Raw genomic sequence first — 49,442 nt, 5'->3', positions numbered from 1 at the left:
CGCGATCGGCTTCGATTCCTGTCGGGGCTACAACCAAATAAGCTAAATTATTGTTTATCAATTATTTAGTATAGGAATTTTGTTAATGGTAACAGTAAGTGTAACAGTGAATATAATTTCTTAAATTTTGGAGTCAACCGAACTGTCAATTTAAGAAAACTACAGCCTCTACCCTAAGTAGAAATTAATTTAAGGCTCAACTGTTTTAGTTGCGGCTTGATAAAAGTGAAATGAAATTTAAATCTGTGGTATTACCTTGGGTACTACCATTGGAACTACAGCTGTAATTTATCAACTTCTTAAGCCGCATGAGGCATAATAGCTTCCGGTACATTGGTGTCCACCCTATTGCTCATAATTCCATCAAGAGCTCTGTATGCGATCAGGCTTTCGTCATCCGGGTAACTGTCCATCAATCTTGCCATTTCGTCTTGGGTGAGGTCATCATGTAGCCAAATGTCTCTGATATCCGGGTCATCAATGATTAATGGCATCCGTTTGCCATCGTTGTGAATTTCAGATAATAGTGGACTTGCATCTGTTGTTAAAATTGAAACAGTTCCATTGCAATAGATTCCGCCCAATGTTAATAGTGGTTCTATTTTGCTTTTGATATACCAGCTTTCCGTCTTTTGTACTTTACTCGCTGGACCTTCTAAACCTGCAACTCCACGATCTCTTGGCTCAAAGAAACCAGATACAATAACCAAACATCTGTTTTTCCAATAAGACCGGTATGAGGGTTTCCCAAACAGCTCATCATTTCTTGCATTGAGTGTGTTTGCTTTCCACGTCTTCGGGTCTTTTACCCAATGTGGCATTAACCCCCATTTGTACATGTCAATGACTGACTCTCCCTCTTCTGGCCTAATAACCGGAATATGAGGCTTAGTAAAACCATTCAGATGATAAGATACTTTGTAAAGGTCATTATTGTAGTCCCTGTTATATCCCGGAATGTCAAAGTAATCTACAAAATCATCAAACAAAGGAGTGGTTTCAGAGATATGGTAACACATGAGCTATTATGTTATGTTTTCAAATTGAAATTAAGGCATTGATCAGTAATTTTCAAATAGTCTTGGTAGTCAAGCCTTTACTCGGATAACATCACTGAGCCTTGTGGTGTAGTACGGGGATAGCTTCTCCTGTCTCATTTTGAAGGTTCGCCCTTGGTTTTGACTGGCCAGTTTGACCTTTTTCATGCCTAGTCTTGCATTCAGTCCGTCAATTACTTGCATAGCTGGTTGATGAATCGGATTTGTGTTGCCGAAGAGGCAAACCTGTTTGTTTTGTTCAGGAGTCAGATTCATAACCATTACCCCGGCCTTTTTGTACTCATATCCTTCTCTGTAGATTTTTCTTAGACCCATTTCAGCGAACTCAGCTAGTTCAATACTTGAGTTTGAAGGAAAGGGCAATTGCATGGTCAGGTTGTTTCTGTACTGTGGTAAATCCCTCCTGAACGGATTTGTCAATACAAAAACCATCATCGTATTACAGCATGAGTTTTGATTTCTTAGTTTCTCAGCACAGGTTACGGCAAATGTTGAAACCCTTTCTCGGATAAGTCCGAAGTCCTTGATGTTCTTTTCAAAACTACGGGTGACTGCAATGTTTTGCTTTGGCTGAATTTCTTCCATGGATAAACATGGGATTCCTTGAAGCTCCTTTTGAAGCCTTAACCCAACAATACTCATTGTATTCTTCACCCATGATGAGTTCATTTCGCTGAAGTCATAAGCTGTATGAATCGCTAGATTTTTGAGCCTCTTTTCGTGTTGAGCCCCAATCCCCCAAACATCACCAACCTTGAGCCATTTTAAGGCTTTTATCCTCTTCTCTTCCGAGTCAATACAGTACACATTTCCAGACAGACCCGGATACTTTTTTGCGACTTTATTAGCAACTTTTGCAAGGGCTTTTGTAGGAGCGAAACCTATGCTAATGGGTATGCCTGTGCCTTTGGTAACCTTCTCTCTGATTTCACTACCATAGGTAGAAAGGTCATATTTCTCAAAACCTTTGAAGTGCAGAAAAGCCTCGTCAATACTGTATATTTCAATTTCAGGAGCAAACTCTCCAAGCATGGACATTACCCTATTGCTCATGTCACCATACAAGGCATAATTACTGGAAAACACATGAACCTTATTTTGAAGAAAGGTCTGTTCAAACTCAAAAGCAGGTGCTCCCATTGGAATTCCAATGGCCTTTGCCTCATCACTTCTGGCGATCACACATCCGTCGTTATTGCTGAGTACTACAATCGGTTTTCCATTTAGTTCGGGCCTGAATAACCGTTCACAGCTGGCATAGAAGTTATTGCAATCAATAAGTGCGTACATGTTTTTGAATCGAGTAGGTGAGAATGCCCCAGATTTGGAAATCATTTTCTTTAGTGACCTTGATGGGTTTGAACAATGGGTTTTGGGGCATCAACCAAATTACGTCTTTCTCTATCTTTAGTTTCTTCAGTGTAAACTCTCCATCCAAAAAGCAGACAGCGATATTCCCATCCTTGGCAGGCAGAGATTTATCAATGATCAGAATGTCCTTATCAGAGATACCAGCACCAATCATTGACTCTCCGTTTGTTATTGCTACAAATGTTGTTGAAGGATTCTTTATCAACTCAGCATTGAGATCAATCTTGTTTTCCAGAAAGTCTGTAGCCGGGGAAGGGAATCCGGCATTGACAGGACTACCAACCAGTGGTAAAAGCAAAGCTTCACTTTCATCCAGGGCATAGATACAGACCTCCCGCCCTTGTATTATATTATTCATAAATTCACTCTTTTGCTCAAAAGTATTGAGCGGCGTTGAGTCTCTCCAAGGATGATTTTCAATTGCTAATACCTTCCGCAGAAATGGCACTGCTGAGGAGATCACTTTTATAGCCCTTTTGGTTAATCACGATAAAGGTTAACCAAACAACAATTCCATAAGTGTTTCATTATCTAATATTTGATATAGAAAATAACGCAATTTGGCCAAGGGGTGTTGACAGCTGGATTTTGATTTCAGAGCTTTGTGATCATAAATGTTTCGCCTCAACTATGATTACACATGACAAGCAAAGCCATCCCCTTTTCACCCTTTCAATAGGGCAATTTGAATCTTTGATGAAGGATTTAATCGATGAATCAGCTTCACGATCCAAGAAGTTTGATTCCGACCCTAAAAACGAAGAAGCGGAATATATGAATGGCAGGAAAGCTGCGGTATATCTGAATATATCAGTTCCAACTTTAACGAAGCTTAGTAGGGAAAAGAAGATACCCGTATACCGTATTTCAGAGAGTCGGGTTCTATATGCCAAAAGTGACCTGGATGCTTTTGTAAGGTCGTCGAAAGAGCTTTAAAACTATTTTAAATAACTTCTAAGTGCTTATAAGCACTTAATCTACTTTTAAATATCCACAGAAATATGAGACGACATCAAAACTGCCTGGTTTGTAAAAAGGAACTAACCGGACGAAGTGATCAAAAGTATTGTTCCAAAAAGTGTAGGGATACAAAGAACAATGAAAACTACCTAAATCGTAATACCGTACTACGCAAACGTATTACCGAGATCAAGCAAAACAAGAAATTACTCGATGAAATGTACCGTTTGATTGGAGAAAAACCTGTACCCGCAAACCTTTTCCCTGATCATCTATTTAAAGAGAGCTACACAGGAACAACGAAAGATGGAAACATTCATATTGCAGAATTTGAAATTCGAGCTTTAAACAATGGCATGTTACAAATCCATAAACATAAACTACAATGAAAAGAATGAGTATTACAGAATGGTATGACGCTAAAATACCTCAAGCCATACAGGTTAGAAAAACGTACTACCCGAACTACGACTACCGGCAATATGTCCAAAAGAAGTCACGTACGAATTGCTTTTGGATGTTATCAACTTTTGCGTTGCTGGGTATATTAATCATAGTACTTTGGGATAAGGTGGAATCGCTTATTCGGAAGGTGGTAGTACGCTGGTATGACCCTGGTACTACCGAAAATAAAACAACTTTGAAAAAGGATGGCTTGGGCAACAATCACATAACCAATAGAAAACCGACACTTTAGATTCGCATCTTCAAAAAATGACTCTCTGGAATCAATCCATGTACTACCATCGGCATTACGGCAGTCATCAACTGTACTACCGTCTGGGATGATTCTATACAGCTTTCATTCTTATGCCTAAATCGATCTTTGTTGAGATGAGAACCTTGCAACCAGAATTGGCTACCTTACTGGAATACTTTGGTTATACAACGGTAATATCATAAGAATTTCTAGAAATCTACATCAATTTTTGCAGAGAAAGCTTTATTAGAAAATACTATGTTGACTTCTGAAGTCACTAAATTTCGAAAGGAGACTACTCCTAGTCAAACAAGATAAAGCCTTGATTCAGGATGGCAAATCAAAACTTCACGTCAAAATATATTACAAAAATATTGAGAATTCAACATTTATTCTTCTGTATTTTTGCTTTAAAGTCACTTGAATGAAAAGAAAATACCGAATCGTAAAATATATCATCTACAAGGAAACTCTGATAAATCATAGAGAGCATCTATGGACTTTCTTAGGAGGTTTCATTGGTATTGGCCTGGTGGGATTACTAAGCGATTTACTTTTTTTAAATCAAGACACTCTCTTTCTAATTGGTTCTTTCGGAGCAACAGCTGTGCTTCTTTACGGACTAATAAACAGCCCCCTCGCTCAGCCTCGGAATCTGGTAGGCGGCCACTTGTTAAGTGCTTTTGTGGGTGTTACAATACAGAAAATAATCCCGGGAGAGATAATTTGGCTGGAAGCCGCAATTGCCGTATCCACAGCCATTGTTATAATGCAGATAACAAAAACTCTTCATCCACCAGGCGGTGCTACTGCACTGATAGCCATTATAGGCTCTGAAAAAATCAAATCGTTAGGTTATTGGTACGTCCTTAATCCCGTGTTTTCAGGCGTTATGATTCTATTGGGCGTTGCTCTTCTGTTTAATAACATAACAACACATCGCAGCTACCCCGTAAACCAGAATTGGTTCAAAGTATGGAAAAGGAAATATTACTAAATCACAATTTTGAAAGTTAACATTCTATACTTTAATCTCTTTTTAGGTTCAAGATAAATATCCAAGTGCCGTAAAAGAAATACCTTTCCAACAGCGGAGAACGGGCGATCGCGATCTTTTAAAATGCTTTAAAACACGTGCATACTTCCAAATTCTTCAACTCCCGCCATACTGAGCTAGAAGTAACCTTAAAACGTTTTAGACGAACTGTGCCTCTATTAGGGTAGTTGTATTTTGCTGGTTATTAATACTTTAGGATTCACGAAAATGAAATTATGAGCATAAAAGGTTGGTCCGAAGCTACACTTCCTTAATTCATGTACGTTAGAAAAACGTACTAAGCAAACTATGACTACCTTACAATATGTCCAAAAGAAGTCCCGTACGAATAGCTTCTGGATGTTTACAACTGTTGCGTTGTTGAGCGTTTTAATCGTAGTACTTTGGGATATGGTAGAAGCATTTATTCAGAAGATGGTAGTACGCTCGCTTGACTCAGGTACTACCGAAAATGAGACAACTTTAAAAGATGAAGGTTTGGACGAGATGGGCATAACTAATAGGTAACCAACTCTTTATAACCATTCCTCCATAGAGCAACCCTAGGTAATACCATGAGGTACTACGGTAGTCATGAACGGTATTACGCTCTTGGCTTACTTTAAATCGACTTCTTCTTTATTCAATTGGCCTTTATTGAGTTGGAATCAGCGTAGTCAAATTTGACTACAGTTTTGTACTACAGCGGTAGGACCGCTGGTAATACCTTGAAAATTGTTAAGAATATAATCCCCCTTAGCGGAGAAAAATAAAGTTGATTCTTAAAACTAGTTCTGATAATGATGAGAGTGTAATCCTTGATCTGACCTTGACCCTAATTTGACAAATTTGAAGGAGTTAATGATATTATCTTCACCAATGAGGGGAACTAGTATCTTCCAAAATATAAACTTATAAGCATTTGATTAAATGATACTTAAGAGCTAACATAAAAGGTTTAGACGAGTATTTTTCGGAAAATTATTTTGCCTTATGTGTTAAAGATTTCCAAAAAATTGTAACACAGCAATTTCTAAGATAACATGGTCAGATTGACGTTAAAAGATTTTTAGCAATTATCCTTGATAATTTAGTTTCCCTATAAACTTTGGAGGTACTCATCTAAGTCCCTCTGGGAGTAAACTTTTCTTCCTTCTGAAACCTGATAAGCATTAAATCGACTTCTGATTTTTCTAAAAGTGGGAGGAGTGATTTTTAGATACTTACAAGCTTCAGTCTGATTCAGGTATTTGGATTTCTCTTTGTTCTTGGATGGGGATGAACTTTGCACTTCTCTTACCGATATTTGAATTAACTCTTTTAATTCACTAAGCTCAATATTCAACAAATGTATCTCTTTCATGGCACTTTCTATTTGCCATAAAACAAGAGAATTGATATTGTAAGGGAGTCCGTTTTGTACTTTTTTGTACTTTTTTTCACCTTTTTTATACCCTTACTCCATTTGGCAATGATCTATCATTTATGAAAATCCTCCGAAAAACAAGATTGAAAAAAGTACCTTTGACCCTTGTTTCAATACGGTTGTGATAGTAACCCAACTATAAGCTGATTTAATCAGAAAACCCTTATTTATGATAATACCTATTAAATAACTCCATATTACAAGAGTCATTTTAACTTTCATCTTACGAATTGCTTTCAAATGAAAAGAAGGAGTACTACCGACCGGTGCTAGTGTTTATTCTGTTGGCTATCCGATTTCAAGTACAAACGACTGAATTGATGTACCTTGTCAATTAATTCCCTTACTGTTTTAACCGGTAAGTAACTCTTTCTCTATACAGAATTTAGAAAGCTTAAACGTGAAGGGATAATCTTCCTGATTTTTATAAGCTTTTACATGCCTGCCGTAACAAAAGACCGGGCCGCAGGCGAGATCGCTTAACCTACCGAATTTACCATACCTAATTATAATTGACGGTTTAAACTTTTTTGTGAATCATAACAGGCTTATGGGTTACCACAGGCTTGATGTTTACCTGATCAACACTTCTGGCCGGTAAATCCACTAAATACCGATACATATTCATACAAGTCGTACTTTGATCCCCAAAGGCTTACCTTTGAATCACAAAACAGAGCGAGGAGGAGACTTCTTCTTTCCTTACTTTTTTACAGGGCTCCATCTACGGCAACAGCCCAGAAGAAAAACGGCGTCATGGGTGTGCTTAAAGGCTCTCTCACCACCGAGCCTCTGGCCTATGCTACCCTACTTCTGTAAAAGCAAAATTCTGCCAATATGTGACGGGAGAAGTTTCTGATGATAAAGGAATTTTCAGCTTTGAGGGCCTCAATCAGGACAAATACTTCATAGCTTTTAGAGGAGGTAGGTTATAAAACCAAATACATCTAGGTTTCTTGCCAGAATCTGGCAGAGGGACTTGATCTAGCGGCTATCAGTCTGGTAGCTGCTGGAGTCTGTCACCATCACCGGTCTTAAACCGAATGTGATAGCAACACTGGAAATGCAGTAGGCGAAATTACCGTGTGGGGCTCCAAAGGTTTTTTGATACTCGTAAATGACAAACCCACCCAGATAGATGCCGCCACCATCCTGAGCCAGATACCAGTCAATACCATCGAAAAAATTGAGATGATCACCGCCCCTTCTGACCGTTACGATGCCGATGGCAAAGCGGGAATCATCAATATTGTCACTAAAAAAGGAAGCATAGACGGGATTTCACTCAGCACCAACCTGCAGTATGGCCTCCCTCGCATCAAAGAGTATTTTAACGCCGAAGAGCCTCAACGCTACGGTGCCGATGTTTCTTTAAACTACCGGAAAAACAAGCTGGATCTGGGTCTGGCACTCAACTATCTCCGAAACGATATTGCTGGTCGAAGAGTGGGCGATGTCAATACCACCATTGGTGATATTTTTACAAGTTTCCCCAGCGAGGGCGAACGCAGCCTTAAACGGGAAAACTACGGTTTCAGGGCTCCGGCTACCTATTACCTCAACGATAAAAATGAGCTGAACGCCGGAGCCTATCTGGGCCACCGCGACCAGTACCGCCTCGCAGATATTTATTACAACAACACCAAAACCGATCTGAACAATAATACGGTAATTGGTCAAAGTCAGTATTTTAACTCCAATCTGGTATTAAAAAGCGGCACATTTAAGGTGTTTAACCTGGACTACCTACATCGTTTTGACGAAACCTCCAGCCTGAGTCTCTCTGCTCTCTACGAAAACGCCCTGATAGAAGGCTGGACCAAAAACCGAAATCTGACTATTGACAATTTCAATGATACGCTGCAATACACGCTCAATAACGGATACAACCCCTTAAAGGCCTTTCGGGCAAAAATCGATTACGAAAAAACGGTAGTGCATGGTAAGCTGTCTGTCGGTTATCAGTTAAGAAATCAGCTGCAGGATAGGGCGTTTGATTACTTGGAAAAAGAGGAAAATGACGAGGCTTTTGTTGTGTATCCAGAGTTTACAGGGTCAATTTCAGTGCTTAACCGCATTCATGGACTATATCCCCAATATGCCGGGCAGGTAAATAAACTGAAGTTTTCAGGTAGGCTACGTTTCGAAAATGCCTATCGTAGGTTTAGTGATGACCGGGGTGGCGAGCCTTTTGAACTGCCGCTTTCAAACCTGTTTCCCTCCGCAAGTTTACGTTACAACTTTAGCGACACCTGGGCTTTAAAAGCAGCATACAGTAGACGGGTGCAGCGGTCAACCAATAACGAATTAAACCCCTACCCGGAGCGTGAACATAGCGAAACGCTGGAACAGGGTGATCCCCGCATTCGCCCCGAGTTTATCGGTCTGTATGAGGTGGGTTTAAGTAAAGATTTCAAAAAGGCAACCTTTTACTGGAACATCTACCACCAGAACATCCAGGATATTGTAAACCGGGTAAACAGTGTGTACAATGACACCATCCTGAACCGCATTTATACCAATGCGGGCAGGGCCAAACTGACTGGATCAGACCTTGGAGCTACCCTTTCCCCGATCAAAAACCTGAAGGCGTTTCTTGGAGGAAACATCTACAATCTGGAGATACGAGGATTTTTGTTTGAAAATGCGTTGGAAGTGAGTAGTAGGGGCTGGGTGTACGCGGTCTACTCCAACATCAGCTATCAGATCACAACAAAAGCCAGTTTAACCTGAGTTATCTGTCAAAAAGAAATAAGGCACAGGGAGAAGTCTCTCGGTTTTACCAGCCCAATATTTCCATTAAAAAGGGCTTTCTTGATAACCGCCTGAGTGCTTCACTGCTTTGGCAGAATATATCTTTTTGACTGAAGGGTGTAAACGAAAAACGAGTTACCACTGAGGCAGGGATTTTTACACCACCACCAATTACATACAGGAAACCAATATTTTACTACTAAACCTAAGCTACAATTTCAATAAACGTGACAAAGCGACCAGGCTGCCCGCCAGTGAGTTTGGGGAGAAGGAGTTTTAGGAATTGCTTTTTTCTTCTGAAACATAGGTATGAAATATGAGGGAGAGACCAAACTAAACCCCCAGGGTAAGCTGTCAGACCTCAAACTCCCAGCCCTTCAAAAAGTAACACTGCAAAACATACCCATCACCGAAGGACCGTTTAAAAGGTACTAAATTGATTGATTATTCCTGTGCAGAGCCTTTTTATTCCTGCTTGGTTAATATAAAATAAAACCACTCATCACTGAATACCCAATCTCACCTTAAACCCCCCAAAACGCTAAAAGCTCCAGCTCAAAGTCAGATCAAATGACCTTCCTGGTGCGTAAAGCTGACCTGTTCCCAGGGCACGGCTCAGATGCTCGTAATAGGTTGTATTCAGGAGATTATTTGCCGCTGCCCTTACCCGTACATTTTTGAGAATGTGGTAACCCGCAGATATGCTGAAAAGATCGAATCTGGGAGTAACCATCTCGCCATAATTGACATCAATACGGTCTTGCTTCCAAACATGGCGGTAATGAGTGGCTACCTGTAGTTTATTTTCAATCAAGCTGAGCCTAAGCGAGTACCGCAGGTCTGCCGGGGCGGTTTCCGGCAGGGGAACGTCTTCTGTAACGTTTTGAGCATTGGTGTAGGCAAAAGCCAGTTCATGGCTAAGCCAGGCAGTAAGAGAATGCTCTATACGGGTTTCAATTCCTTTTTTCACGGCTTTGTTAATATTCACAAACCGACGAACTCCAGGACTGTTTGCAATTCTTGGGGTGAGCTCAGGGTCGATACGGGAATTGATATAGTTCTGGATGTAAGAGTAAAAAACATCTGCACTTACCGTGATTCTTTTGCTTTTGTATTCCAGTGTCAGATCCGCCTGATTATTCGTTTCTGGTTTCAGTCCGGGGTCTCCCACCAGTTCGTAAGAATCTCTGCCGATGGCAAAAAAGTTTATATACCGTTCAGAAAGCCCCGGTGCCCGCAGTGCCCGGGCAGCCCACAGACCAATCGTAAATCCCTTAGGCAGATTATACAATCCACCGGCAGACAGGCTGGCAATGGGTTTAAAGCCCGATTGACTAACTGTGACATTGGCAAATTCAGGACTGGTATTCCGGATGGCCCCTTCGTTAAGCTCCATTCTTCCAGAGAACACCAATCGCAGGAAATCGCGATTAATCTGGTATTCTGAAAAGAGACTATAACGACGAATACTGCTATTTTGCCAGGGGTCATCCGTCATTGACCTACCCATATTGGGACCCATCAGAAAAGTACGTGTTCGCAGGCCTCTGGCATATTCAGTACGGTGATCAACACCTGTAAAAAGAGCATTTTTCCCAAAGAGCATTTTAGCCTCTGATCTAAACCCGTAATTCTGTGTGAAGGCATCGGTGCTGGCATCCATCATTCGGGGAGTCAGGTTTTTCAGCAGATTATCCATCAGGTGGTTTACCTCAGAGTAGTAGGCAGTGGTTTGCACAGACTTCAGAGCAGAGCCCTTGAACAGAATACGGTGCTCGGCATTATACATGCGGGTGTCGTCATTGCGGAGGTCCATCATCAAAGCCGCAAAATCTGTGTTTTTGGCCAGGTTTCGTAAAGCAGAAAGTTTGAGTGTCTGGGTCTTCCCTAATTTCAGTCCCAGATTACCTCCATAGCTGGCCCGGTTAAAATCTGCCTGAATTACGTTTCCATTTCCAGCTTTGTAATCATTTCCTTTTGACCAGGAACCAAACAACTCCAGAAGATGATTTTTCCCGCTGTTTCCTATCATGGCTTCAGAGCGAGCGGCGTTCAGGTTGGTTTCATACGAAAGCGATGCCCGGCCATAGATTTCATTTTCAGTATGGAATGCAAGCGGAGCAGAAACGAAATTGATAGTTGCTCCCAGGCCATTGCCATATCTCAACGCATATGGCCCTTTAATGATCTCAATTTTATCGGTCATATTCGGGGCCACCTGTGAGGTAGGCGGATCCATGCGGTTTGGGCAGGCGGCAGTGGCTCCCTGAGCTCCATTCATGACCACATTAATCTGGTCATATTTAAAGCCTCGGAGAACTGGGTCAAAGCCATAGCCCCCACTTTTCCGGATTCCGGCAATGGCCGGATCAGCACTAAGCAGAGAGCCGGCATCATGAGCCAGTTTATCCTGGTGTTCCAGTTTGTGGCTTTGAACCTCGTCCTTTTTGGGCCGTAAAGCTATGACAGAAGAAGGGAAAAGCTCGCGGGTTTGACTGGGCCTGTAAAACGTGCCACCCTTTTGAATTTCATCGGTTTGCAGGCACCATTGACCGTAGTTAAGGTGGCTCAGGCATAGGTTTTGCCCTGGTTGCCCCGTGAGGTTAATCCGGCCCTCGGCATCAGCATGACCTTGCCTGCCGGCGTATTGATAGGTGGCAAAGGCAATAGGCTCTCCGGTTTCGGTATCTTTTAGTTGAATTTGCTGTGAAAAGGCCACAGCACTGCTAAACAGAAGGGCAAATAATAGCCCTGCCGTTATCTGGGTATGATTTTTCATTTTGAGAAGGAATTTGAATGACTAAAAAAAAGATGTTTTTTAGCCAAAGGCAGGTGGATGAAAATACTCACCATAAACCTCAAAATGATAGGTAGAATGAAAAGCCGGAAACTGCACCTGTTTACGAAAAACCGGCCAGAGTGTAAACTCAAAAAAGGTCTCCTTTTGAATACTTTCTACCGTCAGGAGTGAATTCAAAAGCCTGAGCGACTCTTTTTCGCTTTCTTTTTCCTGACTTTCCTTTATCTTTTGTGCCAGGTAGCATTTACCATCGCAGTGAAGGGCCGGTTTGTCTTTATTGACACAGTATTTCTCAATTATAAACTCTTTTCTAAACTCATATTTGAGATAAAGCAAAGGAGTGAAAAGTACTTTCATTGAAAATACAATCAGTGATATTATTGAAAATAACCTTTTCACTCCCGTGTTTTTTAGCGAATAATTATTGCGGAATAATGACTTTATCTACCACATGAACCCAGCCATTTGAGGCTTTTACCGAGCCCAGTATTTTGGCTCCGTCTACCAGAACCTCGTCACCATTTACTGTGAAAGTGACGTTAGTACCATCCACCATCCCCATGGTCTGTCCATCCTGGAAAAAGTCTGCGGATAATGCAGAGGTCATGACATGGTGCTGAAGGATATTTTCAAGCTGAGACTTATTCTCCGGTTGCAGCAGGCTTTCCACAGTTCCATGTGGGAGTGCATCAAAGGCCGCATTGGTAGGAGCAAAAACAGTAAATGGCCCCGCATTTGCCAGAGATGTAGTGAGGTCTGCAGCTTTAATGGCCGTAACAAGCGTGGTATGGTCTGGTGAACCAACAGCGACTTTAACCACATCGGGGTCAGAGACATCATCCTGAACCGCCTCCTGACCACCCACCTGGGTAGTAGAAGCAGCCGAGGTAGAGCTTTCAGAAGAGCCGGAGTTTTGGCAGGAATAAAAACCGACCGCAAGTGCAAGGGTAATAACTAAGGTTTTCATTTTATATCAGGTTTTGTTTACAAATCTTTTCGGATAAAAATCTTTAGAGCTGCCAGAACCGGCCATATAAACCAGAGTAGCAGGGCCACCAGGGCGAAGAATAAGCCATAAGTAGAGCCAAAGAAATCTTTAAATAGAGCCCCTGTAAGACCTAGAATGGCAGAGACATCCATTTCTACCAACACCAGAATTCGGGCTAGGTCAATCGGGTTTAAAAAGGCAAAGCCCATGGTGGCAAAATCCAGAGGGTAATCGCTGAATATCAGATAAATGAGCAACACCAGACCGTCATAAAGCAGAGCAAAGAAAAACCACAATGCCAGGGTAATGCCAATACCTTTGGCTTTATCTGCTGTTAGCATCACCGCCAGAAATGAAAGGGAAACAAATACCAGACTGAGCAGGGTGCCGGTCAAAATAAGTCGTAAACCTGCCTCACCACCCCCATAAGCCATTACCGGTAGTCCCACACCTATCAAAAAGGCCAGAATCATCGATAGAGCAATACCGAGATATTGACTCAGAAAAATACTTCTTCTGCCAATGGGCTGGGTAGCCAGCAATTCAGTAAACTCAGTGGCATTGTATAGGTAAATGGTAGGAAACACCAGACATACCAGAGGTACCACAATAAGATTAAGACTAAGCAGGCTCAGAACAGCCTTTTCAGGATTAATTTCAAAGCCGAAAAATGCCCAGCTGAGAATTGCCAGCAGTACCGTATAGCCGATGACAAAGCGGTTTTTAAGGATATCAATCAGAATATATTTAAGAATCTTTATCATGATACAAGGGTTTTTTGAACACGGAAATTGAACCGGAGACGAAGCATCAAAACGGCCATGACAAGTACAAAGCCCAGGAAGGCAAGCCCGCTGAAAAGGCCCGACCATTTTCTGACCACAGGTATTTGATACATATCAGCCATAATTCGGCACAGATTTGAAAGGTTTAAGAGAACCAGAGCCACATACATAGCATTGTGAAAGGGCTTGCCCTGAACACCAAGAATCGCCGGGAAAATGATAGGGCCATGAGCCAGAATCATGTTTAGAATAAACCCGGCAAAAAAGCTGTGCACTACCGCATCATAATGCCAGGGGCTTTTTGAGGGGAGAGCACTTAACAGTGCAAAAAGTAAGAGCCAAACGTATCCGGCCGTAAGACTTACTCCCAGATATTTATAAAAGCCACGTTTTGGGTAAACAACTTTGATAAGATCATTTTTCAATAGCCAAAGGGCCACAGCAGCAAAGCCCAAAGAAGCGGGTAAGGCAGAAAAAAAGTGATATAATGCCGTGCCGACCACGGCTACGCCGGCGGCAATATAAAGTATCCAAAACTGACGTCTGCTCACCGGCAAAAAGCTGCTGAGATGTAGACGCTCACCAATAATGGTAAAAAGGAAAGATAAGAACCAGGCAGCCATGGCCATTGGGTAAGAGTATAACCAGTAAAAAACACCGAGGGCCAGCAGCTGAAACAGAGCCCCAATTACCAGAAAGAGGTTTCCTTTATGATTGTGATTCAGGTAGATACTGATAGAAATGAGCAGATACCCCAATGCTCCTGTCAACAGTAAAATCAGGGCTGCTGAGGGTTCACCCAGAAGGAAAGTCGGCAGTGAGAGACCCATAAGAAGTGGAGCCGCCCAGGCAATTTTTTTCTTAAATGCGACCACACGTTCCAGGCTGATGAGTGTACCCAGAAAACCGCCGGTCATAAAGATACCGTGATACATTGCCAGATGTGAGACCGCGAGCGGACCATTCCACCCGATTCTGAAGAGGCCGGCCAGAATTCCCAAAACAGCAGTCAGCAGGGCTAAAGGCAATATGATAAAAACAAGGTTTTTCATGCCACTTGCAGTATATCAGAGGAGGTCATTTCTTTTTTTTTCATCAAAATAGCTATCACCCGACTGAGGTTATTCTGACCGTAGTCAGCTTTCAAATCAGTGATTGAACGATCTACATGAACGCGACCATCCTGCAGATACACCAGTCGCTCTGTGAGTTCTTCCAGATCAGAAAGAATGTGCGAGGTGATGAGCAATAGTTTTCCTTTGGTGTTTTCCAGCCTGATTTTATTTTTCAGTATCTCGCAGGCCAGAGGATCCAGACCGGCCGTGGGTTCATCCAGCACCAGCACCGGCGGGTTAAAGTAAAAGGCCAGAGCTGCCGCCACTTTTTGTTTGGTACCACCACTCAGGCTTGACAGGTACTTATCCTTGATGGTTTCGAGTTCAAATGCCTCGTATAGATCCAGATCGTACTGACCGTTTGCCTGACGAATCTCCTTCATCATGTCAAAAAGCTGGGAAATCCGCAGGTTTGAAGGAAACTTACTGATCTGCGGCATATATCCGATTTGTGAACGGTAATCAGAGGTTTTTGACACATCTTCATCATTCATCAGCAGACGGCCTTCATCCGGTAGAACCATGCCTAGAAGAATCTTCAGCAAGGTGGTTTTACCACTACCATTTGGTCCTACTATAGCCACTGCTTCTCCCCGGTTAAACCTCAGGTTTATGCCGTTTAGCACTTGTAATTTTCCGAAAGCCTTCGATATATTTTCAAAAGTGATCATACAATATTTGGGGTCATTTGTGGTGTTAAATCCTTGACATTTTCCGGGGTGAACGTGGGGAAAACCTTCTCAATTCTATCGAGTAGCGTGGCGGTCAAACTTCTGAAAAGCATCATCGCCTCGGGAATTCTTCCCACCAGTCTTGAAAAGAGGCTTACCGGCCGGAAGGCGTAATCTCCGAAACCGTCCTTATCAAGGTCGTAGCCGTCGTATTTGTCCCAGAAATTACTGTTAAACGCATAGTTAACGGCGTTGCCATTGGTCTCAATGTCAAAGCTATTGTTAAGAAAATCATTGTATTGGCAGATTACGTTTTCGCAGTTTGCTTGAATACGAATGGCTGTGCCGTTATTGCCGAAAACATTCTTTTCAAACCCGATGCGGTTGCAGCCTTCCATCACCACGCCTATGGTATTGTAGTCAAAGGTGTTCTGGCTGATGTGGCTGTCTGTGATATCTTTGAGAAGGATGCCGTAGGCGGCCCCTCCCCAGTTCCTGATAAATTTATTTCGGGTCATTTCTACGTTTCTGGAGTACATGACAGCTACTCCGGCTCCGTTATGTTCAAAAACGTTATCCCGATAGGCGTTTTGATGTGAAAACATGAAATGAAGCCCGTATCTCATATTGGCAAAGCTATTATTATGCTCTACCTGACTATTGGTGACAAACTCAAAATAGTATCCGTCACGATGGCCACTCACCCGGTTTTCGGTAATGAATAAGCTGTCACATTTCCAGGCATGAATTCCGTTTCCGGTATTCTGTTCATTCAAGGGGCTGCCTTCAATGATATTTCCGGTAGCCAGACATTGATTACTAGCCGAAAAGTAAATACCGAAAAATCCTTGTTTGATGATATTTTCAATGATCTGCACATTGCGGGCTTCCAGCACTTTTATAGCTGCCCAGTCAATGGTGCTGCTTGATCCTACATTTTGAACTGTAAGCCCTTTAATCAGTACATTATTGGCTTTTACGGTGATTATCTCACCTTTGTTTTGTCCGTCAAGAATAGCTCCCGGTTCTCCTATCAGTTCTATTGACGAAGTAATCTCGAGATGATTTATCAGATAAACACCCTTTTTGACTTTGATAATATCTCCATCCTTCGCCTCTTCGACTGCCTGCCTGAGTGCGGTAACATCCGTTACCGTCAGCTCTTTGGCCTGTACCACCATAACGGGCAGCAGAATGAAGAAGACGAGGTATTTCAAAACATTTCCCATAGCTCATTCCAGTTTAGTTCGGGCTCCTGAGCCCATTCTTCCGGGATTTTACTTTTAAAAGCTGCGGTATTGCCCTGCATAGGACTTCTTAGGTTTTCATGGTGTATGTAGCGGGCATTTGCAGCGTCAATCCACTGGTCGGTAGCATATTCATTAACCAGTACAAAGGCGTAGTCTTCCACCTGCTGCTCTTCCATTTTCATGTACTTTATCATACACGAGATATCGTCAAATTTGTAGGATCGCCCTTTGGTGTTGACCAGTTCAGCAGCAAAGCCGGGCTCCATGATGGTCATTTTACAAAATTGGCAGGGGTCTTTTGCATATTCCACTTGCTCAGGCGATACGGAACATTGCGTTAATACCACCCCCAGAAAAATCAAGCATATTCTTTTCATGACTTTCTGTATTTAAATTCATAAATCACGGTACCAATAAGAATGAGGCCTAATGCCACCACAATCCATCCGCCACTGGCAGGTACCGAGTAGGCTCCAAAATTCAGCAGCTCTTTGTAACCAATTACAGGTGGTTGATATGACATTCCGGGTACTTTAATGGCCGCGTCATCAGCCAGGTTATGGCCGTATTCGTATCCCCATTTATAGAAGTCTACCAAAGCTGCAATACCAAACGCAATAAGAAGAATGAGATAACTAAGCAGCCATTTACGGGTTCTGAAGAAGCTCACCAGAAGACCATAAGCAATGATACCACTCATGATCCAGGGCAGGATATCAAACTCGGGGAACATCTCTTCCTTAATATGAGCCATGCCTATGTAATGGTTGAGTCCGTTGATGATCTCTACCTGACCGCTCAGCTTGTCAAGCCAAATAAACATAGACAGGCCTTCAGGGTACTGTGGTGCCCATAGGTCAATTCTCCAGATAGGAAGAATATAGGTAAGAAGAAGTGCGAGGGTTCCGAGCAGTACCAGTAAGCCTGATATTTTACTTATCTTTTTCATGTGTTTGTTTCTTAATTATTTCAATGGTCACATGCGACCGTTACGGAGTAAGAGAATCACTTTGGAATCTGGATACTCCCCAGCGGCTTCATTGGAATAAGTATTTTTGGGGATAAAGGCGACGGCCTGTACACCGCCGCCTTTTTTAGAATTATTTGGCTTTGTTTTCGACCTGCGTCATGGCAGATTTACCTACATGCCAGGCCAGAGGCACATTGCTACCTGCTGGAGATACTCGGATATAACCTTGCATTTCCTGGTGGAGGGCAGAGCAGAAATCAGTACAATAGAACGGTACAATTCCCACTTTCTCAGGCACCCACTTCAGGGTGGCGGTTTCACCCGGCATTACCAGAATTTCAGCGTTATTAGCTTTTCTTATTGCAAAACCATGGGGTACGTCCCAGTCTTGCTCCAGGTTAGTAACATGGAAATACACCACATCACCCAGTTTTACCCCTTCAATATTATCCGGAGCAAAGTGCGAACGGCTTGATGTCATGTAAACGTGTACCTCTTTACCTTTACGCTCCACACGCGTTTCTTTCTCGCCTTTTGCTGCATACGGGTGTCCATTTTTCTCCAATTCATAGATTTTCTTAATGTTATCTTTAATCAGAGCTGCCGGAATAGCCTCTGCATAGTGCGGCTCACCGATGGTAGGGAAATCAAGCAGAAGTTTCATTTTATCACCGGAAATGTCATACAACTGAGCGGAGTGTGTAAGCTCAGGGCCTGTAGGCAGATACCTGTCTTTGGTGATTTTGTTATATGCGATCACATATTTACCATGAGGCTTGGTGGTCGGGCCTCCGGGTACGGAAAGGTGACCGATTGAATAGTATGTTGGCACGCGATCAAGCACTTCCAGATTTTCAATGTTCCACTTCACTATTTCGGATGATACAAACATGGAGGTGTACGCATTTCCATTGGCGTCAAACTCGGTATGAAGAGGTCCGAGACCTGGCTTCTGAAGTTCTCCGTATAGAGCGGCATCGTAGTTTACTACCGGAATACCTTCAAACTCACCGTCAAAATTTTTGTCTTTGATAGCTTTCTGCAATTTCTCAAAACTAAATACCGGAACCACCGCTGCCAGCTTACCAGAGCCGATGATATACTTTCCTGTTGGGTCCACATCACAGCCATGCGGCGATTTAGGACAAGGAATAAAGTACAACATATCCGGGCAGTCGGCCGGGTCAAGCGTCATTACCTCATTGATTATCTCTGAAGTAGCTGAGTGTGTTTCTTCATTCCAGTAATTATGAGCGTGCTTTCCGGGAGCCATTTTGCCCTTTCCGGCAGCAAGGTACTCTTCAGCTTTTTTCCAGTTAATGGCCAGAATAAAGTCTTTATCTTTTTGGCTGGCGTTTACCTCCAGCAGGGTATTGGCTTGCTCTGTATTGTATGAAGAGAAGAAAATCCAGTCTTTTGAAGGACCTTTTCCACCACGGGCCAGGTCATAGTCAATCCCAGGAGTTTTTAACTGAAACTTGATAGCCATTTTACCGGTCTCTTTGTCAATACTTACAAAAGAGAGGTACCCTTTAAAATTCTGTTTGTAGCTGTCAATAGGCACGTCACCTACGTTATCCGGCGGTACGGCAAAGCGGGTACCGGCTACGGCATATTCAGTATTAAACGTAATAAAAGGCGAACTGTGATTCCCGGCGGAATTAGGAAGCTCTATAATCTCCTCAGTTTTAAAGGTTGACAGGCTGATACGGGCTATCCGTGGTGTGTTATTACCATTGATAAAAGCCCATCGGCCATCGTGTTCTCCATTTGTAATAGACAGAGCCGGGTGGTGGGCATCATCCCAGGGTATAAAACCATTTGAGGTATTGAGCATTGGTTTTGTTTCTTCGCTATAGCCCCAGCCATTTTCACCGTTTTGAGAAAAAACAGGGATAATTTTCAGGGTTCTGCCAGATGGAAGACCTACAATTGAGACCTGGCCGTTAAAACCACCGGAAACAATATTATAGAACTCGTCATGCGTTCCCGGTGCTACATATACCTTCTGTGCGGCGTCACCGGCAATCAGATTGCCTCCAGCGGCTCCCTGACCAGAGGGCTTACAGCTAAATACACTGGCGGCGATTGCCAGCCCTAGTGTCCCTTCTAGAATATATTTGAATTTCATGATTTATTTTGTTTGAGTTAATAGTCTATTCTTCACCGTCATTTTTACGCATGAATTCCAGAATACTGCGGGCATCATCTGAAGTCACATTCTGGTTTGGCATACGTACGAGACATTCCTCCAGCATTTTCTGAGCTTCGGGGTCGCTTTCCAGCATCATGTCCACGTTGGTTATCATATTAATGATCCATTCAGGCTCTCTTTTTTGTGTTACACCGGCCCAGCCCGGGCCCACCAGCCGCTCTTCTGTGAGCCTGTGGCAGGAGGAACACTTCATATCGTAAATCCCTTCACCCGTTTCGACCATTGCGGCATCCAGCGGATTTGTCAATTCCACTGCACTTACTTCAGTGCCGTGTACTTCTTCCTGTTTTAATAGAACCGAATCGTCAGTTTCAGGGCTTTCTGCCCGCTGCTGAGCACCCCCACAGGCCATCAGTAGCATCGAAATTGGAATAATTAATTTTCTCATGATTGTCTATCTGTTTTATAGATTGTGGAAACAAATGTCGGTTTCAGCCTTTCCCGAATTCATGACTAGCCCAGTTTAGTGATATGAGAGATATCATAATAAAGAATAAAAGACCCTTTTATCTTTAATTAAAATTTAAATCAATAAAAATGAACATAGAAGAAACATTAGTAGGTGACTGGGTAAAGGAGCGACCTCTCAGCTCACAGATTTTCCAAAAACTCAATATAGATTACTGCTGCGGTGGTAAGCGTACTATAAAAGAAGCCTGCGAAACCTCAGGTATTGATAGCCATATGTTGGTAAATCAGCTGGCAGGCCTCGAAAGAAAGTCGGCCACAGTGCCGGGACTTGACTTTAACGCCATGAGCCTGTCATTTCTTTCAGACTATATATATGAAGTACATCACAAGTATTTGTATGAAAAGTTACCGGAAATTGATGGCCTTGTAAACAAGGTTACTGCTAAACATGGCGAAAAGTACAGCTGGCTGGCGGAGTTGTCACAGCTTTTCGCTGCCTTAAAAAATGATTTGGAAGGCCACCTGCCGAAAGAAGAAGAGATACTGTTTCCATATATTAAGGAAATGGAACAGAATAGTCTGAGTCACAGACCTCCTTTTCAGACCATACAAAACCCACTGGCAGTAATGAATGCAGAGCACGATGAGGCCGGCGAAATTCTGCACCGCCTGAGAGTGATTACCTCTGATTATACACCACCAGAGGATGCCTGCAACTCGCATCTGGCTATGCTTGCGATGCTTAAGGACCTGGATGATAACCTTATTCAGCACATTCATCTGGAAAACAATATCCTTTTTCCAAAGGCTGAAAAAATGGAAAGTGAGCAAATAGCTTTAATTTAAGGTCGAAATAGAAAGAAAGTAGAATGATTTCCAAAACCTGCGGATATGCCATACGGGCCATTGTTTTGCTCAACGAGCATCCCGGAGAGAAGCTGGGGGTAGTCCAGATTGCAGAGCAGCTGGGCATCCCCCAGCATTTTCTAAGTAAAGTTCTTAAGGATTTGGCAAAACATCAGCTCATTAGCTCAGTGAAAGGCCCTCATGGCGGGTATTTCAGTAACCAAACCACACCTAATGCCTCGCTTATTGATATTATTCATGTCATAGATGGACTGGGAGTGCTAAACAAATGCTTTCTGGGAAAAGACAGGTGTAGCCAAACTAACCCCTGCCCTTTGCACAATGAATTTGAAAAAAGTAGACAATACCTTTTTGAGGTCTTCAGAAATCGAACTATTAGCCAGCTGAATTTAAGCGATGCACATAATCTGATCTGAATTCCTGATTACTCAAGTTTCCCCGCGGACATCCGCAACGCTATCACCAAAGCCGAAAGTGCTGTAAGTGCACCTATACCAACTAGAGAGCTGTCAAGACCAAAGAAATCTGCCAAAAAACCGGTGAGAATAGCACCTACAGCATAACCTATATCACGCCAGAGTCTAAAAACACCCAGACTCTCTGCCCGTTGCTCAGGATGGGTGTAGTCTGCAATGGCGGCAAGGAATGTAGGATAGACCACTGCTGTACCAAGCCCTAATAGAATACTCAAAAGTGCGAATTGTACAAATGAGGCGGCAAATATCATTGTGATAATGGCAAAACCTTGAACCAGCATACCCCAAAAAAGCATTGATTTTTTTACCCAAATATCTGCGAGCTTACCTGTTATCAATTGGCCCAAGCCCCATACTATAGGATATATAGCTACTATGGTTCCAATCTCGGAAAGAGTAAATTTTTTGCTGGCTAAAAGAATTGGAAACAGTCCCCAAATCATCCCATCATTCAGATTATTGACCAACCCTGCCTGAGTAATAGAACCAAGGTTTGGGTTTGTCCAAGTGGTCTCACGAAATACATTTTTTAGTTTCTTGATTTGGCTTGCATTGATTTCAGAGTTGACATGATGAACGGTATCTTTTACAAGAAAATAGCTTGATAGGAGACCCAATACTACAAACCCGATTCCTAAATAAAACGGATATGGACGAAGCCCATATTCTGATGCCATCCAGCCGGTAAGAAAGGCCACGATACCAACGGCTAAATACCCGGCTGATTCATTGATACCCATCGCAAGACCTCTATTTTTATCGCCCACCAAATCAATCTTCATTACTACTGTACTGGACCATGTGAGTCCTTGATTGATTCCCAATAAAATATTAGCTGCAATTATCCAATTCCAATTTGTAGCATAGATTAGGATAAGTGGAACAGGAAGCCCGACTAACCAACCAATAACTAATAAGTTCTTTCGCCCAATCCTATTGGCAAAAGCACCAGTGTAATAGTTGGTAATGGCTTTGGATATTCCGAATACCACAATAAAGGAAAGGATAGCAGATTTGGCAGCTATGCCAAAATCGGCTTCTGCAATCTGTGGCAGAATGGTTCGTTCCAAGCCTATCATGCCGCCAACAAAGCCATTGATAATGACTAGTAATGTGAATTGCTTCCAATTTTCTCTCAAACCTAATTCAACCATAAAGACCTTTTGTCAATAAGGCAAAGTACAGGTTTTCATTAGGCGATTCCTTTTACAAATGTTAAATAATCAGGGCGTTGCAGCTCGGATTCTACTGAGGCTGACTTGTGTTATGCCAAGAAATGAGGCGATGTATTTAAGGGGGATTTTTCTGACAACTTCGGGAGAATGTTGTAACAACAAATTATATCTTTCTACAGCTGAATTGAATTGCAGGCTTTCCAATCTGTTGACAGTGTCCACATAAGAACGTTCCACAATTTTTCTAAAAAGCCGCTCGATATCATGAAAGCGGTCAAAAAGAAGGAAAAGTTGCTCAGCCGGAATAGCAATGAAAATCGTATCATTAATTGCTTGTATGGCCTTATGACTTGGCATTGAAGCAAAGAGACTTTCAGCTCTGATTATCAAGTCGTTTTCAAAGGCAAAGAACTCGGTCACCTCTTTACCATCTTTGTAATAATAGATTCTTGCAGTCCCCTCTTTAACGAAATAAATGGTTTTGCACGTTTGGCCAATTGATTGAAGGTCTTTATTCTTGTTTATTCGAACGGTAGTACAAAGGCCAGCTATTGCGTTTTTTGCCTCTAAGCCAAGCGGCTGAATACCATTTAAGTGTTCAAGAAACTGATATACAGATTCGTTGTTTCTCATGATAAAAGGATTTTTTAACAACAGTGATCAGTACAACTTAAGGATTTTGTCCTCACCTTTTCAAAAGCTTCTTTGCCTTCTTTGAAAGCATATCAGGCAATGCCAAGGCTTCCTAATGCATCTACATAAGGAATCTTGAATAAAGCGTACAGAGCACTGGAGCCAAGTAAAATGAAGGATAAGTAAAAACACGTTTTGGTACAATTGGCGTCAGAGATGATTGGTTCGCTATTTAAGGCTTGACCTACTTTTAATTTTTGTCTGTACAAAATGTACATGGTTAGAATTGAAATCAATGAAATAATGATACCTACAAGGGTAGATTCAGGTTTGGCCTGATACATGACAGATAGTATTGCACCCAAAATGAGCCCTGCCACTAAAAGATAAAAAGCTGAGCCGGTTATTTTCAAAGCTGTAATCTCAAACTGATCCCGGTTTTCCACCGGATGTTTTTTCATCCTGAAAATCATATGAGCAATGCCAATACCGGAAAGTACTTCCACAAAACTATCTACTCCAAATCCAAATAGAGCTAAGGTTTCATCGGAGGCACCATAAAAAGTAGAAATTACGCCTTCAGCGAGATTATAAATGATGGTTATTGCTGCTAAAAAAAGAGCTATATTTTGATTTTTTAAGGTATTATTTGTCACAATGGAACTCAATTTTTGATAAATCAAAGTTCTTAAATTTTGGTGCCATTTGTAAGCGGATATAGTTTTATAGTTAGGCTATGTAATTTTCAAATAACCTATTTGTTATCTCGATTATGATTCTTAAATTTAGTCAAAGTTGTGTGGATTTAGTAGCGGGAAAGGCTCTGGCGTATTGAACCGAGCCTTTCTTTTTATAAGAACCACAAATTACTCTTCCCAAATTCGGGTATTTCTGAGCCTTCGAAATTGGAGAATATTTCAACAACCATTTCAGGGTACTTGATATTAACTGATAGATTCTGTTGATCGACGAATTGGCAGTTTCACAAGTAAAAGATAGCTATTGTGTGTATGTGTTGTGTGTTCCATTTACATTAGGTGTATTATTAAAAAGCAGAAACTTCCCATAACCTAAGGAGTAGATGTGCCGCTCCTATACTTTAATTCCGACTATTTTATTCAACTTCACACCTTGCATAGTGTTTGTTATTTCTCGTTTTCTTTTAAAAATAAATCTAGGTCATTCTTCAGATATACCTTCCGCCCCTCTGAAACCTGATAAGCTTTAAACCGGCTTCTGATTTTTCTAAACGTTGGAGGAGAGATTTTTAAATACTCACAAGCTTCTTTTTGGTTCAGGATTTTCGATTTTCCGGCATCCTCAGAAGAAGTGGAACTCAACACTTCTCGTACTGATGATTGAATTAATTCTTTAAGTTCACTAAGCTCTATATTCAATAACTGTATCTCTTTCATGGCATTCTAATTTGCCATAAAACAAGTTGATTGACTTTTTAAGCGTGTCCAAATTGAGCCTTTTTGTCCTATTTAGGCTTTTTTGTCCTCTTTACGTCACCATTTGGCCATTGCGAGTTTTCGATCTCTATCGGCAATTTTGATGTATCGCTGAAAACTCGCAAGGTCTTTATGACCCGTCATGGATTGTATAACCGGAATAGGAACTCCCTTTTGAATCATGATAGTCACAAAACTTCTTCTGCCCACGTGAGACGCTAGAAGAGAATACCTTTTAGCTGTTTCTTCATACCTTTTCCCTCCTTGAAAAGTAACTACAATTTCATCTTCATCAAGACCAGCCAATTCTCCAACTTCTTTGATATACTGATTTAGTTTTTGTTGCGAAATTTTAGGCAACTTATAATCATACTTTTCAAGAATAGCTTTCGAGTATTTGTTCAACGGAATTTCAAGATCAGTACTGGTTTTAATAGCATTAAAGTAGATGGTTTCATCTTTGATATTCGCCTTCTTTAGATTTTGGATATCCGATTCGCGTAAGCCAGTAGCACATCCAAAAACAAACAAATCCCTGACTTTTTCCAAACGTTCGTTTTTAGAGAAGTCATATTCCCATAATTGAGCTACCTCATCCTCATTTAAAGCTATTTTGGTAGAGGGCTTACTCTCTAACATTTTCATTTTAGCCAAGTCGGCCACATCGAAAAGATCAAAATTGGCACAATACCTCATAAAGGTTTTAAGCGTTTTCAATCTCTTATTTACAGTATCATTCTTTTGACCCTTTTCTCTTAGGAGCCAGTTTTTGAACCCGTCGTAAAAATTGTAGTCCAACTTTGAAATGTCAAAATCCCTTCCTTTTCTAAACTCAAGAATTTGATTCTTTAAGACACGATAACTCTTTGTTGTACCATTACCATACTCCATGGACTTAGAGGCGTAAAACTTATCAAATAAACCTGTAAAATTGCTTGGTACTTTTTCCTCAGGTTTCAGTTCATCTGTTATTGAATCAAAACTTACCTCCTCTCCGTTTACCTCTTTCTGAAAGATAATTTCCTTAATCTCCTGATGCTTTTTTTCGAGGATGAGGTTAATCTGTTTGTGATCATGACTACCCGTAAGACGCTTAACCTTTTGCCCTTTCGCATCCCAATTTTCCTTTTCTATTCTTTGACCTGTCGAGAATAATTTCACGTCACTTTTAATACATACCTGTACATAAATTCCAAGCTTCCCTCCCCTATTCTTGCTGTCTGGTCGCAGCCTTAATTTTGTAGTCGCCATCTCCTTTCAATTAACTGTTACAAATATAAAGTGTAACAGTAAGTGTAACAGCAAAATGAGAGAAAATAGTGAAAAATGGTATACTACCTATTCATAAAACAGCCCCGAAATGACATATAGGGCGATATAGATGAAAATACATAAAAAAGGTTCGATTCCTGTCGGGGCTACTCCTAAACTCTTGATTCAGGCGGGCGGCGTTCCGCTTCGATTCCTGGTGGGATCACAAATAAAAACCCGGCAGGCAGGGAATAGAATTTTCCTAAACTTTAGAACAGGCGGGCCGCGATCGGCTTCGATTCCTGTCAGGGCTACTACTAGACTGTCGGACGGTGTTTCACTTCGATTTTTTTGCTGAGGCAACCCTCAAACGAAACTCCTACTTTACTATCCAATCAATCGGTTTTCCAATCTCATGCCCGTTTTGATAGTCCTGCCCAAGTAGTTTCGCAACTGTAGCTGAAATTTCATTCTGGTAATTTTGATGATTTTGACTAAGCTCGCCAATGGCCGGTGTGTCTGGCCCAATGGCCGCAAACCAAATGGAACGGCAATCCTCTACTTTTTCGCCATGGCTGGTCCACTGGCTTTTGATTTTATCACCACGACCATGATCTGTGACCATTATGATCGTTGTTTTGTCTTTAAATTCAGGGGTTGACTGACAGTACTCCCAAAGCTGCGAAATGTAATTATCAATGGTATTAATGGCATAAAGGTATTCCCGATACTTGGCCTCATGAGCAAATTCATCCGTTTCATCAAAGGCCAAATAGAGCATTTTGGGAGCCTTATTTTTCAGATAATCAAATGCCCGATAAAAGGTAAGGAAATCAAACCGTCCGCTCGCCAGGCTCGGCACTGAGTGCTCTATCTGATCCAGTAAATGCTCTTCCGGCGAATTGGTTACCGGATTAAACGTACCTGCCGCACTCACATAAACTCCACTCCTTTTATCATTAATGATGTAGGGGAATACATCCCAGGTACAAAACGCAGCTACTTTGCCTGCCGCTTCAGCCTGTTGGTTCAGGAACTCCAATACCGTTGTATTATGGTTATAGTTCTTGTCGTTTGAGTTTACTTTGGGATCTGGATAACCTGTTAAAATTTCGTTATATCCCGGATAGGAAAAGCCATAAGGGTTTTTGATGTCAACCTTGCTTCCAAGAACCCGGTTGCCCGCTATGACTCCCTGATTTTGAACTGTTCCCCACAGAAAAGGCATTAGCTTCTCTCTTCTTTCCACAGGTGAAGCATCCCAAAATCGCTCATTCGTTCGATCGATCGTTTCTGTATACTCAGGATTATTCAGGATAGACGAATCTGCACCACTGAAAACCTCCTGCCAACGGACACCATCCAGGGTTATTAAGATGACGTTCTCAGTTTTCTGAGCAAAAGCAATTCCTGAAAGCAAGAAAAACAGGATAGATAATTTTAATTTCATTGTATTCAATTGATACTCCAATTTCTACAATTTTTTAATGTAAGCTACCTCATACCAGGATTAAGTTTGGGTTAAATCCGTAAAATCAGACGGTCCGATATTCCTTTTTCCTTACATTTAGTAGGTCTAAATTCAAAGTATTATGTCAAGTCAAAACAGAAGGTCTTTTATCAAAAATGCAACAGCCCTTACCATGTTGGGTGTACTTCCCGGCAAAGGCCTTTTCGATTTTGCACAATGGTCAGCACAAAAGGGGCTTTTGAGAATTATTATCGGTTCAGACTCCCATTACGGTCAGCCCAATACAGCTTTTGAGGAGATGACAAGCACCTTTGTCAATAAGGCAAACCGTTTCGCCCAATCTCACCCTTGCGATTTCTGTGTGATTAATGGCGACCTGATCCATGACGACCCCAAATGGATGCCTGAGGTCAAGAGTGTGTATGACGGCCTGGACATCCCCTATTATGTCACCAAAGGAAATCATGACAGAGTAAGTGATCGCCGCTGGGAAGAAATCTGGCAAATGCCGACCAATCTGAGTTTTGTCAAAAAGAAAACCGGGTTCATTCTGGCCAATACTTCAAATGAAAAAGGTGAATACCTGATGCCTGATCTTGCCTGGTTGAAAAAACAGCTCGATCAATTCTCAAATCTCAAAACCGTGGTGCTGATTATTCATATACCACAGGCCAGCTGGACCGCAAACGGGATTGACTCACCTGAATTTTTCAACCTATTGGGGCAATACAATAATATCAAAGCTGTTTTTCATGGTCACGAGCATGATCAGGACGGTGTGCGGGTACATCAAGACATCCCATATATTTTCGATTCGCATATCGGCGGCAGCTGGGGGACTGATTACTGTGGCTTCAGAGTCCTTGAAATTTCAAAAAAAGGTGAGCTCCTGACCTATTTAATGAACCCGGATGAGGAGAAGGGGAGGGAGGAATTGTAAATGAAAATCATCAGCAAACTTCACTGAATAATCCCAGATGCCCCTTAATTAAAGCATCTTCCGCTGAAAGAAAACCGAATTGATTGGTCTTTAGAAGCAATTTTGCGGCACTGAAATAGGCCTGCTTAAGGGCAGAACCAGAAATAAACAAAACTTCGTCAGTTGATTGTTGCAACTCCTTTAACTCAGAACCAATGAGTAAACCACTGAGGTACTCAAAATTATCTTTCGTAGGTTTACCATGTAAAACTGAAGCTGTTCTTGCGTGGAATGCCGAATTGAGAAGATTTTCCTGAGCTCCTTTTAAAACGCCCTCTTTAAATGCCTCCGTTTCTGAATTTGAGGAGTTTTCAACAGTGTTTTGCAAGACACTCTTAGATGAAAGCAACTCAAAAAACTCGCCGGTCATGTAGGTTTTAAAATTTCTCACCTTCCCGTTTTTAATAGTTACATGTTTTGAGTGAGTCCCTGGTAATACAAGAGTCTTATCGGAAGAATCCAACGCATAAGCCCCCAGAATCAGGGTTTCTTCACCCCGCATGATATCGTTCTCTGTTTGAAGCCCTGAGAAAAGCCAGACTTCTCGAGAGGTACCGGGCAGCAAGTCCTTCTCAAAAATCAATTGAGGACGCCTTAAATCAAAGGGCGTTTGTCCATAAGGCAATTCCTTATAACCAATCGAAGAAGAAGCCATGCCACTAATCAGCACCGGTGCATTTTCCGGAAAAGACGAATTGAGTTTTGAAATTTTATCGGATAAGATATTGAGATAAAAAGGCTTTCGATCAATCTTCATTGCCCTTCTTTGCCATTCGTCATATGTTTCTCTGATACCAATATTCTCTTCAAAGGTTTCCAGAACCTCCCCGGTTTTGGTTTCCACCACCCTTAATCGAAAATTGCTGGTTCCCCAATCGCAACTGATAAAATGACTCATAGATGCTTCAAATAAGTTCGAAATTTAAAGGTTCTCTCTGAGTAAAACGATTTTTATGATTCAAAGGAATTAATACTTTTGATCTGTAAACCTTCACCATAACATGAAATACCTAACTCTACTCTTTCTTATGGCTTCTACTTTGACTTCGGCCTTAGGCCAGAATATACCTGATGTTCCTGAATTGGAATACATCTGTGAATTGCGTGTCAAACTTGACCCGCCCATCACTGTTGGTCAGACTCCACGCGGACTTCGTAGAATAATCCCAATTATCGGAGGAACTGTAGAAGGGCCGAACATTAAAGGAACAATCATCAGCGGTGGTGCCGACTGGCAGTTCATCCGTGAAGATGGTGTAGCTGAGCTTGAAGCCCATTATCAATTCACCACAGATGACGGTGTTACCATTTACATCAAAAACGACGCTATGCGAGTGGCAAGTCCGGAGGTGGCGGCTAAAATCGCTAAAGGCATTCCGGTGGAACCTTCTGAATACTATTTCAAAGGCCGTCCCAAAATGGAAGCTCCTGAAGGAAAATATCATTGGATGAACAATACCATGTTCATTTGCCAGGGCGTGAAAAACCCTCTTGACGTATCCATTTTTGTATGGAGAGTGAAATAAAATCACGGATTCCCAATCTCAGGCCTTCTGACTTTGACCAATATATCTTTGGCAATTGGAAGCCTGAGACGGGCTCTTTCTACGAGAAATTTCATATTGAGCGAATCGAACGGTATAAGGAACATCTCAATCTGCCCGTTCTTCCGCACCGACGGTCAGTCTATTTCTTTCTTTTTGTAAGCTGCGGTTGGTCTGTACGAAGTAAAGGTCTCACCGAATATACCATTCCAGAGAATCATTTTTTCTGCCTTCCCCCAGATCAGATCACGGCCCTTACAAGCATAAGTGAAGACATTGAAGGATTCTACTGTCATTTCCGTGCTGATATTTTTAATCATCCGCTATTGCAAAAAGACTTATGTCGCCAATTTAATTTCTGGAGAATCTCCGGAAATCCTCTCGTAAAGATTCATTCGCCAGAAAACTTTAAAGATCAGCTGCTTCGCCTTGAAACAGAATACCGTAAAGCTGAAGGCAATCGTTTTGAGTTGATCCCCTTGTATCTGGCAAGTCTTTTCAAAGAAATGGAGTTAGAGAACCCCGGACAGGTAGAGAATCAGCCATCGGCTGCCTCTCAATTAACAGGTGCATATAAAGACCTCCTTTCTGAACAAATTCACATGATCCATTCCGTTCAGATGGCTGCCGAGCTATTGCATATCTCTCCAAATCACCTCAATAAATCAGTTAAAAAAGTGACGGGTAAAACCGCACAAAATCTACTGGATGAAATGAAAGTGCTCGAAGCCAGGGTTCTTTTACGACAAACCGCCATACCCGTTCAGGAAATTGCCGCTTATTTAGGAAAATTAGACCTCAGTTCTTTTTCAAGGCATTTCAAAAAATGGACAGGAATGAGTCCAAAAGAGTATAGAAAATCATCTTTTTGATTGATTTTGCATACAATAACTTTTGTTTAGACAATTCGATTCGGTATTTTTTATGGTATTTTGTGCAATAAAATCACCCTATAATACCAATAGGTCTATTGAATATGTCAGAATCAATTCTTGTCACCGAAAGGACAGGTACAACTCTCCTTCTGAAGCTGAACAGGCCTCAAAAAAGAAATGCCGTCAATGACGATCTCATACTCGCTATTGAAAAGGCTATTGATGCATTTAAAGCCGAAACTAAAGTCATCATTATCCATGCCGAAGGTGAGCATTTCTCAGCCGGGCTTGACCTATCTGAGCTTAAAGAAAGAAACTCGAAAGAAGGTCTTGAACATTCGAGAATGTGGCACAGGGTAATGGATAAAATACAGTTTGGAGCCATTCCAGTTATTGCGGTATTGAAAGGAGCCTGCGTAGGCGGCGGTCTTGAAATAGCCACAGCTTCCCATATTCGGATTGCTGAAGAATCTGCTTTTTATGCTCTTCCGGAAGGAATGCGGGGAATCTTCGTCGGTGGAGGAGGCTCACTCCGGATTCCGAAACTTATTGGTACAGCGGCTATGACCGATATGATGCTGACTGGTCGGGTGCTGAATGCGGATGAAGGCTATGAAAAAGGCCTTACACAATACCTTGTTGAAAATGGGAAAGGACTTAAAAAAGCCATGGAAATGGCAGAAAGAATGGCTCAGAACGCCGAAATGACCACTTATGCCGTGCTTCAGGTTCTACCAAAAATTCAGGAAGCATCACATCAGGAGGCCTCTATGATGGAATCACTGACTGCAGCCCTTGCACAGGACAGCCCTGAGGCCAAAAAACGATTACGTGATTTTCTGGAAGGCAAAGCGAAGAAAGTAGGAGAGTGATAATTGGAGAATTGGAAATTCTGAAAAACGACCAATTCACCAATCGTCCAATTCTGAAGTCAACTAATTCTCCGGTTATCCAATTCCCAATTAACCAATCACTAAAAATGTACAAAAAGGTAAATTTCGGGCCAACAAAGACTTCCGTTGAAAAACGGAAAGACGGTTCTATTCTTTATCGTAATCTTCAGCCACTCCGTGCCTACCCAAATGAAGTCACCTTTTTTCTGGATCAATGGTCAACCGAAAAGCCGGATCATGTTTTTCTGGCTCAGCGAGATTCCGACGGAGAATGGGAAAAACTAACCTACAGCGAGGCTAATCTTAAGGCAACGGCTATTGCTCAGTACTTTCTTCAGAAAGGTTTTGGAGACGAAAGTACTGTGATGCTGCTGTCTGAAAATTCAATTTCAAACGCTTTGGTGGTTCTTGGTGCGTTAAAAGCTGGTTTAACCTATGCACATATTTCTCCTGCATATTCCTTAAAATCTGATTCTCTTGAAAAGCTTGACTATTGTGTGGAGCAGCTCAAACCGGACTTCGTTTTTGCCGAAGACGCCGAAAAATATAGTAACGCCTTGAAGAGCATTCAGAAACAACTTCCTGAGGTCTCGGTCATTTGCCAGAGAAATAGTCCGGGAGTCAATTTGTCAGAGCTTTTGAAAATCTCAAACCGTCAAAATCTGCCTAAAAAAGATAACCCAATTGCTAAAATATTATTCACCTCCGGCTCCACAGGCTCTCCGAAAGGGGTGATCATTCATCACAGCATGTGGTCAGCCAGTTTAACTCAAATTACCCAATGCCTTCCTTTTATGGCAGACAATCCACCCGTATTTGTGGACTGGCTTCCCTGGCACCATACTTTTGGGGGGAATCATAATTTCGGATTGACTTTGATGCATGGAGGCACTCTTTATATCGATGAGGGCATTCCAAGTCCATCTGGCATTGAAACAACTGTAAAAAACCTAAAGGGTATTTCTCCGACAGCCTATTTCAATGTACCCAAAGGATTTGAAATGTTATTGGATTACCTCGAGGAAGATACTGAATTGTCGAAAACCTTTTTCAAAAACCTGGAGATGCTGTTTTACGCCGGTGCCGGTCTCGCTCAACCCATTTGGGATCGGTGGGAGGCCCTGGCCATTAAAACTATTGAAATGAAAATCCCGATCATTTCAGGACTTGGCTGTACCGAAGCAGGGCCATCAGCCATGTTTGCCAATTGGCCGGGAGCATTTTCCGGCTGTTTGGGTGTACCTGTGGCCGGCCTTGACGTCAAACTCACACCGGTTAATGATAAACTGGAAGCTCGTTATAAGGGGCCGAATATAACCGCAGGTTACTGGAAAGCACCAGAAGTGAATAAAGACAGTTTTGATGAGGAAGGCTATTATAAGACCGGTGATGCTGTTCGATTTCTTGACGAAGAAAATCCAGACTTGGGTCTCCTCTTTGATGGGCGAATCAAAGAAGATTTTAAGCTGTCCAGCGGAACCTGGGTAAGCGTTGGTGTTATCCGTCAGAAGCTAATGTCCATGGGTGACCCTATCATTCATGATATTGTCTTAACCGGTTTGAATGAAAACTTCATTGGAGCATTAGTATTTGTTAATCATTCGGCCTGCGAAAAGTTGGAAGGCAGGAAACTGGCCTATGAAGAACTGCTGTCCGCCGAAAAAGTCAATGCTTTTATTGATCAAACAATGGAACTCTTCAATGGTCAATCCAAAGGCTCTTCCACGAAAATTGTTAAGTATAGCATCGCCCCGGAGGCCCCTGATGCATTGGCCGGCGAAATCACCGACAAGGGGTCAATCAACCAAAACAAGATCCTCAAAAAACATGATACCTTTATTGCTGAAACTTTTTATTCCTAAGCTATGAAGATTGAAAATAGAGTATTCATCATCACCGGAGGTGCCTCAGGGCTGGGTCGGGCAACGGCCGAAGCCATCCTTGAAAAAGGTGGGAACGTTTGCCTCATTGACATCAAAACCGAAGAAGGTGAGGCCTTTGCTTCTGAAAATGCTGAGCATATTTTGTTTCAAAAAGCAGATGTCAGAAGTGAGGAAGAGGTGCAAAAAGCCGTTGATGAAACCCTCAAAAAGTTCGGTCGTATTGACGGCCTCGTGAATTGTGCCGGTATTGGCCCACCTAAAAGAGTAGTGGGCAAAGAGGGTCCGCATCCTCTCGATTTCTTTAAAAATGTCGTGGACATTAACCTCGTCGGCACTTTCAATTGTATCCGTCTGGTGGTGAACGAGATTCAGCATAATGAACCGGGCGAAAGCGGAGAACGGGGAGTTATCATTAATACAGCCTCAGTAGCAGCCTTTGACGGGCAGATCGGTCAGGCTGCCTATTCGGCCTCCAAGGGTGGTATTGTGGCCATGACCCTGCCGATAGCCCGCGAATTTGCCCGAATGGGAGTTCGTGTGAACACCATAGCACCGGGAATTTTTGAAACCCCATTGCTGGCAGGCCTTTCTCCGGAAGTTCAGGAATCCCTTGGACAGCAGGTGCCGTTTCCACAGCGATTGGGCAAACCTTCTGAATATGCACAATTGGCCATTCAGATCATTGAGAACCAAATGCTGAATGCAGAAACCATTCGTTTAGACGGAGCCATTCGAATGGCTGCCAAATAATGTTAATTTACTTAACCTATGAAAAAAATAATACTCTTTTTACTGCTGGCCGCCCTAAGTGGCTTTGCCCAAAACAGTGCTAAAATTGACACTGGTCAAATCAACGGGGCTGACTTTAAAATCCTTTTTCCAGAAAACTGGAAAGGCAAGTTATTAATGTATGCCCATGGCTATGAGTTTATGGGAACCCAGCCACGCCAAAGCAAAAGTCCTGACTGGCCACAACGTATGAAGCCCTTTCTGGATCGTGGATTTGCAGTGGCTGCCTCAGACTATGCTCATCAAGGTCTTGCTCTGGCCCAGGGGGTTGATGATACTGAAGTTTTGAGACAATATTTTGTGGCTAAGTATGGTCAGCCTGACAGTACTTTGATCGCCGGACATTCCATGGGTGGCGGAATCACCATTGCTACGCTTGAAAACTTCGGACAGTTTTATCAGGGAGGTATGCCTATGTGCCCGCTTGCAGGAAGAATGTACTTACAAACCCGAAAAGAGTTTGATCTGATCGCTACTTTCAATGTCCTTTTCCCAGGTCATATGCCTTCGTTAAAAGAAATCCTGACCTTTAAACCGGACGCAAAACCAGCTGATATGCGAACTGCTTTCGGAAAAGCTATGAGTATTCAGAAAGCAATTTTTGAGAAAGATTCGTTAGCCGTGGTCGCCTTTGCAAAGCATTTTGATCTGAAATCAACGGACGTACCTTTTGCCTTAGCTTTCGGGGAAAACGTATTGAGAGATGTGGTTCAAAAATCAGGGGGAAACCCATATGACAATACCAATACCCTGTATGGTCGATTTGAGGACAATATGATGATGAATCAAAAAGTGGAACGAATAGCAGCTACAGTTGGTCAGGCTGCAAAATTCTCAAAGTACGATCGTACCGGTGATATTGATAAGCCAGCTCTGGTTTTGCACACTATGTACGACCAACTCATACCAGCTGACTATGCCATAATACCATATGAAAATCTCATTCAGCAAAACGGTCGGCAGGAACATTATGTCGTCAAATATACCAATGGACAAGGTCATTGTAATTTTACTGAAACTCAAACAGGCAAGGCCTTTGATGAGCTGAGAAACTGGGTACATACCGGAAAAAGAGCAACACCGGGGTATATAGAATAAGGCTGATGAAACATACTTTTGATATCTCTGATAAACCCATGTCAGCTTACCAATGGCTGATGGTCGCGATTTGTTTTATTCTCAATTTCAATGATGGGATTGATGTTCTTCTGGTCTCATTTTCGAGCACTGAGATCATAGAACAATGGAACCTTAGTAAGACAGAAATGGGCTATATTTTTAGTGCCGGACTTGCAGGAATGACACTAGGAGCTTTTTTGATCGCACCATTAGCCGATCGTTTCGGTCGCCGAAGGGTTTTTCTGTTTTCAGTTGCCATGATTGCCGCAGGAATGTTAGGTGTAGGCCTCATCAACGATTATAAAGTCATGCTACTTTTAAGAATTCTGACCGGATTGGGCATTGGGGGAATTTTACCTACCATGGCGGCAACGGCAGCAGAATTTTCGAACCAAAAATTTCGGGATTTCAATGTTGGACTGGTACAGGCCGGCTGGCCCGTGGGTGCTATTCTGACGGGCCTTTTGAGTGCACGGTATATTCCTGAATATGGCTGGCAAATGGCCTTTCTGGTATCGGGTATTATTGCTTGTCTGATGTGGTTACTGGTTTTCTTTTTCATGTCTGACTCTCCAGAGTTTTTGCTCAATAACCGGGATGAAAACACACTGACAAAACTCAATGTTTTGATGAAACGTATGCAGCAACCCAACCTTCAAACCCTTCCTGAAGTTAACCTCGAACGTGAAAAAGTAAGTGTCAAAACCCTTTTCTCAAACGTTTACCGAAGCAATACCTTAAAAGTATGGCTTGGTGCTTTCTTTGGTTTCATGACGCTTTACACCCTGATGAGCTGGGTGCCTACCATCGCTAATGACTCAGGAATGCCTTTCAAACTGGCCACTTATGTTGGAATCATGCTGAATATTGGTGCGGCACTGGGCTCGTCTTCCATTGGAGCTTTTGGAAGTAAAGTCGGTATGCGGCAGGCAATGCTTTCATTCCTGGTAGTTGCCTTTTTTATCATGCAGATTTACGCCTTTTCTTCTCCTGGTCCCATGCTCATTTTTATTCTTGTTCTGTTCATTGGTTTCTTTGTACAGGGTGGATTTAATGGCATCTGGCCTACTTTAGCCCGTATATATGACGCCAATATCAGAACCACCGGAGTAGGTTATACTGTAGGAATCGGTCGCTTTGGTGCTATTCTGGGCCCATGGCTTTTTGGCTTTCTTTCTGACTCTGGTCTGGGTATTGAAATGCTTTTTATTCTCTTTTCTATTCCGCTATTGCTGATGGGCCTTTGCATTTGGTCTTTAAAATCTGAGAAACTATGAAAGCAGCCCTCATCACTGCCCCCGGCCAAATGGAAATTCGGGAAACCGAAAAGCCATCACCAAAGTCGGACGAAATTTTGATCAGACTCAGTCAGGTTAGTATCTGTGGTTCTGATCTCTCTGTTTTTCATGGGCATCGGCCCATAGACTACCCTCATATTGCCGGACACGAGGCGGTGGGTTTTGTTGAAGCCATTGGCTCAATGGTTCAAAATCACAAGATCGGTGATCGGGTAGTTGTGGAACCAAACATCCCCTGCGGTCAATGCCGTCCCTGCCGAAAAGGCAAAGCCATTCATTGCGACCAAAAAAGAGTCATAGGGCTCAATCAACCCGGTTGTTTTGCTGAATATGTCTGTGTACCGGCGGAGTTCTGCTGGAAAATTCCGGAAAACATTTCTGAAACCAATGCGGCCTTGATCGAGCCTGTATCCGTGGCCTATCATGCCTTGGCTGTAGCCAAAACAAACCCGGAGCAGAAAATTGCTATCCTTGGACTTGGAGGTATAGGCCTTTTGCTTTGCTATCTGGCTCGAAAAATGGGCTATGAGGTTTGGGTTAACGACCTGATGGACTTCAAAAAAGAACTTGCCAGGCAAATGGGGGCTCACATTATTGAGGCCTCCGGCTCCACAGAAGAGCAGATTACAGCCTTACAAAAAGCATGGAATGAAGCTGATATTGACGTGGTTTTTGAATGTGCCGGCTCTGCGGTAACACCAACTATTGCTATTGCAGCAGCTCCAAAAGGTTCTCAGGTCGTTCTCCTTGGTCTTTCTGATAAGCCCTCAGAATTTCAGGCTCTGCATGTTGTCAGAAATGGCATTCAGATTACTCCGTCGCTTATTTATGATCATCCGGATGATTTCAAAGCCGTTCTACAACTAATGGCCGATGAGAAAATTGACCCGTCATACCTTGCATCTAAAATGACTACCTTAGATGAGCTTCCAATGGTAATGAAAAACTTTAACGAAGAAAAACACTGCAAAATAGCTGTTAAGATATGATTGATATCGACAAAATTACTGCCATTGATGTGCATACTCATGCTGAAGTGAGTTGCTGTCAGCCGCATGACGATTTCAGGCCTGAGTTGGATGAGGCTTTCGCCAAATATTTCAAATCAGACAAGCGACCTACCATGCAGGAAACCGCTGATTTCTACCGCGATCAGAACATGGCTTTGGTGATGTTCACCATCGACTCTGAGCATGAGGTAGGTAAAAAGCGAATCCCGAATATTGAAGTGGCCCAATGTGCACTCAAAAATGATGATATAATGCTGGCTTTTGCGAGTATTGATCCACACAAAGGTCGAATGGGAGCCCGTGAAGCACGCGATTTGATAGAAAATTATGGCGTTAAAGGTTTTAAATTTCATCCGACAGTTCAGGGTTTTTACCCTCAGGATAAAATGGCCTATCATCTTTATGAAGTGATCGCCGAATATGAATTACCCATGCTTTTTCATTCAGGCCATTCTGGTTTTGGTTCTGGTGTCAGAGGGGGAGGCGGCTTGCGTTTAGAGTATTCGAATCCAATGCATTTAGATAACGTAGCAATTGATTTCCCGGATTGCCCCATCATTATTGCTCACCCCAGCTGGCCATGGCAGGACGAGGCCCTTTCTGTAGCTATGCATAAACCAAACGTGTACATTGACCTCAGTGGGTGGTCGCCCAAATATTTCCCGAAACAGCTGATTCAATACGCCAATACGCTTTTAAAAGACAGAATGCTTTTCGGTACTGATTTCCCGCTGATCACCCCGGAACGATGGATGCGTGATTTTGCTGAAGCCGGGTTTAAGGAAGAAGTCAAACCTTTGATTCTGAAAGAAAATGCCATCAGAATGCTCGGACTGAAATAAAACCTTTCCTTATCAACCTGTCATTAACCTCTTGAAATACCTGATAAAGATGAAACTGATTTACACTCTGCCATTTTTACTTCTCTTGTTTATGGCTAAAGCTCAAAATACTCCAATACCCGGCCCCGTTGAATCCTCAAAAGCATGGATTGACCTTGATTATGTAGGTGATAATCATATTGGACACAAACTCGATATTTTTCTTCCGAAAGAAGGCAAAGGCCCTTTCCCGGTGATCGTGACAGTGTATGGAAGTGCCTGGTTCTCGAACTCCTCCAAATCACAATGTTTTTTGAATGATTTCGGTCAAACCCTTTTACGAAATGGCTATGCCGTAGTGAGTGTCAATCACCGCTCCAGCCGTGATGCCATTTGGCCCGCTCAAATTCATGATATAAAGGCTGCCATAAGATACATTCGGGCAAATGCAGACCAGTTTTCATTGGATACCCGTTTTCTGGGAATCTCCGGATACTCTTCAGGCGGTCATCTTTCTACTATGGCGGGGGTAACAAGTGGTTTGGAAGAATTTGTTTTGGGAGGTTTGGAAATTTCATTGGATAACAAAATCGGAAAACACCCTGAAATGGATAGTTCGGTAGATGCTGTTGTCGACTGGTTTGGTCCTACAGATTTCCTGATCATGGATAGCTGTGGAAGCAGTTTTAGCCATGACGGTGCCGATTCACCCGAATCTACTCTGGTGGGTGGCCCAATCCAGGAAAATAAAGCCAAAGTGGCATTGGCAAACCCAATTAGCTATGTCAAAAAAGAGAACCCGCCAATGCTCATTTTTCATGGTACGGCTGATCCGCTGGTTCCTCACTGTGAAAGTGAGAAATTATATGAAGCTCAGCAGAAAGCCGGGGCAGTTAGCCGACTGGTCATCGTACCCGAAGGGGGTCATGGACCAGGGGTGATGATAGAAAAGTATTACGATGAAATGGTTGCGTTTTTTAACCAACAAAAAAGTAAAAATTTGACCCGTTAATACATTAAACAGAGAGTAAAAGACAGTCCATTCAATTCATTTTCTCATATTGAGACACAAAACTGAGCAGGCTGAAAAAGGCCTCTCAAAACCCTAACGAAATAAAAATGACTCAATCCGTTAAAGCCCTTCTTGATGAAGGTAAACTTAGCCTTTTACAGATAGGAACCATTCTGGTTTGCTGGTACATGAATATGCTGGATGGCATGGATGTATTGGTGATTTCATACACAGCACCCGCTATCTCAAAAGCTTGGGAAATAGGACCCGAGGCCCTAGGAGTGGTTTTCAGTGCCGGTCTATTTGGGATGACTATAGGCACCTTACTTATTGCACCCTATGCTGATAAGATCGGGCGTAAAAACATGATATTACTAAGTGCAGTCATGATGGGTTTCGGGATTTATATGACGGCCTACGCACCGGACATTAACAGCCTTATGATTTACCGTTTTGTGAGTGGACTCGGAATTGGCTGTATGCTCGCAAGTACTGCCGCATTGACAGCAGAATATACCTCTGATAAGAACAGAGACTTTTGGGTAAGCTTTGTTATTTCGGGCTACCCGATTGGTGCCGTAATCTCAGGCTTGGTGGCTGCCAAAGTTATTCCGAACGAAGGATGGGAAGCCATGTTTCTCTATGCCGGGGTTGCCTCAATGACAGCTATTCCTTTGGTCATCTTCTTTTTGTCTGAATCTATTCATTTTTACCTGACGACGCACCCCAAAAACGCTCTGGAGAAGGTCAATAAAATCATAGCCAAACTGGGAGGCAATGCTTTAACAGAATTGCCTGAAAAGCCGGCAAAACAGGCTGCGATACCGGTGGATAAACTCCTCAAAGGCAAATACAAAAAACCAACCATCGAGCTTTGGATCGCCCTCTTTATGGCCTTTGCGGCACTTTATTTCATGACCAGCTGGATTCCTAAACTAGCCACTGAAGCAGGCCTATCACTCGAACTCGCCATCTATGCAGGTACCGTTTTTAATGTTGGAGCCTTTTTCGGGATTGTCACCCAGGGTTATTTTTCCAGCAAGTATGGATTGAAAAAGACCATCGGGGTTATTCTGATATTTACAGCCGTACTTATGTCTTGTTTTGGCTTCTTTGTGGGCTCTGATATTATCCTTTTTGTGTTTGGAATGCTAGGCTTCGGTATTCAGGGAGGCTTTGTGGGCTTGTATGCTTTTGCCGCTCGCATGTACCCTTCAGAATTCAAAACGACCGGAATTGGCTGGTCTATGGGTTCAGGCCGAATGGGGGCTATTTTTGGACCAATGCTTGCCGGAGTGTTCATCGGTATGGGGCTAAGTATCGGAGCTAATTTTCTCATTTTTGCTATTCCGGCATTGATAGCAGGCATTATGACCTGGATCAATAGCTCTGAAGATGTGAGCTAAACCGAAATGATTGAACAGAATTGAAAACTTACTCATGAAACGATTTCTTCTACTTCTTTTTTTACCGCTTTCAGCCATTTGCCAAAACGGCAAAGTGGTCAGTTTTATTCTTGAATCAAAAGCCCTGATCAACGAGGGCGGTGAAAACCCAAACAGGAAATGCTCGGTTTATCTGCCACCCGGCTATGACGAAAGCAATGAACGATACCCTGTGGTATATTACCTCCATGGCTTCACGGGTACAGATAGTATTTATCCGATGATGAAAAACGTACTTGACGCCGCCATCAATAAGAAAAAGATCAGACCTTACATTTTGGTGATCTCTGATCAAAACACCCTTTTTCAAGGCAGTTTTTATAGTAAATCAAGTTATATCGGAGACTGGGATGCCTTTACCGCAAAAGAACTGGTCAACTATATGGACAGTCATTTCAAGACCATTCCCGACCGGAAAAGCCGCGGTATTGGCGGACACAGTATGGGAGGCTACGGAGCCATCAAAGTGGGGATGCTCCATCCTGAAACATTTAGTGTCATGTATGGAATGAGCCCGGGTCTGATGGCTTTTGTTAAAGAATTCGGTCCGAACAGCAGATCATTCAAAGAGCTTCAGGAGGTTAAAACGGTGGAAGAGTTACGTAAAACCTATTACCCTAAAGTCTTGGTTGCCGTAGGAAGAGCCTGGTCGCCAAACCCAAACAAACCACCATTCTATTGTGACATGCCTTTCACGTATGAAGGTGATTCAATGATTGTTCACCAGGACATTTTAGAAAAATGGCATGCCAATATGCCTGTGGAAATGGTCAATGAATATGCGGATAATTTAAGAAAATATACTGCTATAAAGCTCGACTGGGGGAGAAATGATGCCCCTCGTTTTCCGCAGCAAAATATGCTGTTTAGCGTTCGGCTGGAGAATCTCGGAATCAATCATTATGCTGAAGAATATATTGGTGACCATATCAATAAAATTTGGACTATGGACGGTCGGGTGCTGAATGCTATGCTTCCTTTTTTTGATGATTACCTGGAGTTTTGATAACGATGAATGTTTAATGATGAACTATAAATGCTGTTAAAGTGATAAGTAGAATATCTTATCCATCATCACTCATATCTCATCACATTTAGTTTGTAAACTATTGAAATAAAATGTTGGCACTTCTTGGCTTTGCAATCATTCTCATTTTTCTGATTCTAATTATCAGCAAGAAGGTTTCTGTTATTGTAGCCCTGGTTTTAACGCCTGTAATCATAGCTCTCATCGCTGGCTTTAAGCCATTGGAGATTGGTCAGTATTCTTTGGAGGGTATAAAACAGGTTGCTCCCACGGGTATTTTACTGATGTTCGCTGTGCTATATTTTGCCACCATGCTTGATGCCGGCTTATTTGACCCTGTGATTTCATTCATCATTCGTTCGGTCAAAGGCGATCCTTTGAAGGTTATTTTGGGTACAGCTATTTTATCCATGATCGTTCATTTAGATGGTGATGGTACAGCCACTTTCATGATTGTTCTCTCCGCTTTCCTTCCCATTTACAAAGCATTGAAGATAAACAAACTTGTACTGCCGGGTATTGTTGCCATGAGTGTGGGCCCTATTCATTTAGTTCCTTGGTCGGGTACTTCTGCACGGGCCCTTTCGGTTCTGGAAACAGACAGCGTTCATCTATTTACTCCAAACCTTCCGGCCATTGGTGCAGGTATTTTATGGGTGTTATTCGTGGCCTGGTACTGGGGAATGCGGGAACGTAAAAAACTGGGAGTTATCGACTTTGAATACAACCATAAGGAAGAGCTGACGACAGATCAAAAAGAACTTCGCAGGCCCAAATTGATACTGATCAATGCAATTTTGACCGTTTTGCTGATTGTTTCATTGATGGAAGGTTGGATTCCGGCCCCGGTTCTATTTGTCATCGCTTCCATGTTAGTTTTGCAAATCAACTATCCGAAACTCGCTGATCAGAAGAAGGTTCTACGCAGCCATGGAAATAACATTTTCCTGGTTTCAAGTCTGATTTTTGCGGCCGGAATCTTCTCCGGTATTTTGAACGGTTCGGGTATGATTGATGCCATGGCTACGTCTCTTGTTCAGTTAATCCCAGATGAACAATCCAATTTTCTGCCCGTTCTTACCGCAATCACCAGCATGCCGGCCAGTTTATTATTTACACCTGATGCCTATTATTTCGGGGTTTTGCCCGTATTATCAGAGTCTGCCTCTCAATTAAATATGGATACCATTCAAATGGGTCGGGCGGCCTTATTGGGTCAAATGACTGTGGGTTTTCCACTAAGTCCCCTTACAGCTTCCACTTTTCTACTTATTGGCCTGGCAGAAGTAGAGCTGGGTGATCATCAGCGTCATACTTTTTTGTGGGCCTGGGGTACTACCATCGTGATGGCCATTGTTGCAGTTTTGACTGGTTCATTGAGTATATGAAAGATCAAATACGTATTGGTTGTGGAGCAGGGTTCTCAGGCGATCGGCTTGAACCGGCCGTCGTTTTAGCCGACAAAGCCGAACTCGATTATCTGGTATTAGAATGCCTGGCCGAAAGAACGATTGCTTTGGCTCAAAAAAGAAAACTTGACAATCCAGAGTTAGGTTATGATCCTTTGCTGGAAAGGCGAATAAGCTCTCTTCTACCCCATTTGGTCAAAAACAATATCACATTGATAACGAACATGGGAGCTGCGAATCCCATTTCCGCCGCGAAAAAGGTAAAAAAATTAGCCCAAAATGCCGGGTTCGATATCAAGGTGGCCGCCGTTTTCGGTGATGATGTTCTGGATCAATTGACCGGTGATGAAATCACATTAGAAACCAAAAAACCGATTAAGGAATCCGGGCCCATAGTTTCGGCTAACGCCTATCTTGGAGTGGAAGGAATTCTGGAGGCCTTGAAGCAGAAAGCACAAATCATTATAACAGGACGGGTAGCTGACCCTTCTTTATTTCTTGCTCCGATGATGTTTGAGTTTGGGTGGACAAAAGCCGATTCGGACTTATTGGGCAAAGGAACCGTCATCGGTCATTTACTGGAATGTGCCGGGCAATTAACCGGTGGTTATTATATGGATATGGGCAGAAAACAAATTCCTGATCCTGCAAATCTCGGGCACCCTTTTGCCAAAATTACAAAAGAAGGAACCGCCACTTTTTCAAAAGTGAAAGGCACCGGCGGAAGACTAAGCTGTATGACTGCAAAAGAGCAATTGCTTTATGAAGTAGTAAATCCTTATGCCTATCAAACTCCTGACGTAACCGCTGACTTCAGCACCGTTTCTTTTGAGGAAATTTCAGAAAACGTAATTGGTTTTCATGGTGGTGGAGGCACCGCTGCTTCTGAGACTCTGAAAGTCAGCGTGGGTTACCGTGCCTATTATCTGGGCGAAGGTGAGATTTCCTACACAGGTTTTGATGCTTTGGAAAGAGCTCAGTTGGCGGCTGACATTATTGAGAAGCGTCTCAAAGATAAGGTCAGTGAAATTCGGGTTGATTATATTGGTCAGAACTCCATTCATAAAGGCCAAACCGCCGAATTTTCACCTTCCGAAATTCGCCTAAGAATAGCCGCAAATTGTGAAACACCAGAACAGGCAAGACTAGTGGGCGAAGAAGTGGAAGCTCTCTATACCAATGGCCCAGCTGGTGGTGGTGGGGTCAAAAAATACAGCAAAGAGGTAATCGGGATACATTCTATTTTGATGGACCGAAACCAGGTGAACCCTCAAATTGAAATCTTTTAGCCCATGAAACTCTACGAAATAGCCCATAGCCGTGCCGGAGATAAAGGCAATATCTCCACTCTCTCATTGATTCCTTTTGAGGAAAAAGATTTCGGTTTGCTCTGCGAAAAAATAACGCCCGAAGCTGTAAAGAACCATCTCAAAGAACATTTGAAAGGCTCTGTTACCCGTTATGAATTAGAAGGCATTTCAGCTTTACTCTTTGTCTGTGAAGATGCGTTGGCAGGTGGAGTTACCACTTCATTGGCACTAGACGCCCATGGTAAGTGCCTGAGCTCTGCCCTCTTAGAAATGGAAATAGAAGAAAAATGACCAATCAGGAACCCGAAATTCTTTGGAAGCCCGATACCCGAACGATTGAAGAATCCAATCTGAGCACATATCTCAACTGGCTAGAGGAAAACCGAGATTTAAGTTTTCAGGATTATGATGCTCTCTGGAAATGGTCAGTCAACAATGTCCCTGCCTTTTGGGAAAGTTTGGTTGACTACTTTGAAATTCAATTTCATACTCCTCCACAGAATACACTCTCTGATGACCCAATGCCCAGGGTAAGGTGGTTTGAAGGGGCTACTTTAAACTACACTGAGCATATTTTCAGAAATAAAAACGCAGAGAACCCCGCAATCATTTATTTGGATGAAAGGCACACAACCACTGAAACTTCATGGACCGAGCTTGAGAAACAAGTAGCCTCTTTGGCCCACTGGTTGGTTAAAGCCGGAGTAAAAAAAGGAGACCGGGTAGCAGCTTACCTTCCCAATATTCCAGAAGCCACAGCAGCTATGCTAGCTACCGCCGCAGTCGGGGCCATCTGGACCTCCACTTCACCAGATTTTGGAGCAGATAGTGTTATTGACCGTTTTCAACAAACTGAACCTAAGGTTCTGATCGCCGCAGCTCGCTATTCGTACAATGGAAAGGAATTTGACCGGTCAGAGGTTATTGAACATTTGAAAAAGAACCTCCCGACCGTTGAGTCCCTCATTATGATTGACGATTCATCAGCCGAAAAAGATTCAGTCAATTGGTCGGATATCATGAGAAAAAATGCCGGCCAAAACATACCCTACACCTATGTGGATTTCATGCATCCCATCTGGATTTTGTATAGTTCAGGCACAACAGGAAAGCCAAAAGCTATTACACATTCACAGGGTGGAATTTTGCTGGAACATCTCAAATACCTTCATTTTCATAATGACCTGAAACCCGGCGAACGCTATTTCTGGTTCAGCACAACGGGTTGGATGATGTGGAACTTTGTACAAGGCGTGCTTTTGCTGGGAGGTACCATAGTTTTGTATAATGGTAGTCCCTCGTACCCTGATCTTGGTGTCCTTTGGAGGCTGATTGACTCTGCGAAAATTGCACATTTTGGCACTTCTGCTCCCTTTATTCTCGCCTGTAAAAAGGCAGGCATTTCTCCTAAAAGTCTGGCCGGATTAAACAGTCTACGCTCCCTAAGTTCTACCGGTGCACCTTTACCATCTGAAGGTTTTCAATGGCTAAAAGAAGAAGTGAAAGACCCGCTATGGACGATTTCTATGAGCGGTGGAACTGACCTATGCACTGCCTTTGTCGGTGGAGTGCCTGCCGTACCCGTTTATCTCGGTGAAATTCAGCGAGCTTGTCTCGGTGCATCAGTTGACGCTTTTAATGAAAGGGGCGAACCGCTTAGAAATGAGGAAGGTGAAATGGTTTTGACAAAACCGATGCCATCCATGCCTGTCTTTTTTTGGGGCGATGAAAGCTTTGAAAAATACACAGAAAGTTACTTTGAAATGTTTCCAAATATCTGGCGACATGGCGACTGGCTGACTATTACCGATAGAAAAACATTGATCATCTCAGGCCGCTCTGACGCCACTCTGAACCGGAACGGCATAAGAATTGGGACTGCCGAAATTTATCGAGTGATTGATCAAATTTCACAAGTTGAAGAAAGCCTTATTGTCAATATTGAGAAGAAAAACGGAGAGCATTTTATGCCCTTGTTCGTCAAAATGAGGAAGGGTCAGGAGTTCAACCAAAACGTGGAAGAACAAATCAATACAGGACTTCGCAAAGCGTATTCTCCACGCCATGTACCTGATACCATTATCGCCGTAAATGACATCCCCTTCACACTCAGTGGTAAAAAAATGGAGGCTCCGGTCAAAAAAATTCTGATGGGCATACCCCCTGAAAAGGCGGTCAATTTAGGCAGCATGCGAAACCCGGAGTCCGTCACAGAGTTTGTGACCTTAGGGGAGGGTAGATTGAAAGAAATTCTGAAATCAAATTGATTTGATTTAGTATCTAGGATCTTTTCTTTAAAACAAACCTAAAGGCAACAAACTGGAATGGCTCCTACGAAAAACACTATTTACTCTTACATCAAAAAGTCGATATTCAGTATTCCTTTTCTATAAATATTAGCCTGAAGCAACTGCATTGGATTTAAAATCAGTACTTTTGCTGCACGAAAATCATGACGACCAAAAAGTCATTGTTTAACCTCTTAAAACCACTTATCCTTGAATAATTCAATTTTTTCAAAAGGACTCAAACTGTTCTTTTTATTCCTAGTTTGTTTATCAGGCTATGCCCAAGACCAGTCACTTGCACCCGAAAAGCCGAAATGGGAGTTTCATGGAAACATGCAATTGAATAATAATGGAATTTCTCCGGTGCCTGCCTTCAGCTTAGGGCGACCAGCCTTGATGAACACTTTCTATATCAAAAAAGGAAACTTCACTTTTTCACCGGAATACAACTTTTCGTTAGATGCCCGGCCATGGGTTTTGAATCAATGGGTGAGATACCGAATTAATCAAAACCAGGTGTATTACGGCCTCGGGGCTAATTTCTCTCAGTTTTACAGCCGAACCGATTCTGAAGTGAATGGCAAAAAACACGTGGAGCAGTCGATGGATCGCTACATGGCTTTTGAGGCACTTGTGGGTTCTCAGGTATCAGAAAAAATGGGGGTTCGGATGGTCTATTGGTTCAGCACCGCTCTTGACCCATCAGGAGTATCCAGTGGACATTTCGCTATGGCCAGCGTTCCTCTCGGGCCTTTTGGCTCTCCACAGAAAATACATGCCAGAATAACCCCAAACCTATTTTATATCAATAATACCATCCCGTTCAAGGGCTGGTTTACCTCGGCAATAGGAAGCCTTCACGCGGGCAAATTGCCGCTAAGTTTGTTTGGGCAGGTGGTTGTACCTTTTCAGCCGGATGATGTTTCTAAATTCAACTGGAATTTTGGCTTAAACTATACTTTTTAGGCCAGGGGAGTGTAGACGATACTGAGAAAGTACTCGTCAAGACGAACCTCTAACTCTTTGAGAGCAAAGGCCAAAAGACTAATTTAGGGTTACCAAATCTCAACCCTGAATGACAAAAAACACGGCCCTATTGGCCCTCCTTGGCCTAACCTTTTTTCAATGTTCCACCGATACCGACTGGCAAAGCCAAAATCAGGAGCTGATTGAAAAATATAACCTTCAAACAACTTCTGTAAACCTACCTGAGAACGGAATCCCACTTTTGACTGAACCCGGGCAGGTTTTGACCAAAAATCAACAGCAAAGTTTTGAACTCGCCGAGGGCATTAATGCAACTCTGTTCTATGGAAACGGAGCTATGACAGCCAGACTCAATCTGGAACCTGGCTCGGGAATTAATGGAGATACACTTCCCGCTGATCGCTTCCTTTTTGTGCTGGCAGGCTCTGTTACAATGCAAATCAATGATCAAAATGAGGAGCTAGCTGCCAAAGCCCGGGAAGAGCAAGATGGTACTCATGGCGGCATGCCGGTCACTCCGTTTGTATATCAAAAAAAGGGTAGTCTGAATCAATTTACTGCCGGAGAAAACGGGGCAAAATTGCTTGAAATCTATGCCCCGGTAAGGGCCGATTACCTCGCTAAATCCGGGGTGACTGATGTTCCTCAGGAGGTTCGTGCAGAAAACACCGTTGAGCCTTCGGTTCAACCGAATTTCGTCTATGATTTATACGATATTCCGCTCAGCGTGATCTCCGAAACCATCAATGCCCGCATCATTTCCGGTGAAACTATTCAAGTTGGATTTACCCAAATTGATCCTCTTAGCGAAATTCCACCGATCGCCGACCCGGTGGAAAAGCTGGAACTGGCACTACGTGGCAACGCCTCGTTAATGACTCTGGGTAAAAACCGTAAGCTTGAAAAAGAGGACGTT

General features: G+C 42.6%; 48 protein-coding genes and 1 pseudogene (1 of these 49 cut by a window edge). 27 read left to right on the top strand and 22 right to left on the bottom strand.

Going from position 1 to position 49,442, the window contains the following annotated elements; all coding sequences use genetic code 11:
• Positions 1-299 precede the first annotated feature (299 nt).
• From AFM12_RS18805 to AFM12_RS18795, 3 genes are all read right to left on the bottom strand, one after another.
• Positions 300-1,019 carry an SOS response-associated peptidase gene (locus AFM12_RS18805; RefSeq protein WP_055151774.1) on the bottom strand — a complete coding sequence of 240 codons (720 nt, stop codon included), beginning with the start codon at positions 1,017-1,019 and terminating at the stop codon, positions 300-302.
• Positions 1,020-1,088: 69 nt separating this feature from the next.
• Complete coding sequence (locus AFM12_RS18800) at positions 1,089-2,348, bottom strand: Y-family DNA polymerase (protein WP_055151771.1); 1,260 nt, start codon at positions 2,346-2,348, stop codon at positions 1,089-1,091.
• Entirely contained in the window at positions 2,332-2,787 is a 456-nt protein-coding gene (locus tag AFM12_RS18795) for a LexA family protein (RefSeq protein WP_055151768.1), read from the bottom strand. Before AFM12_RS18795 ends, AFM12_RS18800 begins: the two co-directional genes overlap by 17 nt.
• Before the next feature lie 272 nt (positions 2,788-3,059).
• Between AFM12_RS18795 and AFM12_RS20075 the strand changes: the two genes are divergently transcribed.
• The 5 genes from AFM12_RS20075 to AFM12_RS18770 all read left to right on the top strand — a co-directional run bounded on the left by AFM12_RS20075 (position 3,060) and on the right by AFM12_RS18770 (position 5,653).
• Complete coding sequence (locus AFM12_RS20075) at positions 3,060-3,365, top strand: helix-turn-helix domain-containing protein (RefSeq protein WP_055151765.1); 306 nt, start codon at positions 3,060-3,062, stop codon at positions 3,363-3,365.
• Positions 3,366-3,430: 65 nt separating this feature from the next.
• On the top strand, positions 3,431-3,778 hold the full coding sequence (locus AFM12_RS18785) for a DNA gyrase inhibitor YacG (RefSeq protein WP_055151762.1): 348 nt from the start codon (positions 3,431-3,433) through the stop codon (positions 3,776-3,778).
• Entirely contained in the window at positions 3,775-4,086 is a 312-nt protein-coding gene (locus tag AFM12_RS18780) for a hypothetical protein (RefSeq protein ID WP_055151759.1), read from the top strand. The genes AFM12_RS18785 and AFM12_RS18780 overlap by 4 nt, the downstream gene beginning before the upstream one ends.
• Positions 4,087-4,513: 427 nt before the next feature.
• Positions 4,514-5,086, top strand: coding sequence for an HPP family protein (locus AFM12_RS18775; RefSeq protein ID WP_055151756.1), 573 nt, complete (start codon positions 4,514-4,516; stop codon positions 5,084-5,086).
• Positions 5,087-5,506: 420 nt separating this feature from the next.
• Positions 5,507-5,653, top strand: a complete 147-nt coding sequence (locus AFM12_RS18770; protein WP_157687486.1) for a hypothetical protein — start codon at positions 5,507-5,509, stop codon at positions 5,651-5,653.
• A gap of 571 nt (positions 5,654-6,224) precedes the next feature.
• On the opposite strand, the gene AFM12_RS18765 is transcribed toward AFM12_RS18770, so the two are convergent.
• A complete protein-coding gene (locus AFM12_RS18765; protein ID WP_055151750.1) occupies positions 6,225-6,488 on the bottom strand; it encodes a helix-turn-helix domain-containing protein in 264 nt (87 codons plus the stop codon).
• 1,254 nt (positions 6,489-7,742) lie between these two features.
• Here AFM12_RS18765 and AFM12_RS18760 point away from each other — a divergent pair.
• Positions 7,743-9,415, top strand: a pseudogene (locus tag AFM12_RS18760) (TonB-dependent receptor domain-containing protein).
• A gap of 431 nt (positions 9,416-9,846) precedes the next feature.
• On the opposite strand, the gene AFM12_RS18755 reads toward AFM12_RS18760, so the two are convergent.
• The 11 genes from AFM12_RS18755 to AFM12_RS18705 all read right to left on the bottom strand — a co-directional run bounded on the left by AFM12_RS18755 (position 9,847) and on the right by AFM12_RS18705 (position 20,487).
• Positions 9,847-12,084: a TonB-dependent receptor domain-containing protein gene (locus AFM12_RS18755; RefSeq protein WP_055151744.1), complete on the bottom strand. Its 2,238-nt coding sequence runs from the start codon at positions 12,082-12,084 to the stop codon at positions 9,847-9,849.
• A gap of 39 nt (positions 12,085-12,123) precedes the next feature.
• On the bottom strand, positions 12,124-12,462 hold the full coding sequence (locus tag AFM12_RS18750; RefSeq protein ID WP_055151741.1) for a hypothetical protein: 339 nt from the start codon (positions 12,460-12,462) through the stop codon (positions 12,124-12,126).
• Between the two features lie 64 nt (positions 12,463-12,526).
• Positions 12,527-13,072: a fasciclin domain-containing protein gene (locus AFM12_RS18745; RefSeq protein ID WP_055151738.1), complete on the bottom strand. Its 546-nt coding sequence runs from the start codon at positions 13,070-13,072 to the stop codon at positions 12,527-12,529.
• A gap of 17 nt (positions 13,073-13,089) precedes the next feature.
• Positions 13,090-13,857: an ABC transporter permease subunit gene (locus tag AFM12_RS18740; protein ID WP_055151735.1), complete on the bottom strand. Its 768-nt coding sequence runs from the start codon at positions 13,855-13,857 to the stop codon at positions 13,090-13,092.
• A complete protein-coding gene (locus AFM12_RS18735) occupies positions 13,854-14,930 on the bottom strand; it encodes a DUF8744 domain-containing protein (protein WP_055151732.1) in 1,077 nt (358 codons plus the stop codon). The genes AFM12_RS18740 and AFM12_RS18735 overlap by 4 nt, the downstream gene beginning before the upstream one ends.
• Positions 14,927-15,664 (bottom strand): ABC transporter ATP-binding protein, encoded by a 738-nt coding sequence (locus AFM12_RS18730; protein WP_055151730.1) that lies wholly within the window; start codon positions 15,662-15,664, stop codon positions 14,927-14,929. Before AFM12_RS18730 ends, AFM12_RS18735 begins: the two co-directional genes overlap by 4 nt.
• Positions 15,661-16,893, bottom strand: coding sequence for a nitrous oxide reductase family maturation protein NosD (gene nosD, locus AFM12_RS18725; RefSeq protein ID WP_055151727.1), 1,233 nt, complete (start codon positions 16,891-16,893; stop codon positions 15,661-15,663). The genes AFM12_RS18730 and nosD overlap by 4 nt, the downstream gene beginning before the upstream one ends.
• Positions 16,878-17,291 carry a nitrous oxide reductase accessory protein NosL gene (locus tag AFM12_RS19630; RefSeq protein WP_095533244.1) on the bottom strand — a complete coding sequence of 138 codons (414 nt, stop codon included), beginning with the start codon at positions 17,289-17,291 and terminating at the stop codon, positions 16,878-16,880. Before AFM12_RS19630 ends, nosD begins: the two co-directional genes overlap by 16 nt.
• The gene (locus tag AFM12_RS19625; RefSeq protein ID WP_055151721.1) at positions 17,288-17,863 is read right to left on the bottom strand and encodes a hypothetical protein; all 576 of its coding nucleotides are present in this window, start codon (positions 17,861-17,863) and stop codon (positions 17,288-17,290) included. The genes AFM12_RS19630 and AFM12_RS19625 overlap by 4 nt, the downstream gene beginning before the upstream one ends.
• Before the next feature lie 151 nt (positions 17,864-18,014).
• A complete protein-coding gene (nosZ, locus tag AFM12_RS18710) occupies positions 18,015-20,015 on the bottom strand; it encodes a Sec-dependent nitrous-oxide reductase (protein WP_055151718.1) in 2,001 nt (666 codons plus the stop codon).
• A 25-nt stretch (positions 20,016-20,040) separates the two neighbouring features.
• Positions 20,041-20,487 (bottom strand): c-type cytochrome, encoded by a 447-nt coding sequence (locus tag AFM12_RS18705; RefSeq protein WP_055151715.1) that lies wholly within the window; start codon positions 20,485-20,487, stop codon positions 20,041-20,043.
• Positions 20,488-20,636: 149 nt separating this feature from the next.
• On the opposite strand from AFM12_RS18705, the gene ric reads away from it, so the two are divergent.
• Together ric and AFM12_RS18695 are read left to right on the top strand one after the other, a co-directional pair.
• Positions 20,637-21,356 carry an iron-sulfur cluster repair di-iron protein gene (gene ric / locus AFM12_RS18700; RefSeq protein WP_055151712.1) on the top strand — a complete coding sequence of 240 codons (720 nt, stop codon included), beginning with the start codon at positions 20,637-20,639 and terminating at the stop codon, positions 21,354-21,356.
• A 23-nt stretch (positions 21,357-21,379) separates the two neighbouring features.
• Positions 21,380-21,793 (top strand): RrF2 family transcriptional regulator, encoded by a 414-nt coding sequence (locus tag AFM12_RS18695; protein ID WP_055151709.1) that lies wholly within the window; start codon positions 21,380-21,382, stop codon positions 21,791-21,793.
• An 8-nt stretch (positions 21,794-21,801) separates the two neighbouring features.
• On the opposite strand, the gene AFM12_RS18690 is transcribed toward AFM12_RS18695, so the two are convergent.
• The 6 genes from AFM12_RS18690 to AFM12_RS18665 form a co-directional block, all read right to left on the bottom strand.
• Positions 21,802-23,007, bottom strand: coding sequence for an MFS transporter (locus AFM12_RS18690; protein WP_055151706.1), 1,206 nt, complete (start codon positions 23,005-23,007; stop codon positions 21,802-21,804).
• A 69-nt stretch (positions 23,008-23,076) separates the two neighbouring features.
• Positions 23,077-23,661 carry a Crp/Fnr family transcriptional regulator gene (locus AFM12_RS18685; RefSeq protein ID WP_055151703.1) on the bottom strand — a complete coding sequence of 195 codons (585 nt, stop codon included), beginning with the start codon at positions 23,659-23,661 and terminating at the stop codon, positions 23,077-23,079.
• Positions 23,662-23,753: 92 nt separating this feature from the next.
• Complete coding sequence (locus AFM12_RS18680) at positions 23,754-24,344, bottom strand: cation efflux transmembrane domain-containing protein (RefSeq protein ID WP_157687483.1); 591 nt, start codon at positions 24,342-24,344, stop codon at positions 23,754-23,756.
• Positions 24,345-24,806: 462 nt separating this feature from the next.
• A complete protein-coding gene (locus AFM12_RS18675; protein WP_055151701.1) occupies positions 24,807-25,076 on the bottom strand; it encodes a helix-turn-helix domain-containing protein in 270 nt (89 codons plus the stop codon).
• Positions 25,077-25,172: 96 nt separating this feature from the next.
• Positions 25,173-26,366 (bottom strand): site-specific integrase, encoded by a 1,194-nt coding sequence (locus AFM12_RS18670; protein WP_055151698.1) that lies wholly within the window; start codon positions 26,364-26,366, stop codon positions 25,173-25,175.
• A 379-nt stretch (positions 26,367-26,745) separates the two neighbouring features.
• Entirely contained in the window at positions 26,746-27,816 is a 1,071-nt protein-coding gene (locus AFM12_RS18665; protein ID WP_055151695.1) for an alkaline phosphatase family protein, read from the bottom strand.
• Between the two features lie 142 nt (positions 27,817-27,958).
• On the opposite strand from AFM12_RS18665, the gene AFM12_RS18660 reads away from it, so the two are divergent.
• The gene (locus AFM12_RS18660; RefSeq protein ID WP_055151692.1) at positions 27,959-28,777 is read left to right on the top strand and encodes a metallophosphoesterase family protein; all 819 of its coding nucleotides are present in this window, start codon (positions 27,959-27,961) and stop codon (positions 28,775-28,777) included.
• A gap of 10 nt (positions 28,778-28,787) precedes the next feature.
• Here AFM12_RS18660 and AFM12_RS18655 read toward each other — a convergent pair whose 3' ends face one another.
• On the bottom strand, positions 28,788-29,714 hold the full coding sequence (locus AFM12_RS18655; RefSeq protein WP_055151689.1) for a 2-dehydro-3-deoxygalactonokinase: 927 nt from the start codon (positions 29,712-29,714) through the stop codon (positions 28,788-28,790).
• Between the two features lie 103 nt (positions 29,715-29,817).
• Between AFM12_RS18655 and AFM12_RS18650 the strand changes: the two genes are divergently transcribed.
• The 18 genes from AFM12_RS18650 to AFM12_RS18565 form a co-directional block, all read left to right on the top strand.
• Complete coding sequence (locus AFM12_RS18650) at positions 29,818-30,342, top strand: DUF3237 domain-containing protein (protein WP_055151687.1); 525 nt, start codon at positions 29,818-29,820, stop codon at positions 30,340-30,342.
• Entirely contained in the window at positions 30,327-31,232 is a 906-nt protein-coding gene (locus AFM12_RS18645) for a helix-turn-helix domain-containing protein (protein WP_055151684.1), read from the top strand. The genes AFM12_RS18650 and AFM12_RS18645 overlap by 16 nt, the downstream gene beginning before the upstream one ends.
• Positions 31,233-31,336: 104 nt before the next feature.
• Positions 31,337-32,107: a crotonase/enoyl-CoA hydratase family protein gene (locus AFM12_RS18640; protein ID WP_055151681.1), complete on the top strand. Its 771-nt coding sequence runs from the start codon at positions 31,337-31,339 to the stop codon at positions 32,105-32,107.
• Positions 32,108-32,214: 107 nt separating this feature from the next.
• Positions 32,215-33,990: a feruloyl-CoA synthase gene (locus AFM12_RS18635; RefSeq protein WP_055151815.1), complete on the top strand. Its 1,776-nt coding sequence runs from the start codon at positions 32,215-32,217 to the stop codon at positions 33,988-33,990.
• Positions 33,991-33,993: 3 nt separating this feature from the next.
• Positions 33,994-34,761, top strand: coding sequence for a 3-hydroxyacyl-CoA dehydrogenase (locus AFM12_RS18630; RefSeq protein ID WP_055151678.1), 768 nt, complete (start codon positions 33,994-33,996; stop codon positions 34,759-34,761).
• A gap of 18 nt (positions 34,762-34,779) precedes the next feature.
• Positions 34,780-35,898 carry an alpha/beta hydrolase family protein gene (locus AFM12_RS18625; RefSeq protein ID WP_055151675.1) on the top strand — a complete coding sequence of 373 codons (1,119 nt, stop codon included), beginning with the start codon at positions 34,780-34,782 and terminating at the stop codon, positions 35,896-35,898.
• Positions 35,899-35,903: 5 nt separating this feature from the next.
• Positions 35,904-37,196: an MFS transporter gene (locus AFM12_RS18620; protein ID WP_055151672.1), complete on the top strand. Its 1,293-nt coding sequence runs from the start codon at positions 35,904-35,906 to the stop codon at positions 37,194-37,196.
• On the top strand, positions 37,193-38,206 hold the full coding sequence (locus tag AFM12_RS18615) for a zinc-dependent alcohol dehydrogenase (RefSeq protein WP_055151669.1): 1,014 nt from the start codon (positions 37,193-37,195) through the stop codon (positions 38,204-38,206). Before AFM12_RS18620 ends, AFM12_RS18615 begins: the two co-directional genes overlap by 4 nt.
• Complete coding sequence (locus AFM12_RS18610; protein ID WP_172678821.1) at positions 38,203-39,069, top strand: amidohydrolase family protein; 867 nt, start codon at positions 38,203-38,205, stop codon at positions 39,067-39,069. Before AFM12_RS18615 ends, AFM12_RS18610 begins: the two co-directional genes overlap by 4 nt.
• 31 nt (positions 39,070-39,100) lie before the next feature.
• Complete coding sequence (locus tag AFM12_RS18605; protein WP_229308533.1) at positions 39,101-40,060, top strand: alpha/beta hydrolase; 960 nt, start codon at positions 39,101-39,103, stop codon at positions 40,058-40,060.
• A 107-nt stretch (positions 40,061-40,167) separates the two neighbouring features.
• Positions 40,168-41,466 carry an MFS transporter gene (locus AFM12_RS18600; RefSeq protein ID WP_055151664.1) on the top strand — a complete coding sequence of 433 codons (1,299 nt, stop codon included), beginning with the start codon at positions 40,168-40,170 and terminating at the stop codon, positions 41,464-41,466.
• A gap of 34 nt (positions 41,467-41,500) precedes the next feature.
• Positions 41,501-42,511, top strand: a complete 1,011-nt coding sequence (locus AFM12_RS18595; RefSeq protein ID WP_055151809.1) for an alpha/beta hydrolase — start codon at positions 41,501-41,503, stop codon at positions 42,509-42,511.
• 113 nt (positions 42,512-42,624) lie between these two features.
• On the top strand, positions 42,625-43,920 hold the full coding sequence (locus AFM12_RS18590; protein WP_055151661.1) for a CitMHS family transporter: 1,296 nt from the start codon (positions 42,625-42,627) through the stop codon (positions 43,918-43,920).
• Positions 43,917-45,230 (top strand): acyclic terpene utilization AtuA family protein, encoded by a 1,314-nt coding sequence (locus tag AFM12_RS18585; protein WP_055151659.1) that lies wholly within the window; start codon positions 43,917-43,919, stop codon positions 45,228-45,230. Before AFM12_RS18590 ends, AFM12_RS18585 begins: the two co-directional genes overlap by 4 nt.
• Positions 45,231-45,233: 3 nt before the next feature.
• Entirely contained in the window at positions 45,234-45,542 is a 309-nt protein-coding gene (locus AFM12_RS18580; RefSeq protein WP_055151656.1) for an AtuA-related protein, read from the top strand.
• Positions 45,539-47,518 (top strand): acetoacetate--CoA ligase, encoded by a 1,980-nt coding sequence (locus tag AFM12_RS18575; protein WP_055151653.1) that lies wholly within the window; start codon positions 45,539-45,541, stop codon positions 47,516-47,518. The genes AFM12_RS18580 and AFM12_RS18575 overlap by 4 nt, the downstream gene beginning before the upstream one ends.
• A 231-nt stretch (positions 47,519-47,749) precedes the next feature.
• Positions 47,750-48,505, top strand: coding sequence for a hypothetical protein (locus AFM12_RS18570; RefSeq protein WP_055151650.1), 756 nt, complete (start codon positions 47,750-47,752; stop codon positions 48,503-48,505).
• 109 nt (positions 48,506-48,614) lie between these two features.
• Positions 48,615-49,442, top strand: the start of a protein-coding gene (locus AFM12_RS18565; protein ID WP_055151647.1) for an SMP-30/gluconolactonase/LRE family protein. It continues 1,077 nt past the right edge of the window; the window shows 828 of its 1,905 coding nt (coding positions 1-828); its start codon is at positions 48,615-48,617; the stop codon falls past the right edge of the window.

This window comes from Jiulongibacter sediminis (genome assembly GCF_001306455.1).
Lineage (GTDB): Bacteria > Bacteroidota > Bacteroidia > Cytophagales > Spirosomataceae > Jiulongibacter > Jiulongibacter sediminis.
Note: the sequence above shows the minus strand (reverse complement) of the source record. Positions and strands in the feature narration are given on the sequence as shown.

Bases quoted from the DNA above. Each gene is read 5' to 3' on its own strand.
- AFM12_RS18805 (WP_055151774.1), bottom strand. From the start codon at position 1,019: ATGTGTTACCATATCTCTGAAACCACTCCTTTGTTTGATGATTTTGTA.
- AFM12_RS18800 (WP_055151771.1), bottom strand. From the start codon at position 2,348: ATGTACGCACTTATTGATTGCAATAACTTCTATGCCAGCTGTGAACGG.
- AFM12_RS18795 (WP_055151768.1), bottom strand. From the start codon at position 2,787: ATGAATAATATAATACAAGGGCGGGAGGTCTGTATCTATGCCCTGGAT.
- AFM12_RS20075 (WP_055151765.1), top strand. From the start codon at position 3,060: ATGATTACACATGACAAGCAAAGCCATCCCCTTTTCACCCTTTCAATA.
- AFM12_RS18785 (WP_055151762.1), top strand. From the start codon at position 3,431: ATGAGACGACATCAAAACTGCCTGGTTTGTAAAAAGGAACTAACCGGA.
- AFM12_RS18780 (WP_055151759.1), top strand. From the start codon at position 3,775: ATGAAAAGAATGAGTATTACAGAATGGTATGACGCTAAAATACCTCAA.
- AFM12_RS18775 (WP_055151756.1), top strand. From the start codon at position 4,514: ATGAAAAGAAAATACCGAATCGTAAAATATATCATCTACAAGGAAACT.
- AFM12_RS18765 (WP_055151750.1), bottom strand. From the start codon at position 6,488: ATGAAAGAGATACATTTGTTGAATATTGAGCTTAGTGAATTAAAAGAG.
- AFM12_RS18755 (WP_055151744.1), bottom strand. From the start codon at position 12,084: ATGAAAAATCATACCCAGATAACGGCAGGGCTATTATTTGCCCTTCTG.
- AFM12_RS18750 (WP_055151741.1), bottom strand. From the start codon at position 12,462: ATGAAAGTACTTTTCACTCCTTTGCTTTATCTCAAATATGAGTTTAGA.
- AFM12_RS18745 (WP_055151738.1), bottom strand. From the start codon at position 13,072: ATGAAAACCTTAGTTATTACCCTTGCACTTGCGGTCGGTTTTTATTCC.
- AFM12_RS18740 (WP_055151735.1), bottom strand. From the start codon at position 13,857: ATGATAAAGATTCTTAAATATATTCTGATTGATATCCTTAAAAACCGC.
- AFM12_RS18735 (WP_055151732.1), bottom strand. From the start codon at position 14,930: ATGAAAAACCTTGTTTTTATCATATTGCCTTTAGCCCTGCTGACTGCT.
- AFM12_RS18730 (WP_055151730.1), bottom strand. From the start codon at position 15,664: ATGATCACTTTTGAAAATATATCGAAGGCTTTCGGAAAATTACAAGTG.
- nosD (WP_055151727.1), bottom strand. From the start codon at position 16,893: ATGGGAAATGTTTTGAAATACCTCGTCTTCTTCATTCTGCTGCCCGTT.
- AFM12_RS19630 (WP_095533244.1), bottom strand. From the start codon at position 17,291: ATGAAAAGAATATGCTTGATTTTTCTGGGGGTGGTATTAACGCAATGT.
- AFM12_RS19625 (WP_055151721.1), bottom strand. From the start codon at position 17,863: ATGAAAAAGATAAGTAAAATATCAGGCTTACTGGTACTGCTCGGAACC.
- nosZ (WP_055151718.1), bottom strand. From the start codon at position 20,015: ATGAAATTCAAATATATTCTAGAAGGGACACTAGGGCTGGCAATCGCC.
- AFM12_RS18705 (WP_055151715.1), bottom strand. From the start codon at position 20,487: ATGAGAAAATTAATTATTCCAATTTCGATGCTACTGATGGCCTGTGGG.
- ric (WP_055151712.1), top strand. From the start codon at position 20,637: ATGAACATAGAAGAAACATTAGTAGGTGACTGGGTAAAGGAGCGACCT.
- AFM12_RS18695 (WP_055151709.1), top strand. From the start codon at position 21,380: ATGATTTCCAAAACCTGCGGATATGCCATACGGGCCATTGTTTTGCTC.
- AFM12_RS18690 (WP_055151706.1), bottom strand. From the start codon at position 23,007: ATGGTTGAATTAGGTTTGAGAGAAAATTGGAAGCAATTCACATTACTA.
- AFM12_RS18685 (WP_055151703.1), bottom strand. From the start codon at position 23,661: ATGAGAAACAACGAATCTGTATATCAGTTTCTTGAACACTTAAATGGT.
- AFM12_RS18675 (WP_055151701.1), bottom strand. From the start codon at position 25,076: ATGAAAGAGATACAGTTATTGAATATAGAGCTTAGTGAACTTAAAGAA.
- AFM12_RS18670 (WP_055151698.1), bottom strand. From the start codon at position 26,366: ATGGCGACTACAAAATTAAGGCTGCGACCAGACAGCAAGAATAGGGGA.
- AFM12_RS18665 (WP_055151695.1), bottom strand. From the start codon at position 27,816: ATGAAATTAAAATTATCTATCCTGTTTTTCTTGCTTTCAGGAATTGCT.
- AFM12_RS18660 (WP_055151692.1), top strand. From the start codon at position 27,959: ATGTCAAGTCAAAACAGAAGGTCTTTTATCAAAAATGCAACAGCCCTT.
- AFM12_RS18655 (WP_055151689.1), bottom strand. From the start codon at position 29,714: ATGAGTCATTTTATCAGTTGCGATTGGGGAACCAGCAATTTTCGATTA.
- AFM12_RS18650 (WP_055151687.1), top strand. From the start codon at position 29,818: ATGAAATACCTAACTCTACTCTTTCTTATGGCTTCTACTTTGACTTCG.
- AFM12_RS18645 (WP_055151684.1), top strand. From the start codon at position 30,327: ATGGAGAGTGAAATAAAATCACGGATTCCCAATCTCAGGCCTTCTGAC.
- AFM12_RS18640 (WP_055151681.1), top strand. From the start codon at position 31,337: ATGTCAGAATCAATTCTTGTCACCGAAAGGACAGGTACAACTCTCCTT.
- AFM12_RS18635 (WP_055151815.1), top strand. From the start codon at position 32,215: ATGTACAAAAAGGTAAATTTCGGGCCAACAAAGACTTCCGTTGAAAAA.
- AFM12_RS18630 (WP_055151678.1), top strand. From the start codon at position 33,994: ATGAAGATTGAAAATAGAGTATTCATCATCACCGGAGGTGCCTCAGGG.
- AFM12_RS18625 (WP_055151675.1), top strand. From the start codon at position 34,780: ATGAAAAAAATAATACTCTTTTTACTGCTGGCCGCCCTAAGTGGCTTT.
- AFM12_RS18620 (WP_055151672.1), top strand. From the start codon at position 35,904: ATGAAACATACTTTTGATATCTCTGATAAACCCATGTCAGCTTACCAA.
- AFM12_RS18615 (WP_055151669.1), top strand. From the start codon at position 37,193: ATGAAAGCAGCCCTCATCACTGCCCCCGGCCAAATGGAAATTCGGGAA.
- AFM12_RS18610 (WP_172678821.1), top strand. From the start codon at position 38,203: ATGATTGATATCGACAAAATTACTGCCATTGATGTGCATACTCATGCT.
- AFM12_RS18600 (WP_055151664.1), top strand. From the start codon at position 40,168: ATGACTCAATCCGTTAAAGCCCTTCTTGATGAAGGTAAACTTAGCCTT.
- AFM12_RS18595 (WP_055151809.1), top strand. From the start codon at position 41,501: ATGAAACGATTTCTTCTACTTCTTTTTTTACCGCTTTCAGCCATTTGC.
- AFM12_RS18590 (WP_055151661.1), top strand. From the start codon at position 42,625: ATGTTGGCACTTCTTGGCTTTGCAATCATTCTCATTTTTCTGATTCTA.
- AFM12_RS18585 (WP_055151659.1), top strand. From the start codon at position 43,917: ATGAAAGATCAAATACGTATTGGTTGTGGAGCAGGGTTCTCAGGCGAT.
- AFM12_RS18580 (WP_055151656.1), top strand. From the start codon at position 45,234: ATGAAACTCTACGAAATAGCCCATAGCCGTGCCGGAGATAAAGGCAAT.
- AFM12_RS18575 (WP_055151653.1), top strand. From the start codon at position 45,539: ATGACCAATCAGGAACCCGAAATTCTTTGGAAGCCCGATACCCGAACG.